This window comes from Paenibacillus sp. FSL H7-0943, assembly GCF_037963265.1.
Lineage (GTDB): Bacteria > Bacillota > Bacilli > Paenibacillales > Paenibacillaceae > Paenibacillus_AQ > Paenibacillus_AQ odorifer.
Genome location: NZ_CP150148.1, coordinates 2,191,513 through 2,249,183, shown reverse-complemented (window position 1 = coordinate 2,249,183; position 57,671 = coordinate 2,191,513). Strand labels below are relative to the sequence as shown.

Here is a 57,671-nt window from a genome sequence, read left to right as displayed (position 1 = left end):
TCCCATGACTCAACAATAATACGACACCGCCCGGAAGTTAAATACCAATATCCTATCCGTAAGATTAGGAATACTTATGCTTAATTTTAGACAAAAAAGCTCCTTCGAGTGAAACATAAATGCCGTAGCATCTGCCTCACCAAAGGAGCAATTATAATCGTTAGTGATATTTAAGCTTCCAGCTTCTGTAGTCGAGTCCCTTTTGGAAGTACAGAAGTTATATATTCGTGTACCGGATGTTGCCCTTCCTCTTCCGCAAGTACAGTTACAATTCCTTGATCTGTACCGGTTCGAATCAGCCGCCCCATCCCTTGTTTGAGTCTTAACAGCATGTAAGGCAAATCCACATCTTCAAAGGGAGTGGAGGTTTCCGCCCGTTTTGCCATAAACACTGGATCAAGCGGAGGATACGGCAGCGACCATATGATCACATTAGATAATGAAGGTCCAGGAATGTCCAGCCCTTCCCATAAGGTGACCGCACATAACACGCTATGCTCATCCCGTTGGAACGCCGAAATTAAATAGCTGATTTCTTGATCCCCTTCATATAAAAATGAATATGAACTGCTTTCCGGTCTTAACGAGTTAAGCTGCTTGAACTGCAGAAGCTCTTCACGAGTACGGAACAGTAGCAGTGCTCTACCTTCAGTCCGCTGAATAAGCTTCAGGGAAATTTCCATTTTCTCAGCAAAATCCCCACTCTGAAGCTCTGGCACATAGACATTCATCTGGTGCTCATAGTCATAAGGTGAGTCTACAGAGAAGGATAAAAAATCTTGTATCCCAAGACTGTCCTTCAAGTATTGGAATGATTTATCCACAGACAATGTAGCCGATGAGAATACGATTGGCATTTTTTGCGTGAACAGACTGTCTTGAAGTACCTCTTTGACATTTCGTGGCATGACCGACAGCGTTAGACCATCGCTTTCTTCTGTCGCCCAGCAGATTAGAGCCCCTGAATCCTCAAACAATCGCAAAGCGATTTCTATGGTCTCCAAACGTTCCTCCACAATTCGCAGTTGATATTCATCAATCGTGTAGAGTCCGCTTTCGAATACTAATTCTTCTTCGATAGCAGCAATTACACTCCTCATCCGGTGTACCTCACGAATCAATGAAGCATTCAGCGCAATGCTTTTCCGATCTGATCCCGGTATGTTTCGGCATTGACGGCGAATCGCTTTGAACATTTGCTCACTTTGCATGATCGCTTCATCAATCAGAACCGCCAGCGTTTCACGGATTTCATTCTGTAGCAGGCGAGAAATCAATTCTTCAAAGACGACATGCTTCATCTTATAGCCAAGCGCCTTCATGGCCGCTGATTCTAATAAATGTCCTTCATCGAATACAACCGCACAGTGATCCGGAAGCAAAGGGATTTGCCCTTCCCGCTTACGCGCTTCATAGGTCCAAATATGCTCCATGTAATAATCGTGGGAACAAATGATCAGATCACTTGATTTCCGGTAATGATCACGGGACAAGGTCTGCCCGCAGCGGTGACGCATATCGCAAGTAAAGCAGTCCTGAAACGTATCCCAGTTAATCTTGTTCCATTGTTCGTCATTCAGATCAGGGTAATCTCTGCGGTCTCCATAAGCATGGAATTGCTGCATCGGTGCATGTGAATGTACAAAATCAGGTAATGTACTGTACAAGCTCTCCAGTGGTAAGCTTTCATCATCATGGTTCCGAGCCTGATCCAGCTTTTTCAGACACATATATTTATCCGGAGATTTCGCTAGTCTGGCATCAATATTCATGTTCAGATGCTTCGCAAGCTTGGCGATATCGCCTTCCGGTTTCACAAGCTGCTCAATCAAGGACTCGTCCGCACATGCAATAATCGCAGGTTTGCCCATATAACGCGCATAACAAATGCTATACAACAAATACACTAATGTCTTGCCTGTTCCGACCCCTGCTTCAGCAAAAATCGTCTTTTTCTCGGCAAAAGCCCGCTCTACCTGAAAGGCCATATATATCTGTTCATCACGTACTTCAAATCCAGCCTCAGGAAGAATTTCATAGAATACATCTCCGACCCATTCCCCTACTTGCTCCATAAAAGGTTTGGTCCGATCATATTCAAAAGGATACTGTTTCGCCAACAAGCCTACCTCCAATATTTGATCAGGCATCTCTACCATGCCATGAAAAATAGAATCAACGGAAAAACTCTATTATCTCATACGTTTGGAGGAATTACAAAAAATAATTAGAGACAACTAAAGATCTGATTAATAACGAAGATACTCATTTTCGTAAATATCACTAATCCTTTCCAAAACATTCCGGGCTTGATCCTTAAATTTCAAATCCGCAACCTGGCCTTTCCAAAGAAACACCCCCGTCTCCCCACGGTGTTCTCCCAGAGCACCCTCATACAATTGGTCGGCGCCGTGGGTAGGCGGAGAGAAAAACAGCTTCATCAACGGTTTAACTATTAGAGGCAGTCCAGAATTTTTTCCTTTTCGCAGCGTGTTATTGCTACCCGGATCAACACTGCGAATCATGATGCCCTCGTTAGCAAGCTGCGGCGCAGCGGCCTGTGTCCATAACGATAATGCCAGCTTTGAGGTGGCGTAAGGACCAAGCAGCTTGCGGAAGGTGGTGGGACGCTCCAGGATTTCAATCGTAAACTCTTTCGTAAACTTAAGCGCGGAGGATGAGGTGTTGATCACCGTTTTTAAGCGTCCTTTTTGTAGGATATCCTTCAATTCCATTAAAATAATATACGGCACAACGGTCATCAACTCATAGTGCTTTTCGCGCCCCTGTGTCGAATAGCTCAGTTCAGGGAAGCTCCCGCCGGCATTGTTGAACAAAATATCGATCCGCTGCTCCTTGCCTTTGATCTCTTCCAGTGTCCCTCTCAAGCTGGCAAAATCCGCGAGATCGGTTGTTTTATAAATACGAAGCCAGCCGTTTTTGATGGCTTTTTGGATGTTCTCATCATCGGCTGGAAAACCGGAACGGTTCAAAGCAACCACCTGCCAATCCTCCGCTAGCAATATTCGAGTTAATTCCAATCCAATCCCGGCGTTAGCGCCTGTAATCAATGCGATATTTTCACGTTGCTGTGTGCTCATTGTAAATCTCCTCCTGAATTCGGGATATCTTCTTCTTATAACGCACATTTTATTAATTGGAGTCGACTCCAAGTCAAGGCGTAATAAAAAGATTTTGTCCCAGAGATAAGGTCTTGACTTGGAGTCAGCTCCAAGTTGTATAATGCACACACAAAGCAATCTCCAGGAGGTACAGTATGAAGGCAGAGCAAACGTTTACGATAAAAGAAACCGCCGTGCAAACCGGAATATCCGAGGATACAATCCGCTATTACGAAAAGATCGCGCTGCTTCCCCGGGCAGACCGGAAGGACAACGGACACCGCGTTTACCGGCAGGAAGACATAGATACAATCCTGCTGCTATCCTGCCTCAAAAAAACAGGCATGCCCTTGCAGGAAATGCAGCCATTTTTGGCGGTCTCCGCCGACGCTGATCCCGCGGATTATCCTGAACTGGTGGAGCATTTAAGAAACCATCGAGAAAACATCGTCAGCCAAATCTCCTCGCTGCAGCAGGTTGTCGATTTTATTGATATGAAGCTGGAACAAGGGAAATATCGCCGAGACTGCTCAGATAAAAGCGAGGACAAATCGAAATCAAAAAACATCTCCCCTGTTGAGATGAGTTATTTTTCTGGATCAGCAAAAATGAATAATTAATGAATTGGAGTTTTTAGGATGAAAGCAATGATCATAAAAAAATACGGGAATTCTCCTCTTCAACTAGCCGACATCCCAACACCCGCAGTGGGTGATTACGATGTATTGGCAGAGATCCACGCAGCAAGTATTAATCCTATCGATTTCAAAGTGCGGGATGGCAAAGTACGTACGCTGTTGAAATACAACATGCCCCTAGTTTTAGGAAATGATTTTTCAGGGATTGTCATCCAAGTAGGAAAGAATGTTAAAAAATTCAAGATAGGTGATGAGATTTACGGACGGCCCAGAAAAGATAGAATCGGAACCTTCGCAGAATATATCTCCGTACATGAAGAGGATATAGCGCTCAAACCTCACAATCTTTCCTTTGAGGAAGCTGCATCTTTCCCATTAGTCGGGCTTACTTCTTATCAAGCATTACATGATATATTACAGCTAACAGCAGGACAAAAGGTATTGATTCAAGCGGGAGCGGGCGGTGTTGGCACCTTTGCTATCCAACTTGCCAAAGCGATGGGGATATACGTGGCTACTACTACAAGCGATGCTGGAGCAGAATTGGTCAAGTCACTTGGAGCCGATCAAATTATCAATTATAAAACCGAAGCATTTGATAAGATTTTACAAAATTATGATGGAGTATTCGATACCATTGGCGGTGAAACATTAGAAAAAGCTTTTAAAACAGTCAAACAAGGAGGACAAATTGTATCGGTTTCAGGGTTGCCTAATGCACGCTTCGGAAAAGAGTATGGAGCTGGGTTCATAAAAACTAATATTTTTCGCTTGATTACCCGGAAGCTGAGCAAATTAGAGGCAAAACACAAGGTCAAATACAGCTTTCTGTTCATGAAACCAAGTGGCAGTCAATTAGAAATCATTTCAGAGCTTATTGAATCCGGACAAATAAAACCTGTTATTGATCAAGTGTTTCCTTTTGTAGAGGCGCAGAAAGCGATGGAGTATTCCGAATCGGGCAGAGCTAAAGGAAAGATCATATTAAAAATAAAGTGATACAACATTTAAATAAAACGGCAGTCTAAGACTTTATGCTTCTGTCTAGACTACCGTTTTTTACTTGTGTACTCGTTAATTAAATTATCTATTTCCAAAAATCCGTTCCAGCAAAAACAAACTCTTTATCCAGCGTCTCGTCGCCATCTTCAAAGCAATCTGCCCAAGACACACGTTGCTTACTCAAGAGAATTGCATCCTTCACGCCATATTCCTGATAACTAACGGTTTGTTCATTAGCGGTGTTGTCCCAGTTATCCCAGCCAAGTGGATGAATATGTGCACCCAACTGGCAATCTACAAATACGGTTTTAGCATACTCACGCCATGGACGGCCCAGAAACACCGGAGCAATATCAGGAGCTGCTGTTAAAAAGCAATTTTTAAAAATATAACCATACGATTGTCCCTCAGGTGTGGAGGCAGCCGTAATATAACCTGCTTGATTCTCACTATGACACAAGCTGCGAATTTCACATCTGTCAAAATATGCTGTAGCCCCACCAAATATAAAGTCCACTGTTCCCTCTATATAGCAATGCTGATACAACTGCCGATATTGGGCATGGTGTTCTCTCAATGGTATACCTCCAAACGTAGATCGCTCTTTGGGTGCAGGTGGCAAAGGTCCCGTGAACAACGTGTCCTGATACCCTTTTAAAGTACAATTTCTGAATACGGTTTGATCACAATTAGCATACACGGCTACCGCCTGCCCGATATTTTCACCCTGCCCTGCATTATTGGAAATCACCAGATTCTCCAAGACCAGATGGCTCCCGCCCAGAAATAACGTTGGTGTAGAGAATGTATTGATTTCTTCGCCCGCTTCATCACGCTCTTTCGCGTAACGATTCATAACAATCTCCACGTAGCCAATCCCTATGATCGTAAGATTAGAACGATAAATCCGCACTGCCTCTTTATAGACCCCTGACAAAATATAAAGCGTATCCGCTTGACCGGATGGCCCCTGCTCTAGTGAATCTACCGCCTCTTGAATCGTGTGATAAGCGCAAAAGGATTCTTTCCCTACAACAAGCATAGTGGATTCTTTTCCTTTCAATAAATTGATGATTCTCTTATGGACAGACATTCTGTGCTTCAGGTGACACTGTAGCTTGTTCTACTAATTTTTCCGGCTTCTTCGTGTTTTTTGATCGACAATTTATGATCTCTACAGCTTCTCCATTTTCAATGTAAAAAGCAGGCCCTTCATGGTTCTCAATCGTCACCTGATGAAATTGAACATCTCTTGCATTCCCGAGGAAAAACCCGCGATTATTCATGTTTTCGATCCCTGTCATCATGTCTGGATGGCCGGGAATTGCATTCGTCGCCATGGAGATGTCCACATTGGTAAACGTAATCTCGGATACATACTGCTCAGCAAGCCCGTATAAGAAACCCGCTGCGGCATGAACATTACGTGCGGTAATATTGGCAAAATGAATGCGTCTAAAACACGGCGTTTCCTCTGTAATCGGATAAGGATTTTTATCCCACACATATTTTTCTTTCCCGCGTGGTCCACAGAAATAATATAGATTTAGAGTAAACGGACAAATAACGTCCTCCATTACAATATTGCTGATCCGAATATCTTCAATCGTTCCCCCGCGTCCCCGTCTTGATTTCATCCGGATTCCACGATCGGTTTGTTTAAACACACAATTACTAATCGTGACATTACGAATATCTCCACTCATTTCACTACCGAGTACGACACCCCCGTGTCCATGTACCATAGTGCAGTTGGTGATCGTGATATTCTCACAAGGAACTCGTTCTTTGGTATCCTCAGTTCCTGCCTTGATCGCAATGCAGTCATCACCGACATCAATATTGCAATTGCTAATTCGCACATTGGTGCAAGACTCTGGATTAATGCCATCTGTATTCGGAGAGTCGGCCGGGTTCAGAATGGAAATATTATCAATAGTCACATTGTAACAGCCTATCGGATTAACGGTCCAGCTTGGAGAATTGACCAGCGCGATATCTTTAAGGGTTACCCGCTGACAGCTATCCAAGCCGATTAGAGTCGGCCGGGGATACTGCAGCTCTTCCCGGCGGTTCCGAAACTTATCCCACCAGAGTTCACCATTTCCGTTAATCATTCCGCTGCCAGTGATCGATACATTAACTAACTCTCTTCCATAAATACAAGGTGAATGAACCTGCTGCTTCACTCCCTCCCATCTGCATTCCACTGCAGGGTAATCCTCCGGGTTCGTACTGAATGAAAGAATGGCACCAGGATTTAAATTCAATTCGATATTGCTTTTCATATGAATTGCACCGGTTAAGAACGTACCAGCCGGTACATAAACGGTTCCTCCACCGGCTTTATTTGCCGCTTCAATCGCACGCGTTATCGCTTCAGTCGCTAACTTTTTACTATTCTTAAGCGCTCCAAAATCCTCAATATTGTAGATCAACATTCATAAGCCCCCCTGTTCTATATCAGATCCAGCCTCTTAATTGTTCATATTCCACACAAGCCTGTAGGAAAGCACCCACACCTTTTTGGTCGTTAGTGACAATAGGCTCGCTAATGTAATAAGCGAAAGTACCGTCACGTTGGTCCACTCCACCTAATCCGGCTACTTGGCAATTCTTATTTAAATTGACCCATTCTTCTTTGGTTTCAAGTACAAACTCCGAGATAAGTCCTTGGTAAGCCAGATCTAATGTTTCGTACCATCCAGCGTTTAACACGCCTAATCGGATACCTTTAGCCATGGCATACACGATCATACTTGAAGCAGAGGCTTCAAGATAATTTCCTTTGCGTTCCCCTAGATTCATCACTTGATACCAGACCCCGGATTCCTTATCCTGATATGTCTTCACCGCAGTTAAGGTATCATTTAGTATTCGTACCAGCTCGGGATAATCTGAGTGCTCATTAGGCAGCAATGCCAGAACATCAACTAAAGCCATGAGATACCAGCCAAGTGAACGGGCCCAAAAGTTAGGCGAAAGTCCTGTTTCAGGGTCGCACCAAGGTTGAATACGCTGTTCATCCCATGCATGATATAGCAGACCTGTTACCGGATCTTTCGTATGCTTCTCACACAAGATAAATTGTTTGGTTACATCCTCAAGTCCCTGCCCTTCTTCAAAAGCTAGCAAGTAGGCTAAATAAAAAGGAGCGCCCATATAAAGTCCATCTAACCAAATCTGATAGGGATATATATTTTTATGCCAAAAAGCACCTTCCGAGGTTCGCGGATGGGTCTCAAGTTGCTTTCTAAGTAAAGCAGCCGCTTTTTTATATTTTTCCTGCTTCGTTTCTTTATATAGAGTCAATAATAATTTTCCGTTGTTAATATGATCGATATTATACTCCTCTAGGTGGTAGCCCTTGACACTGCCATCTTCCTGAATAAAGTAGTCCATATTATCTTGAATGAACTGCAGATACTTCGAATCACCGGTCTGCTTCCAAAGCCATTCAAAACCGTTCAATACCACGCCATAATCGTAGGTCCAGCTTCCTTTGTAGCCTTTATCTTCATAAAGCTTCGGTGTCCGCGCCATAATAGAGTCTGCCGTTTGAATTGCCCACTGTGATTTCTTCATCCCAACCCCCAAAATATTTATAAATTTAAGAGCTCAAAAACTAAAAATAGGTTCAGCCGATTTAAGGATTCTTTGCACATAAAATAATACGACTTGATTCTCTGCAATCTCAGAGAATCAAGTCATTGTTTAGTAAGGATACCGAGCGATTCACTCTTGAAGCATTGACTGTATTTCAACACAAGCCATCACCAATGCGCCCACACCATGCAGATCATTTTTAACCTTAGGCCGAGTCACGTAACTCTCGTAATCTCCAGCTGAGGTACCGATACAAATGTCCGGCAGAACTAATCGGTTATGCTCATCCCACTGGATTACTTTGGTTAACCCTTCATATCCTTTTTTAGCGGCAGCTGTAGCGATAGTCACATCACTTACAACGCCATGCTTCACGGCTTTGGCAATCGTATAGACGAACAAACATGACCCTGAAGTCTCCAGCCAATTATCTGGCTCATGTCCCTTATCTACGACTTGATACCAAAGTCCACTTTTTTGATCTTGGTAACGAATAAGTGCATCCACAAAATCTCTCAGTGTAGTAGAAAGCTCTGTCCGGGCTGAATCATGGGAAGGTAACAGATCCAGAAATTGCGATAAGGCGAGACCATACCATCCTAATGATCGGCTCCAGAACTCCGGTGAACAACCCGTCTCCGGATTCGACCAAGGCATCCGCCGGCTCTCATCCCAGGCATGGTATAACAAACCCGTTGTCTCATCCTTCATATGCTTGCGCATTAACATTTCCTGATGAAGGACCGTTTCACGCAAGCTTGGTTCATCGTAGACATTAGCATATTTCAAGGAGAATACGCCTGCCATATAAAGTCCATCCAACCACATTTGGTTGGCGTACTTATCCTTGTGCCAATACCCGCCCTCAGAGGTTTTATTTAGTGTGAGCAGTAAATTCCTTAGCTTCTCTGCTGCAATACGATACTTTAGTTTGCCTGTCCGTTCATAAAGAGTGAATAGTAGCTGTCCTGCTTGAACCGCATCCAGCTCATCACGTGCAAAATAAAAGTTCCCGTATTCATCCACCAAATCATCTACATATTCCTGAATATAGTTGATATAACGGTCTTCTTGATAAGCATTCCACAAAAGCTCCATGCCACACAGAAATACACCCTGATGATAGTGCCATCGATGCGCGGGGGGAAGCTCTCCCGCCCTGTAAGTATCCATTAGTGAATCGCAAGCTTTTTTTGCCCACTCTATCGGCGTTGTAGGTATCTGTACAGTCATCTCGAAGCTCCTCCCCTAAGTATAGTCTCTCTCTTTCTTGCTAGCCCTTCATAGAACCCAACATGGCACCTTTGGCAAAATGCTTTTGCAGGAACGGATACACACAAACTATTGGTAAGGTAGCTACAACGATAACAGCCATTTTAATTGATTGATCTGGCGGTGGAACAGCAGCATCCAGTGTAGCGCTGTGATCCATACCGCTGGCAAGGACGACAATTTGTCTGAGCAGAACCTGTATTGGCCATTTCGCACTATCATTCAAATACAGAATCGCATTCATGTAGGTATTCCAATACGTTACCGCATAGAACAATCCGATCGTCGCTAACGCAGGTAAGGATAGTGGCAATACAATCCGAAATAATATTCCAAAATCGTTACAACCATCAATTTTGGCCGATTCCTCCAAACCTTCAGGTATATTTTGGAAAAAGTTTCTCAGAATGATCATATTAAAGGCACTAATCGCTGACGGTAGAATCAGTGATGCGTACGTGTCAATTAGTCCTAATTCCTTCACCACGAGGAACGTTGGAATCATCCCACCATGAAAAAGCATGGTGAACACAACCATGAAGTTAACCACTTTACGACCATCCAGATCTTTTCTGGTAAGAGCGTAGGCCATCAAAGAAGTTATAAACAAACTAAAAATAGAACCAATTGCCGTGACACCAATGGAAACACCCATGGCTTTAAATATTGTATTCGTCGAAAAGATGAACTTGTACGCTTCCAGACTCCATACCTTTGGAATCAGTACAAATTTGCTAGAAGCTAGTTCTGCACTCGTTGTGAAAGAGCCTGCTACAACGTGAACAAGGGGAAGCACAGTAATTAAAGCAATGATCGCAAGCAGCGTAAAGTTTATAGCAGAAAAGATTCTACCACTGATTGTTTTATCTTCTACCATTTCGATTCCTCCCACAAAATATCAATAAACGCCTTCTTCTCCCATTTTCTTGGATAATTTATTCACCATCATCACCATTACAAAGCCTACAATCGATTTAAAGAATCCAATAGCTGTACTGTAACTAAACTGCCCCTGTCTCAAACCAGCAGTATATACATACGTATCGATAATTTCCGCAACTTCTCGATTCATGGAGTTAAGTAGCAGATATACATGTTCAAATCCAAGATCAAGAACGGAACCAATTTTCAGAATAAATAATGTAATAATTACGCCTCTAATCGCTGGAAGAGTGATATGCCAGACTTGTCTAAGTCTTCCTGCTCCGTCCATACGCGATGCTTCATAAAGCCCTGGGTCAATCGCAGCTATGGAAGCTAGATAAATAATCGTTCCCCAACCTGCTTCTCTCCAAATCACCTGAATAATATACATGGGCCTGAACCACCCTGGATTAAGCAGGAAATTGATTGGTTCAAAGCCAAAATAGACAAGCAGCTCGTTGATAATCCCTCCATCCATCGTAACCATTACATAAGAAATGGAGACGATGATAACCAATGACAGAAAATGGGGCAAATAGAAGATCGTCTGAAAGGTTCTTTTGAAAAAGCTGCCTTGAAGTTCATTTAACATCAGGGCAAGAATAATCGGCATCGGGAAATAGATAAGAATATTTAATCCGAAAAGAATAAGTGTGTTCACTAATATATTTAAGAAATCCGGCTCTGTGAACAACCTGCTGAAATGCTTCATCCCTACCCAGTCACTACCGTTGATCCCTTGATAGGGTTTGTAATCCTGAAATGAGATAATTAATCCGTACATTGGAAGATATTTAAAAATCAAAAAATACAGTACTCCCGGAGTTAGCATGACGTAGAGCCATTTATTTCTCCACAGCCGCTTTTTCAGTTCGCTGCTGCTTTTATAAATTTCAGGCTTAGGATTCATTTGAGGAGCTGAGCTGGGCTGTGCGGTGACTTCCTGCATGATATTCTTCCTTTCTCCTTCTTTATTCAAACACGATATTTCTGAACCCAGTGAGGAATAGAAAAGGTTGTTGAAACAAGATCAACAACCTTTTCAGCTACAATTTGTCGCTTAACTATTCGAGTACGGGTTACTATTTTTTGTATAAGGCGTTGTATTCTTCAATAATCTTATCTCCACCACGGCTCTTCCAGTTCTCTACTTCCTTCTCAAATCCAGCCTTGTCAATCTGACCATAAATATATTTATAGGTTGCATCTGTAATAATCTGTTGAAGCTCTACGCCTTTTTCTGTATAGGTAGCCGAATCCATAGCAGCTGTTGGATCCGCTACACCAACTTTGACATTCTCAAGAACCAATTGATCTGCATGAATTCTTCCTGGCAGCGTGTTATAGTTCTCGTACATTCCATTGGTTTCAGCTTCGCCGATAACACTGTCCTTATATCCCTTTACTTCACGTTCAATCAATTCTTTGTCGTCAGTAGCTTTTGCTTTACCGTCTTCAACGGTATAGTGAGTACCTTCAATTCCCCAATACATCAAATTAGCTACTTCTGGGGTCATCATTTGATCAAAGAAAGCAAGAATCTTCTTCAGCTCTGCCTCATCCTTGACAGCAGATTTCGGGAACAAGACAACATTGTTATAGCCTGGAATCATCCATTGAGCATATTTTCCATCTGGACTTGCAACCATACTATGCGCATCCAAAACAGCGTCAGGGTTATTCTTAATAGTATCTTTATTGAGGGAATCAATATCTTGCATGGAGCCCCCAATATAGAGTCCACCCTTTCCAGCCTTAAACATATTTACTGCATCCGTTTTACTGGTGGCAGCGAAATCTTGATTAATGTATCCGCCATCACGAGCTTTTTTGAAAAAATCCATTGTGTCGAAATATTCATCGAAGGTAAATTCAGGCGCTAATTTGCCATCCTTCTCACCCCAGGTATTCGGTGTTCCGAACCAAGACGAAACAGTTTTGAAAGCTCCATAGGTCAACTCATTACGGTCAATAATACCGGTAGTATCTTTCTTTCCATTACCGTCTGGATCTTGTTCTGTGAAGGCTTTAGCCATTTCAAATAATTCATCTACATTAGCTGGTGCAGCAAGTCCTAATTTATCTGCCCAGTCTTTGCGGTAAATGATCCCTTGGCGTGCAAGTGGACGCCCGATATATAGGGTGTAAAGCTTGTCATCTACTTTCGTGTTATTAAGAATTTCTGGTTTCAATTTGCTCAAATTCGGAAATTCGCTTAATAGTGGACCGATTTCCCAGAATTGTCCGTCTTTTATCGCTTCTTTCATCTGAATGAAGGTTGTCTGATTCTTCAAATATGTTACTTGCGGCAATGAACCCGTTGCAAAAGATGAATTCAGTTTTTCTTCATAAGTATCAGCCGGGAAAAATTGATAAGTCAGCTTCGTGTTGGTCAATTTCTCAAGTTCATTCTTAATCGTATCAGGCGGAGTCTCTGATGTATTCAATGGAAGCATGATTTTGATTTCTGTAGGTTCCTCTTTAGGTGCTTCAGTCTCTTCCACCTTCGTAGTGTTCTCTGCACTTGTAGTTGGGGCTGCTGCTTCTTCTTTGTTATTGTTGTTACCACCGCATCCAGCTAACAATGTGCTGAATGTTAACAGTGCTGTTAACAACATGGTGAAGGATTTCTTCTTCATACCATTTTGACCTCCATAATTTGTATTGGTTACGAGTTCCACGTTACATCGTCGGCAAGGTTACGAAAACAATCATTTCCCCATAACGGCGCGTTCTGAAAGGGATCTGAGCAAATGATTATCGTGATATCGCAGCACAAAAAAAATCCACCGCATTATCCGCAGTGGATCAAAACCTTTTTAACCTATTTACTTTTCTGTCTCAAACTCAGCCTCAGCATATTCCTTAATAATAAGATTGCCTCCACGAGCTCTCCATTTCTCAACCTCTTGCTGGAATCCCTCGACGGTAATGTTACCTAATATATAGTTATATGTAGCATCCACAATGATTGTAGATAACTCCATATTCTTCTCATCAAAAGTAGATGAGCTCAGAGAAACTGTAGGGTCATCAACCAGAAAAGATTCATTATCTTTACTCAGCTGATCTGCTAGAGAGGTTAGTTGCTCCTTCTGAGCCACTTCCATAATGTTTTTATTACTAATGTCCGCGATCATTAAAGCATATAGCGGATTCACTTCCTGTACCCGCAGTTGTGAGGTTTCCTCGGGAAGGATAATTTTGCCGCCTTCAAGCTTATAATGCCGCCCCTCAAAGCCATACATCATTATATTGGCTACATCTTTATCCATGGTCCGATCAAAAAATCCAAGCACCTGCCGAAGCTCCTCCTCTGTGGCAATGGACTTTTTGGAAAAGAGATACAGTCCGTTGTAATTGGGGATAGACCACACTTTATATCCATCAGGCCCCTCGATACGATTGATCAGCGTAAGTTCAGCCTTTGGATTGTATGCTTGAGCTTCAATTGACAACCGCTGCACATCAGTCATGCTGCCAATAAACACACCAGCGATACCGTTAATGAATTTATCGCGTTGGACCTCTTTACTGGTAAGAGCAAAGTCCTGATTTATGATTTTTTCATCATATAATTTCTTCATAAAATTCATTGTGTTCATATACTCCGCTGTTACGAATTCCGGAACAAATTGATGATTCTCTAGCTTCCAATTATTTGGTGTGCCAAAATAAGAGCTTAGTGTCTTAAATACACCATAAACAAGATCATTACGATCGACTAATCCAAGGGTATCTTGTTTGCCATTCTGATCCGGATCGTTATATGTAAATTGCCTCATTACTTCATATAGGTCATCTAAGGTCTGTGGATTGCTTAAATGAAGAGTGTCCAGCCAATCCTTACGTATTATGACACCCTGTCTGGAGGAAGGGCGTTCTGTATACAGGCCGTAGATCTTACCATCAACAGCTGTCTGCTTAAGAATAGCGGGGTCCAGTGCTTTAAGATTGGGGAACTCCTGAAGATATGGGCCGATCTCCCAAAATGCTTCAGAACGGATGGCGTTTTTCACCAGATTATAGTCTGAGAACTTCACAAAGGTGACTTTTCCCAAGGAATTAGTGGTCAACGCTGTGTTCATTTTATCGGTATAAACACCCTCAGGCACCCACGTGATATCAAGCTCCACCCCTGTTAATCTTTCAATCTCAGCCATAATATTTTTTGAAGGCTGCTGTGGAAAATGAAGGGGGGCCAAGATGGAGATGCTCGGGCGAGCTTCTTGCAGTACAGAACCAGCTGACTTTCCATCACTGCAAGCGCTTAACATAGGGAAAACAAGCATGAAAAATAAGCAGCAACAAAACGTTGCCCTTCTACACATAAATTGTCTAAACATTTCTACAGCCTCCTAAGGTATTGTAAGGATTTTCACCCTACAGCTTGAAGATTTTCCATTTTGTAGTCATAATTAGGGTTAATGATTATTGCAGAACGAGATGATTATTGTTATTTTCCACCAGGTTTCATACACTAAGAACAAGTGTCTACTTCTACATAAGTAAAGGTGCTGAGTCCCGTGAGACCATTAAGCTTTTTAAGTAAATTAACGATTTTTGCCTTTGTAATTAGCACGTTGCCGGTGATATTCATCGGTTCTTTTTCCTATTTCACATCATCTAATGAGATCCAAAAGAACGTAAACAACAGTAAAATGGAACTTATATTACAAATCACCTCAAATGTAGAACATAAGTTAACAACTGTCAATCAAACATTAAACCAAGTGATCAACTCTAGTGTATTAAAAAAAGCACTAAATAACCCTTTAAGTGAAACCGATTTCATTTTATATAATGATTTAAGAAACGAAATCCGTAATATGCAATCCTTCGATACGAAACTTGAGGATGTCATCCTGCTCAATCAGCAGCAGAACTGGATGATCAAAAATTCAGGCGTCTACCGTCTGAATGAATACAAAAACCACGCGCAACTCTCTAATCTAATGAATATAGCTGACGATACTTCATGGATTTTGAATCCATCGTCCTTATTTTATAGCGAGGAGAGCATTAACGTCACTGGCTGCAATTACAGCATCAGTCTTATCAAAAAGCTTCCCACCAATAAGCTGCAAAAATATGGGCTTGCCCTAGCTAATATTCCGGTCTGCAGTCTTCAGGATTTCATTAATTCAGATGTGCAGCCACTCGACGATATTATCGTTCTGGATCAAGCTGGCCGTTTCCTGCTCCACCCGGATACCAGCTTAATCGGAAAACCTAAAGAGCAAGGCGGATTTAAAGAAGTCCCTTTAATCTCTGATCCTTCTAAACAATCCGGACAGTTCAAGACTGTGATCAACAAAAAGAATTACTCCGTCACTTTCATGCGTTCTCAGTTAAATGGCTGGGTTTATCTATCGGTTACTTCCATGGAAAGCTTGACGAAGGAGTCCAATAAAATCGGTATGTTTACGATAATCGTGTGTACCATTATGCTCTTGTTCTCCATTCTTCTGGCCTGGATCGGCTCCAGACGTATGTACACCCCTATCGAAAGACTGCTTAATCAGATGGGCCAACGCAAACCGGATATTAAATCGAGACATCGCAATGAATTTCAGATTATAGGAGAACAAGTTCATTCTTTGTTCCAATCCAAATCACAGCTGGAAAAAGAAGTCCGGCAACACTTTCAGCAGGTTCGTACATTTTTTCTGATCAATGCCTTCCACGGCAATGTTAAGAAACGTGATTTACTCGAAGAATTAGGGCAATTCGGCTACCAAACCCAGCTTGAAGAATGGAAAACCATGGCAGTAATTACGTTGTCTATTGATTATGCCGAGGATTCCAGCTATGAGAAAAAAGATCTCAGCCTCTTATTGTTCGCTGCCCACAATATGATCGAAGAATTAATCTGTCCTGAACAACGGCTGGCTCCAGTGATCATGGACCATGCGGTAGTCGTATTATTGGGCAGTCCAGACTGCGATACCCAGTCTTTTCATAAGACATTGTACTCATTAACGGAGAAGCTGCAGCAAGAAATAAACAATTATCTAAAGGTGCAGGTGAGTATTGGGCTAAGCCTTCCCTTCAACGCGTTCGATAAACTAGCCATCGCCTACAGAGAAGGTCTTGAAGCACTGAAGCATCGCATTAAGCTTGGCAAAGGCGTTATTATTCAATATGAGAACATTAACTCCGGCAAACATTATCTGAACTTGAACTACCCTACGCATAAAGAAAACGATCTAATGGATGCGATCAAGCTGGCTGAAACGGATAAAGCCAAGGAACTGATTCATTTGCTTTTTAAATCTATCTTTGCCCTAGAGCTTTCACCACAGGAATATCAAATCCCGTTGACCCGCTTACTCAATAACTTGCTCATTATGATGCAGGAATCGGGCATTAGCTTAAATCAGATCTATCATGCTAATGGCTCAATTTTTGAGGAATTACATGACCTTCATACCGTGGCTGAGATTGAGGATTGGTTCTGGAGCATGGTCATTTACCCGATGATCAAAATTTTTATCAGCAGGCAAAATGCCCAATACCAAAACATCTCTGAGAAAATCATTGATCTGATCCAACATGAATATGATACGGATCTAACCTTGGAAGAATGCGCTTCACGGCTGCATTACAACGCCAACTATATCAGCAGTGTCTTCCGTAAGGAGACCCAATACTATTTCAGCGAATATTTAACGATGTACCGATTTAAAATGGCAAAAAAATGGCTGCAGGAAACCGATATGCCGATCAAAGATATTGCAGCCAAATTAAGATACAACAATTCTCAAAATTTCATTCGATCTTTCCGTAAACAGGAAGGGATGACCCCTGGACAGTACCGGGATAACAATACAGGCACTAAATCCAAACCAACATTTGACGAATCTATGTAAAAATCACAAAAAAATCGTTCAAGGCCGAATCTAAAAAAAAAGAGTCTCTCTTTTTTTCGGAAAATATGTTAACGTGTGCATATAACCATTTAGGGAGGAATTTGAACGCAATGTTGAACTTTCGTCTAAATACTAACCGTGTAGAACAAGATGCGATTTCTCAGGAATCCTCACTGCTCACCCTCTATCCGCTCGAGACGGATCACCCCCGTCCTTTTATATTGGTATTACCTGGTGGAGGTTATCAGCACTTAGCCAACCATGAAGGAGAACCTGTGGCTCAATGGCTAAACAGTCTAGGTATTCATGCAGGTGTACTAGATTATCAGGTCGGAGATTTCAACGTCTCTTCTTTATTAAATGATGTTGAGGAAGCTCTCAAATGGATTAGGGGAGCACCCAAAGCTTGGAATGTGATCTCAGACAAAGTAGGGATGATTGGATTCTCGGCAGGAGGACACTTAGCTTCCATCTTTTCTACCACTAGAGCAGAGAAACCAAACCTTCTTCTGTTAGGTTACCCTGTAATCACTTTCCAAGAGCCCCATTCCCACAAGGGAAGCCGGCTACATTTTCTTGGAGACAACCCATCACAAACGGAGCTTGACTCCTTTTCCTCAGAAGCCCAGGTGGATTCACTCACACCTCCAACCTTTATCTGGACAACAGCGAACGATGCCAGCGTTCCCGTGGAGAATAGTCTGTTGTTCGCCTCTGCCCTGTCCAATCAGGGAATTCCTTTTGAATTACATATCTTTGAAGAAGGGCGGCATGGTTTAGGGCTTGCAAAAGAACACCCTCATTGCCAGCAATGGCTTTCCCTTGCTGAGAATTGGTTAAGGGAACGCCAATACGTTAAAGGAGAAGAAGACCTTATGAGACAACAACTATTTATTGCAGGCGATTCCACTGCGGCCATTAAAGGCGCTGGAGAAAAACCTATGACCGGCTGGGGAGAATACCTGCAAAGTTATTTTCGGACTTCTATTCAAATCCAGAATCGTGCAATTAATGGTCGAAGCACCAAATCGTTCATAACAGACGGCCGCCTCGATGCTATCAGAAAAGACTTCCAACCCGGCGACTACCTGTTTATTCAATTTGGACATAACGATGAGAAAAAAGAGGATCCATTACGTTACACCGATCCTGAAACCGAATATCGCCATAATCTCATTCAATATATAGATGCTGCTAGGCAGCTAGGGGGGACTCCGGTTCTGTTAACCTCTGTAAGTCGCCGCCGCTTTAACGCCGATGGAGAGCTGGACCCGTTTGCTGTAGGTGCTTATCCCGAGGTAATGAGACAAGTGGCTGAAGAAACGCACACTCCGCTACTTGATATTTTCGCAGCCTCGCAAGCGCTCTATCGTTCATTAGGCGAAGAGGAATCCAAGAAGTTATTCATGCATTTGCCAGCGAAAACACATCCCAATTACCCAAATGGGGTTACGGATGATACTCATTTCTCAGATGAAGGTGCCCGGGAAATTGCTAAACTTGTGGTTCAAGCTCTTAAACAAAATACAGCCTCATCTCTATCAAACTTACAACAACTTTTATAAGGAGTGATCCAAGATGTCTCTAATTAAAGAAGTTATTACGGAATACTATCGTATCCCTTTGCCAGAAATCATGGAGGATGCTAAACATGGCTTGCATACTCATTTTGAAGTTCCCATTGTCAAAATTAGAACGGATGACGGTCGTGAAGGTGTAGGTTATACCTATACTGGCGGATTTGGCGGCAAAGCGATCTGCTCACTAATTGCTAATGAATTAACACATATCTTAGTTGGCAAAGACGCCAGCTGTGTGGAAAGTATCTGGGAGCGGATGAACTGGGGAATACATTATGTTGCTCGCGGGGGCTTGGCTAGCTTCGCCATTGCGGCATGTGACATTGCGTTATGGGATTTACGTGCAAAGAAAGCAGATGAACCTCTCTACAAACTTCTGGGTGGCGCAAGCAATGAGGTCAAATGTTATGGTGGAGCGATTGATTTAAACTTCCCATTAGAAAAGCTCCTGCGCAACAATCAAAAATACTTAGATATGGGCCTCCAGGCTGTCAAAATTAAACTAGGCCAAAAAACATTAGCTGAAGATGTGGAACGAGTGGCTGCGGTACGCCAATTGGTCGGCCCGGATGTAGCCTTTATGGTCGATGCCAATATGAGCTGGAGTGTGGAAAAAGCGATAAAAGCCGCACGTGAATTTTTGAAATACGACATTCTCTTCCTAGAAGAACCAACGATTCCGGAGGATTATGCCGGTTATGCACGGATTGCTGAAGAAACAGGAATGGCCGTTGCAGGCGGAGAGAACTTGCGCACATTAACCGAATTCCATCACATGCTGCAATATGGTCATGTTGATTTTCCTCAACCTGATGCTTCCAATATAGGCGGAATTACGGGCTGGTTAAAGGTAGCTCACTTAACACAAGCCTATAACCTTTCCGTTTCCACACATGGAATGCAGGAATTGCACGTTAGTTTGTTAGCAGCTATGCCAAATGCAGGTTATCTCGAAATGCATAGCTTCCCTATCGATCAATACACTACACGTCCGCTAGTGATTAATAAAGACAATGGGATGGCAGTTGCGCCAGAAGTAACGGGCACTGGTGTTACCTTTGACTGGGACAAATTAGCACCTCACAAACAACAATACTAATAGGAGCGATCGATCATATGAGCATTCCCCTTCAACTAGGTGTTCGAGCACATGATTTCACACAAGTTCCATTGCAAGAGTTAATTGAGAAGATTAAGTCCTATCATTTCACTCATATCCAGTTCGCACTTAAGAAATCTTTTCCTGATAGTGCCCCTAGCCTGACGGCTATAAGCCCTGGAACAGCCAGCTATTATGGCAATGCCTTTAGACAGGCAGGTATTCAGATTGCGGTTCTGGGCTGCTATGTAAATATTGTAGACACCGATCCTCACAAACGGGCGCAAGCGTTAGCCGCGTTTAATACCCATCTGCGCTTGGCCAGAGATTTCGGCGCTAGTCTGGTAGGTACGGAAACCGGAAGTGTGGGACTTGGGTATACCATAGATAATTTTACAGAAGAAGCCTTCCAAGAGGTGGTGGCATCAGTTAAGGCCATGGTGGCGGAGGCCGAACGTTTTGGTGTGACGGTAGGAATCGAAGCAGGACTTCATCATCCGCTGTACACCGCGCCCTTAACCCGCCGACTTCTGGATGAAGTCCCTTCTAACAATCTTCAGGTCATATTGGATTGCGCAAATCTAATGTCGCCTACAAATTACTTGCATCAAGAAGCTATTATTACGGAGGCTTTGAAGCTTCTAGGAAATCGAATTGCTGTCATTCATTTAAAAGACTTTATCGTCCAAGAAGGTGCCATAAAAATAGTCCCTGTAGGTCAAGGGTGGCTAGAGTTTGAGCCGATCCTTCGTTATATGAAATATGAACGTCCTCATATTCAAGGAATCCTGGAAAGCACTCCTGAGTCACATTTAGGAGAAAGCATTACCTTTTTGCAACAGATATACGAATCCTTGTAGGGCTTCATCCCATTAAAACTAATAAATCCACTGCACACCTCTTTATCTTACCTGGTGCAGTGGATTTTTATATTCTGTTTAACATCCGTTTGACCTCCATCAAATAATCGCCTGTTATGATCAGGGCATCAAGAGTACCTGGGAGGGGTTCCATGCGTCTTGCTTTATTCACGGACACATTTCTTCCGCAAACCAACGGAGTTTCACGTACGCTTCAACGATTAACCACCCATTTGAAAGAGCGCGGTATTGAACATCTGCTTTTCTCACCAAAATCTGCTCCTGAAGACAGTTATGCCGATCCCATACGTCCCATTACCAGCATCCCCTTTTTCTTATACCCTGAATGTAGACTCGCACTGCCCAATATGTCCTCTATCCAATCAGAGCTGAAAGCTTTTCGTCCCGATCTGCTTCATATGGCAACTCCGTTCAATATTGGTCTCTGCGGCCTTCGTTATGCGCGCAAACATGATCTGCCCCATGTAGCCTCCTATCATACCCATTTTGACCGCTATCTTGAATATTACCGGATGAAAAAAATCGCTCCGCTCTATTGGAAATACATGAAGTGGTTTCACCGCTCCTGTGATGCCACCTTTGCACCATCCTACGAAACCCTCGATTCCCTCCAAGCTCAAGGCTTTCATCGCCTGAAGCTATGGTCCAGAGGCATCGACTGCCAGCAGTATACCCCCAAAAAACGCAGCCATGAGGTCCGTGAGCGCTACGGAATTACCGCACCGTTACTGCTTCTATATGTGGGAAGAATCGCCCCTGAAAAAGATATACAGACGCTTGCTCTCGCCATGCAGCAATTGCCCGAATCTACGCAATCTCAGGTTCATTGGCTGGTCGTTGGAGACGGTCCCCTTCTGCCGGAAATGCGGGCACAGGCGCCGCATAATGTCACGTTTACAGGCTATAAACATGGTGACGAGCTTGCCCAATTATATGCCTCCGCAGATCTGTTCATCTTCCCTTCCAGTACAGAAACCTTCGGTAATGTTGTCTTAGAGGCTATGGCCTCAGGACTGCCTGTCCTCGCAGTAAATGAAGGTGGGGTGAAGGATCTGGTCACACCCGGCCGCACAGGAATGATTGTCGAGCCCCGCTGCCCGGATGCTTTTATTCGTGAGATTTGTGCATATGTAGAGCACCCTCAAAAGCTAGCTGCTATGGGGCATGAAGGCCGACAGCTGGCACTCGACCGCTCTTGGGAGAATATTTTTGATGGACTCATCCGCGATTATGAAGAGATCATTGAGAATAGGCGTTATGATCTTATACCGGCTTTACTACCATTAATATAATAATGACGATAGTAAGTACATGAACTGCCGCTTCTAGCGGAGCGATCTTGTTCATAGCGGTAGTGTAACCATCAGGAATTTCTTCCCCTTCGCTGCTCATTACGAGCTGGGTTAGCTTTTTCAATCGGGGCTCAACCATTCCAATAATAATCACTTCGATCACGATAAAAAATAATAACGACAGATTTAACCACAACACCGACAAGCCCATTTTATCTATGATCATTAACAAAATACCTGTAACGATCAGGGTGATCCCACCTGTCTTAGGGAATCTGTTTATTTTCTTCATAAGACCAAATACAAAACGAAGCTGACTACCTGTCTTGGCTGAGCTTGTCAGTATTGGCAGCACAAAAGCTGGTCCAATTCCCACTATGGATGCTATAACATGTATAACTACCACAAGCTTTGAGATCATATGCGTCAAATCCATATTTACAATCCCCCTATCATTCGTTGTTTAGATTCATATGAGGCTGATAGGAGAATTAGTCTTGCAGAATCCTTTAAATCTTAGATAATCTTAAAAAAGCGCCTAGCCGGATATCACCGACTTAGGCGCTTTTTTAACAAATATTCACTTATTTTACCGTAACTTTCATGATCGCACTCTCATTTACCCCTTGATCATTCAACAGTTCAGCCCGGTATTCATAGACGCCTGGAGAACGGTTAGTGATAGAAGTAGAAGCCGTTTGTGCGTTTGGGGTGCCCGCTGTTAAAGTCTGAGTATCGATCAGTATTCCGTTCTCATACAAGCGATACTCATTGCCGTTCATCCCCCACCATAAATTCATGGTCACTTTATACTCTCCATCGCCATCCCAGTTGTCATTGGACAACACCGGCTTAGCTGGTGCAGCATCCTTCACGATAACCACATGAGCAGCAGACACCGTTGTGCCAAAAGAATTGGTTAGCTCAGCCGTATAGGTGTAGGTTCCGTTTTCTTTTCCGGTAATATTAGTCACTGCAGTCTGTGCAGCTGGGGAATCATCACGTAAGGTTTGCGTGTCGATTAAGGCACCGTTCTCATATAGCTTGTAGACCGTACCATTATTGCCCCACCACATATTCATTGTGATTTGGTAATCCCCGTCCAAAAGTCCTGTATCCTGCCCATTATTATTGGATAGAACCCATTGCCCCGGAACACCTGTAGCCTTCTGAGGTCCACTTACGAACACAATCACTTGTTCTGTCGTCGAAAGTCCAGCGTTATTAATGGCTGTTGCGATGAACGTATGCGCTCCCGCAAGCCCTGTGAGTGGAATCTCATCTCCATAAACGACAGGTTTACCATCAAAAGTAATATCCAGACTGCGAATACCAGACTCTGGATCTTCCGCTACGACCTGCACCTTCAATACATCCGTTTCACTCATTTGAGCAGAAGGTAAACCAGAAATCGTAGGTGGTGTAGTATCTTCAGTTTCTCCCGGTGAGCCTACATATTGAATTTTTGGAGCCGCTGGTTGTTCCATCCCTTCACCAAGAAAGAATCCAGGGTGCGGAGGTTGATTATAGCCTACATTTTGCCAAGCTACTGCCAGGCGGTAGATCGGATCATGCATCAATGTGCGAATACGATAATCTGTCATATCCGTTGTTGTGTAGATCCGTAGTTCAGAACTGTCCGTTGCCCGCCAGATCACTTCTTCACGCCAATCCCCGAACAGATCTGCCTGCAAGCTTGGATTCGCCTTGGTGCCATTATTTGAAGAAGCACCTACAGCCGTCAATAAGTTAACCGTTGTCTGGTTGGTATAGTCCCACTTATCCACTCGATTCGCATCCAGTAATTCACGTAAAAGATCACCATCCCACCAAATACCAAAATTCGTGGAGGAAGGCAGTTTTTTAGTAATTAGTTCCCCTTGCGCACTGTATAGGCCCGTAACAGGTATATGCTCCTCGTTGGTGATCGTTGCAGCCCATACCTCTTCGCCAGCATATCGCGGATCAATATCTGCTGACATTCCCCGTCCAGTATCAATCCCCGTGAATACACCCCATAATATTTCTCCTGTAGCTGCATCACGCATTTCAATCCCATACTTCGAATCGGTATGCTCATGAACATCAAAGACTTCCAGCCCGGGTCTGGTAGGATCAAGGTCCCCGAAATGAATTGCATCACCATGGCCAAGCTTTGTATTATACAGCGGCAATCCGTCATCGTCGATTGCCATCGCGCCGAAGGTTATTTCGTCCTTGCCGTCGCCGTCCACATCGCCTACAGAAAGATTGTGGTTTCCTTGACCAACATAGTCTCCATATCCTTCATCATTAGAATCGAAACGCCATACTTTCTCGAGCTTGCCCTCGCGATAATTGTAAGCTGCAAGTACAGTTCTAGTATAATAACCGCGGCTAAAAATCACGCTTGGCTGCTCGCCGTCTAAATAAGCTACAGCTGCCAAAAAGCGGTCTACACGGTTACCATAGGTATCCCCCCAAGCGCCAACATCTCCACGTGGCGGATCATAATCAACGGTATCCAATGCCCGGCCTGTTGCCCCTTCGAACACCGTTAAATATTCATTGCCCAGCAGCACATAACCCGAACTGTTACGATAGTCTGCACTGGCATTGCCGATGACTTTTCCTTGACCGTCCACTGTGCCATCTGCCGTCTTGATCATAATTTCGGCACGTCCATCACTATCCAGATCATATACCAGGAATGGAGAATAGTGTGCGCCGGCACGAATATTAGGCCCTAAATTAATCCGCCATAAGCGAGTTCCATCTAATTTATAAGCGTCCATATAGACAAGTCCAGTATACCCAGCTTGAGAGTTATCCTTGCTGTTCGAAGGTGACCACAGCATGATGATTTCATATACACCATCACCGTCCAAATCACCTACACTTGCATCTCCCGCACTATACGTATACGGTTGACCATCCTTGGTGTAATCATCTGCTGGCTTTTGCAAAGGGATCGATAGATATTGCTTCTGCCATACGCTGAATGGTTCCGAAGCAGATTTCTCGACTCCATTGATTACTGATGTGATTCTATATTTGGCATTCTCCGTGCCTTTAGTATCGAGATAGTTCGTGTTTTGAGTAATCAACGAATCATTAAGTTTCTTATCGCCACGATACAGATTGAATCCTATCGTTTCCGGATCCAGACCTAACATCCGCCAGCTGATATAAACACCCTCATCTGTCTTAACCGCTACAGGCGCACGATCCAGCGCCTCCATCTTCCGGTATAATGTTGTCACCGCTGAGGTTTCCAACGTAGCGGATAGATCAGAGATGCCGCCTGCATTTACCGAGTCTACTTTGTAATAGTAAGGAATGGTAGTCAGAACGGTCGTGTCTGTGTACGAAGCTTCGAATGATTTGCCGATCAGGATGAACTCACTGTCTGCGGATTTCGCACGATAAATGTTGAACATCCGTGCATCCGGTACCTCATTCCAAGTAAAGGTCACATCATTTTTGTTCGTAGATTGTACAGCTAGACCACTAGGTACGGCTGCTTTTGCTACGGAGGGGTCAATCATAGACACTTTTAGCGCATTGGAGCCTACGGATTCCAGTCCCGTGCTGTCGACCGAAGTTACCGTATAGATATATTCCATACCAATATCCGCAGTGGTATCTGTGTAGAGCGGCTCTGTTGTTTCGCCCAGCAGCTCTGCACTATTCGCAACCGTAGCCTGACGATATACACGGTATTTCAGCGCACCCTCCATACTATCCCAAGAAAGATTAGCAGTGATAGGCTCACTGTTTAAATCCAGGCTACCCAGTTTCAGATTCGTTGGGGCTAATAATAACGGTGTGATCTCCAGCCCATTGAGATGAGCGGTTGTGCCACTAAAGACAAGATTCATCTGCCCGTCTTTGACAGCAATCTGGTTATACAGCTTCTCAGCAATATTTTCCTTACCTGAGGAGACTGTTCCGTAATCTTTGCCTTCAATGGCTACATTCGTCTTGGCAGATCCAATCCAATCTCCTGTATAGGTCTTAACAGAGTAATAACCATTGGGTAAATCAACTTTGAATTCATACGATCCTCCAAAATAAATCACAAAATCTCTGCGCAGATCGTCCGTCGCATTTCCCCGATCCCGATCAATCATCCCTGCACTCGAGGTCAAACCATATCCACGTTCTGGGGTATACAGGACATTCACATTCACTTCCGTATAACCCGCAGCAACGGGTGAACCAACAGGTCCAAAATCATAACGATACTGAGCGGATTTCGTAGTCAGCTTCACTTCATCTGAAGGCTCAGACTCTCCTAGCCCGTTCACTGCAGTCACTCTTACCGAGTAGCTTTGACCTTCAACCAACCCGCTTAATGTCAATGAAGGGACAGTTGAAGTTCCCGCTAATGTATAAGCAGATTCGGCTTCTGCCGCTAGCTTACGATAGATTTTATAGATATCTGTACCTTCTACTTTATTCCATTTCAGTACTGCACCTGCATTACTGATACTCCCAGCTACAAGACCTTCAGGCTTCACAGGCACCGTTTCCGGCTGTTTGATGTCCTGCACAAAGCTGGAGAGTGGAATATTTAATTCCCCTATTCCTTTGGCCAGCAGACGGGCCATTTGAATGGCTCCGTATTCTTGAAAGTGAGTATCGTCTGTCGAGCCATTTGGGAAAGCACCATATATCCCTGCATCGAGGTGAAGGAATACAGAGCGTGTAGCTGCAAAACCGATAGAATTGTAAAAAGCTACACTGAGTGCGCTAAGATCGACCAAATCAACATCAAGTTCACTTGCTACCTCTTTCATAGCCTGCACATATTCTGGAAAGCTCACATTGAATTTTTCGCTCGCAGCATTATAATCTCTGCGCCCCATGGGGGTCACCAGAATCGGAGTTGCTCCTCTTTGCCTAGCTCCATTGACATATGTTTTTAAATAAACTTTGTAATCGGCTGGAGAAGCATATCGGTCTGGAACGCTAATCGTTGCGTCATTATGACCAAACTGGATCAGGAAATAATCACCCGGTTGGATCTTACGCAGCACTTCATCCAGCCTTCCCTCGACAATAAATGACTTAGAACTGCGGCCTCCGATAGCGTGATTCTTAAACGTTACTTCCTCACTAAAGAAATCAGGAATCATTTGTCCCCAGCCTGCTTGTGGTATCCAATAAGGATCATAAGTCTGCACGGTTGAATCACCCGCAATATAAACCGTTGGCAATTCATTAGCAGGACGGTCTGGCTGCTTAGTAATCACCAGTGCATTGATATTTGGCTTAGTGCCAGAGAACACCAAGTTCATTTGTCCATCCACCAAAGCAATGTCAAAGCTCATTTCCAAATACTGGCCTGCTGTTTTGCTCGTCTGTTGAACTTTTTGAATGGATTCGACTTTGATGCCAATCTCTGTATCTCCGGCGCTGTCACCAGCGATAAGTGACACTGTATAATCGCCATTCGGTAAATCTACATTAAAAGTTGCATCCTTAGGGACCACAAAATCTGATCGCAAAGGATCTGAGGTTCCTCGGTCTACCCCAGTTACTCTCGATATATCTGTAAATCCATATTTAACCTCAGAGGAATAAGATACCCCTGCATCTACCTTAAGATAACCTTCAGCCACAGCACCCGGACCAAAATCAAAGGAATAAACATCCCCTTCTGGCAAAGTTCCAGGAGCCGTATACACGGCGCTTTCCACCTTGTTAGATAGCTCTGATTCGCCTTGGTCATTGGCTGCCTTCACCACATAATATTGCTGTTTTGAGGTGTCCGCTGAGGCATCCGTAAATGTCGTCTTCTCTGACTGACCAATCTCATGGAATGTTCCATCTGCTGAATCAGACCTTAAGATCGTATAGCGGCTAGCTCCAGCCACACTGTTCCAATTCAGTTGAACAGAACTTACACCGACACTGACAATTGAAAGACCGGTTGGTGCTGCGGGAACCTCTACCCCCGGAATTTTGTCTACGGTCACAGATGCGCTCAAAGCAGACTCCTCACCCTTTCCATTTACTGCTGACACATTGTAAATGTAACCACTGCCTTCATTTACATCTGAATCCACGTAGCTGTTAGCAGCAGCTTGACCTATGGCTTGAAGGCTTCCACTAGGAAGAACCGTTCGATAAATATTGTAATAGACTGCTTCGGTCACGCTGCTCCACCCTAGAGATACCTCAGTGGGAGTGATATTATGAACCACTAATCCCTCAGGGGCTTTCAATGGACCTGGTACAATCTGCTGAATAATTAGTCCATTTAAATATCCGCCAACCCCTGTACCCGTAATGCCGACGGTCAGTTGACCATCTTGAACAGTCGTCCGGTAGGTAGCTTGATTTACAGCTTGCTTGCTGCTTATCGACCCAGCCGTGCTACCTTCCAAAGTAATCGTAGTTTTGGTTGTACTTGTACCCGCTAGTAAATCTCCTGAGTATACAGTCACATCGTAATCCCCATTAGGAAGATCCACCAAAAAAGAATAGGACAGTCCCAATACAAAATCGTTGGTCATATCGTCTCCACCCGAGCGATTCCTCGAAGCAACCGCCTGATCTAAACCATACCCTAGCTCATTCGTATATAATTCAGATTCATGCACGCCTGTATAACCACTCATAACAGGACTTGTTGCTGTTCCAAAATCATATTGCAAGGTTATTGGGCCTGAAGCTGCACTGGCCTGTTGCCCCCCAAATGTTGTAGATGGAAGTATTGATGAACAAATGAAGATCCACGACAATAACACCATAAATATTTTATTTCCAAGTTTATTCCTCTTCATCTTCCGTGCTTCACCCGCTTTCTTATGATTGAAAGAACTTAGTACGCATCTAGCCCCGTTGTAGTAAACGCTTACAATAAGCTTCGTTGTCATTCGTTCTTCAAATATAAGTTCACTTCGTGCGCGTATCCCCTCCTCTTTGCTCAGGCAGCTGGATGGTAGATGATTCCAGTTTCACTCATATCCAACACGATACTACCACCTAAGTGTCACTCTGAACATTTAAAAAACAGATTTTATCATACACTAAACCGTTCAATTTCTTCGCCTATAGTTATAAAAACCTACGATTTGGGAAGAAGTTAGGACAGAAGAATCAGTGAGGGGACACCCGCTTTTGAGATTACGACAACAGTTTTGCTATTCCTTCATCCTTAACCATTCGCTTCTGAGCAATCCATAGGAATAAGTATCATGCCAGATTGGCTCTCCATTACTATCGTATTTAAAATAACCCGTCTGCAAAAAATGTCCTTCTCGACGAAGCTTCAATCGTTCAAGCAGTTTCCATGAGCGTGTATTTTCGGGATCACAGTTCGCAATCACACGTCTCATTTTCAGATTATCAAAGCCATAGTTTAACATTTGATTACAAGCCTCTGTAGCATACCCGCTTCCCTGAAAATCAGGGTTAAAAACATATCCAAATTCCCAAACGCCAAAAACCTTTGGTTCGCTCGCTTGAAAATATAAGTTGCCGATCATTTTTGTCGTAGATTTAAGACAGACTGCCCAAAAAGCACGGTCCGATGACCGTCTGAGCGCCTCAGTGCGAGATTCATCTGCATTAAACACGGAATAGGGCTCATATTTCACAACACTTTCTTGCGACAAATATTCATGAAGGTCTTTCCAATCCTCTGCTGAGAACCTTCTAATCCATAAACGTTCGGTTTCCATAATTTCCATCAGAACAACACTTCCCTAATATTAATAGTAAATATATACCATACACCCCATAATACCCCTATTCCTTTTTTATTTCATATGAGCAAAATCATTTCACAAACAGCAAATAGGCCTCCTTGGATTCCCAAGAAGGCCGATGAATGTTTCTCTATATCTTAACTCTGCTTAAACTGCCACCTGACGCAAATAATCGTTCGATATGCTTCTGAACGGTTGGGTCTGGGATCAGTGGCGGGGCTTGATGGGGTTTTACCCGAGCATCAATAATCACGTTATCACAGGACCAATGTTTATACTCAGTAGAACTGTTCACTCCATAGATATCATGAGATGGATTACTGCGGGTGAACGTCGCCCATAGGAAATTGTCGATCTTTTCACTCAAAAACTCGCTATCATCACACAAAATAATCATTGGGCAAGAAGGAAGTGACCCTTGCTCCTGAATAGCTTCACTAAGCTTGTTCATTTCCAGTGCTGCTTCAGCGTAGCTTGTGAATTTAGCGCCTTGAAGGGCAACAAGACCAGGCATCACCATTCGTGCATGTTCAAATCCCTGTAATTCTTTCAGCAGGCCTGGCACCTCTGTACATAGCTCTCTTTTCTTATCCCCTACTGCTGCGAAGATCACTTTACTTCCGCTGTTTAATCCTGTGCCGGAATAATCAAGTGTATCAATCGTGGTATTGGTATAGAAATGAATATCTCTATGAAGATTAATCCGCTCTAAGATATACGTCAAGAAATCCTCGATATTATGTGTGCTGATAGGCTGATTCTCTTCTGCTGTAATAAACAAAAACTTAGCTAAACTAAGCTGACCCGTCCCTAAAATCCGGTTAGCAATGGTCAGAATTTCTGCTGGCTGCTTTACTTGCTGATAAGGCGTATAACGTTCACTGCCAATGGCGAACAGCAGGGGATGAACACCCGCAGCATCGACTGCATGAACTTCTTTAACGCCCGGAATTTCTTGGCGGATAGCCCCACCTGTCAGCTCGTGAATTAACTCACCAAACGCGGTATCCTCTTGTGGCGGCCGGCCGACAACCGTAAATGGAAAGATTGCATTTTTTCTGGCGTACACTTTATGTACTCTCATTACTGGGAAAGGGTGAACCAAGCTATAATAGCCTAAATGGTCGCCAAAAGGCCCCTCCGGCTTCGTCTCACCAGGGTGAATTTCACCTGTTATTACAAAGTCCGCATCATTGCTGATACAATAACCATCCACATAGCTATAGCTGAAATGGCGTCCTGAAAGTAATCCTGCAACGATCATCTCACTCATTCCCTCAGGCAAAGGCATAACCGCCGATAAAGAGTGAGCGGGTGGTCCACCGATAAAACAACTTACTTTAAGCGGTTGTCCTTGGCGGTTCGCTTTTTCCTGATGTACGCCAATGCCGCGATGAATTTGATAATGAATGCCCACTTCTTTATTTAATTCATACTCATTTCCAGTCAGCTGCACACGGTACATTCCCAGATTGGAATTCATAATGCCCGGCTTGTCCGGATCTTCTGAATACACCTGCGGCAAAGTTACAAAAGCACCACCATCTCCCGGCCAATGTGTGATTAGCGGAAGATCAGAGATACTAATTTCCTGAAAACCGCTTGGCAGACCCCCTGGCTTTTTAATAGGCAATGCTGTTCTCGCGGATAATCCGGTACCAACATATTTAAATGGATTTTTGAGTGCTTTTACGGGATCGTTGCGAAGGGCAATTACGTTATGTGTGGAGTCCCAAGTACGCCGAAAGATAAACTTACTGCGCTCTATCGTTCCAAAAAGGTTAGATACGGCCCGAAACTTCGAGCCTTTTACATTTTCAAATAATAATGCAGGTCCACCAGCCTCATAAACCTTTAGGTGAATCGCCGCCATCTCTAGATAAGGGTCCACTTCTTCATGAATACGAACTAAATGTCCGTGTTTCTCTAAATCATTAACACACTCTTCTAAATTGCTATATTTCATTTCATTACTCCGATCTCTAGAAGGTTATTACAAGATTACTTGGATGCTTTAATTATACCCTGTAAGATATTAAAATAAAGCGCACGCGTACCCTATGTACTAGAACCTAACGTCTTTATCTTGTATTCTCTGGTTTCGGTTCACTCCGCAATATATTTTTAGCAGGAATACCTACAGCCGAAGCGTTATCCGGCACATCCTTTACCACGACAGACATGGCCCCGATATTAACATCGTTACCAATGACAACCGGTCCAAGAATCTTGGAGCCTACTCCAATAAAAGCTCTGTCTCCAATCACTGGCTCTCCTAAGTTATTTCTCCCGCCAATAGTCACTTGATGAAAAATAGTAGCATGGCTTCCAAGCACCGCTTTAGGACTAATGATAATCCCATTTAAACCATGCGGTAAATGAAGCGCGTCACCAATTTGAGCTTGAGCGTGAAGCTCGCCATTCGCAAGAATACGGACAAAAAGCACATCCATTATCCGATACAAAAGCCACAAAGGTTTTCGCACGATGCCATTCTTCACTCGATAATACACCCAATTTCCATAACGATAAGTAAACAAGGCCATAATCGTTTGAGGATTTTTCAGATTTGCTTTCCAGTCCGTTTTGAATGATTTCATCATTTTATCGTTCTCCTTTTTAGGGGCTAGGGTATGCACTGTATTCTGGAGTAATGAAGGCAACTGTGGATAAAACATCTGGGAGGATCGCGGGCTGGAGGGTCAGTCGGTGATTGTACTTTCACCAGTGTAAGATAGATTCTGAGATTCATCAAGCAAGTGGGCAGTTCTCTCTATATAATCATCAACCGATTTAGAGGCTTGTTAAACAACAACACGCACCGAACAAAAAGATCGGCGCGTGTTGAACAGCATATTTTCTATTAAATCAGATCCAGAACAATCACATTCACGGAATTGGCAGCTAGCTTCACAATTGCCGTGTCTTTATCAATTACGATTTCCGTTTCAACTGGTGTAACCTTCTCATCATTTTTTCTGTTCACATTAGGTGTGTGAACCAGTGAGGCGTCTCCGGTTAAAGTAATCCGTTTACCCGTAGCAGCTACTTTTAAGCCTTTTAGATCAAGCTTCGTTGCTTTTTCTACACTATCCGCATTTACAAGCTTCACATAAAGATGCTTATCATCTTTAGTTACGGAATTGTATACTTCTCTGTTATAAGCCTCAAGCTTATAATCCAGTACTTTGCTTGTTACCTTGCCATCTGTATAAGAGCAAATCAAATGTTTGCCATCTGCTCCGCCATAATTAACGGTGATGGTATATTCCGTATGATCCGCAAGCTCTTCATAGCAACTGGCTCTAAGGTTACCAGCAGCGGTACTAGAGGAATAATCGCCGAGAGTATAAGCCTCAATCCCTTGCTTGTACACCTTGACTCCTGTGGCATCGCCATTGTAGCCAATCGCATATTCGATAACATCTTTATTTTCCGGTGAGATTTCTGTCAGACCTGCGCCTACATAGAAGCCATCTTCGCCAGAAGCTTTTTCAGCTACAACCTCTACTTTATAATTAGTCCACGCGTCATTAAGGATATACAATCCATTCAATCCGCCATTCTGCGCTTTCAATACCAGACCTTTGGAAGGATCCATCGTATATCCGGCAGAGCCAGGAATCACTTTCCAAGCTTCATCCAGCGGCTGCGTGAAATCTTGATCCAACCATACACTGCCATCTACATTCGAAGTCACTTTCACCCGTTTCACGATCACAGATGATTTCCCCGCAGCCACTTCAATTCCTCCATGAGGAATGAGGTCTACCTTCTCCCCGTTGCGATAAGTCGAAAATGAGGTGCCAACCACTTTGGTTCCCAGGTATTTAGCATACAGCTGCTGAACATAATAGTTCGGTGTGTACCATACGGTTTCATCATCGAACCAGATGCAATCCGGTGTCCATCTATAGGTGCCATCTGTCAAAACCTTGTTGAACAACGGTGCCGTTGCCGCCAATCTAATCACATCAGAGTTATTCTCGAAGCTGGACATAATCGCCGCCTCAGCAACAGCTCCTGCCAATGTGTTTTTATCTGTGGAAGCATATTCACCCACAAAAACCTTTGAAGTTTCAGCCTCATCCAAGCTGCCGTCTTCCTTATAGGCTCTGTAATAGTAGTTGTAACGATCAGCATTCTCTAACAAATATTCATTGGAACGGTAGTAATGCTCATCCGCAATGGTATCCATGTAGTTCTTTTGTTTTTCGTACCAGGTAACAGTCTCTTCGATGCTCGATGTACCATCCGTAAAGCTGATTTTTTCCGAGCCCTGTAAATTTCCGCTTAGGAATTTCCAACCTTGCTGGTAAGCATCATCATCTGCCTGTGCACCCACGGTAGAGAGAATAGTCAATTCATGATCAGGATAGTTCTTCACCATATACTCATCAATCACTGTTTTAAAATATTCGAAGTTGGCGAAAAACTCTGTACCCCAGTTTTCATTCCCCACACCCAAATAACGCAGATCAAACGCTGCTTCATGGCCCATCTTTTTACGCAATGCAGCCCACTCATTATTGTCAAAATCCATGCTAATCGCAAAATCAATCAGATCCGTAAAGTTCTTCACATAATAATCTCTTAACGCACCGCCAGCTGGATTCGCATAATCCGAACGAGCTTGACAGAGTACGCCGCAGGCCATAACCGGAAGTGGTGTTGCGTTCAAATCCTCGGCTAATTGGAAATACTCCATATATCCAAGACCCATGGTCATCATGTAGCCCCATACGTTATAGTTCTCTTTGCGCAATTCGATATCGTTGACGGACTCTTTCCAATCGTACACGTTCTCCCAAATGTGAGAACCTTCAGAAATACAACCCCCAGGGAAACGCAGGAAGGTAGGATGAAGATCAACGAGTGCATTCACTAAGTCTTTTCGCAATCTATAGTTTGAATTTCCTTTATAGTTAGCATGAGCTGTAGCAGAACGTTCCTCTTCACCAGCGCCCCAAACGTCATCAGGAATTAAGGAAACCATATCAATGGAGATCTCACCGTTAAAGGTTAAAGCCAGCTGACCAAGCACAGTTTCAGATCCTGTTAATACAAGCTTTGAATCGACACCATACTTCTTCCAGCTGCCGTCACCGTTTACTTCAACAACTGCAGTATCGCTGATGGCTTTACCGTCTTTGTCGAGCAATTGCAAGGTAATTGTGCCCGCTGCTTCTGCCTTCGCCCAAATCGTGAAGTTGTACTTGGCATCTTCCTGAATAAACATCGAGCAGTGCTGATTGGAATCGGCAAAACCTCTATTATTAATCGTCGCGCCATCCGCTACCGTCACATAATGCGCATTCATATCTTTATCATCGATGCCGAAGAAATCGTTTAATCCGCCTGTATTATGGACAGTCATTTGGTCTGTATCCCCAGACCATGCGTGAAGAGGTGTATAATTTCTTCCGGTGGAAGCACCATGTACACCACATACATGCGAATAGCTGTCAAAAGCAAAAGATTCGAAGGAGCGGTTCTGCACTAGCTCTGCATAGATCCCACCGTCTGCTGCATTGTTAATGTCCTCATAGAATAAACCATATAGAATTTGGCTAACATCCAAAATCTCCTGATTGCCGTCAATCGTTAAAGTGTAAGGTGGCAAATCTTCCGGAAGCACAGACACCGTGAAGCTCTTTTCTACTGTACTAGCTCCCTTTTTCAAATGTGCTGTAAGTGTTACACCATGAGCAGATTGAACTCCTTTATTCACAACGCCTTCATTAGAAATAACTTTGGTATCGCTGGATACCCAAGATACGTCAACTTTCCCGCCCATCAGCGAAGCTGGCAATTCGATATCTTTGGTAATAATCGAGCTTGGGAAGGTTAAGTATTTATCTTTTGCAAGCTTAACGATATCTTCATCCGTCAAAGATTCGCACATAATTTCAATCACTTCATCTTGAGTTAAGCCTGCTTTATATACACGGAAGTCCGAAATATAGCCGCCAAAATCAACATCTGCCGCGTACTGGGATTTCCCGATTGTATTATTGCTATAATTCAGTTGGTCTTCAAAAGTAGCAAACCATGTGCGCAGCTTAGCATATGTGCCACTCGAGGTTTGGCTGATCATTCCATCCGCAACTACTTCACCATTTACATACATCACAGGACCTGCACTGCTTAGTGTTCCACCTTTTGTGCCTGTAACTGCAAAGGAAACGTGTACCCATTCATCAGTCGCAAAGGATTTCCCTGGATCTGCAATTAAGTCTTCCCCTGCAAAACAAGTGCCCCGTAAATTGCGGGTTACAAAAAGATAAGGTCCTGTTTCACCTTTACCAAAATCAAAAATTCTTTCCCATAAGCTTGAAGCTTTGCTTACATACATCCAGGTCGAAATCGTAATTCCTGTATGGTCACTGACCTCTTTAAGCAGATCGTTAGGTAATGAAATATAGGATGTGCCATGTTCTCCCCCAGCAAGCGAAACAGCTTGTCTACCTGCTACGGATTTAATAGCCGGCAGCTTCGTACCTGAAGCGGTTCCATCATTGCCGTTCCCCGAGAAATCTTGACCAACATCCTCTGGATTATCAAACTTATAATGCGCAATTAGACTACCATTAATAAATTTGTTACCGTTGTCATTTTTCATAGAAGATCACCTGTTATCTTTATAGTAGAAATCTTAAAAACCTAACAATATTAGTTCATTGCCGTTTATACGAAACATAATAACATATTTTATAGTCAATTAATATATTAACCAATTAATATTTATGTGAAATAAAAGAAAACAATTTTTATAATCAAATATTACCAAATCAATCATTTGTTTCATGGTAAAATATCTGTTAGTTAATAAAGGAGTGGTACAAGTGAGCGAGGTTGTGAATGATAAGGCCAATTCTAGTGATTTATTTACGATTGATTGTAAAGATATTTTTTTGCGGGAGTATAGCGTGGAGGATTTAGAGGAGTTTCATGCACTTACTCTACAGCCTGAAATTATTGAATTCTTGCCGGATTGGAATGTTCCTAAAGAACAACGATTGGACTGGTTAATAAACTATGAAATAAAAGAGAACCAGCAGTTTCTTCAAGCGATCTCAGCGGGCGGAGATATCGGAGAGCTTCGTCTTCGTTTAGGCATTATTTTAAAAGAGTCCGGTGAGTTCATTGGTTGGTGTTGTACAGGAATTAAGGATGAATTGCCCGTTCCCAACAGAGAGATTATGTATGCCATATCCAAGGATCATCGCGGTAAAGGCTACACTACTCAAGCTGCCAAGGGATTAATTAAGTATTTGTTTGATAATAGCTCTACCGATGTATTAAGTGCCATTGCTCTGAAGCACAATATCCCGTCTAATAGAGTCATTCAAAAATGTGGTTTCGAGCTTCTTGACGAGATTACGATTGAACATGAAGACTATAATTATTACCGGCTTTCCCAGCAACAGTGGAATGAACAGGTAGGATGTAAATAGCGCCCCACACTAAAAAACCTCTGTATGGGAAATGGAGATTCGGTCCATTTACCAAAACAGAGGTTTTATTGTGAATTCATGACTGTTGCTTCATGCGAAGCATTTGATTCAAAAGCTCTTTCACATCTTTTTCTGGAAAAGCTGCAAGCAGGGTCTCTTGAAAGGTATCTTGTGCACGAAGGAGCTTGTCTTCGCCAATGGCAGTCAAGGCAGTATAGATACTTCTGCGATCAGCATCACACGCTTTTCTTTCTAAAGCGCCACAGCCTTTGGCCTCAAACCGACTAACCAGTCGGGAAACTGCACTCTGGCTTAAACCCACCATAGCTTCGAGTTTCTGCAATTTCAGTTTCTTCTCCGGCGCTTCCGACAAAAATAACAGCAAATAAAATTCTTTTAAGGATAAGCCATGTTTGGCTTGTAGATTAGCTTCCAATTCATTCGTCACATTCATTTGTATATGCGTTAACGTCAACCAACTCGTTATAAGTTCATTGTTAAGAATGTCGCCCATTTTATTATTCATCTCCCGGGTGTATGGCTTTTCATGATTTTTTCCTTCTATATAATAGTACTACAATCCACAACCATACATAAAGTATAGGTTCGATACTATACTTTATTTTATTTTAAAAAAGAGGAGAGACCGTTTCTCCAAGAAGCCGGCCCCTCCACACTTTACAATTATTTTGTTTAGACTTCACACCATTTAAATTAATCTTTATCCATTAATTCTTGGAAACCCGAAAGAATATTGTCTGGGAATACCCGCATCTTTCTGAAGCTCGACCCCTGCTTCCAGCGTCCAGTATGGATTTCTCAACATGCCCCGGCCCACGGCAACAAGATCAGCTTCCTCATTCCCAATCACGGCATTAGCAAGTACAGGCTCATCCAATCTGCCAACCGCAATAACCGGAACATTCAAGCCATATTTGATTTCTCTGGCCAAAGGAACCTGATAAGCTGCATGCGTCCCTGGTTTCCCGGCAGCTGCGATAGGACCTTCACCACCTGCACTGATATGGAAAATATCTGCGCCTGCTTCTTTGTAAGCTTTACTAAATTCCAAGCTTTCTTTGATACCGTACCCGCCCTCAACATATTCTTGAGCGGAGATACGCATAATCAATGGCATTCCTTCCGGCATTTCACTTTTTGCTGCGCGAATGACTTCTGTACCAAACAGTGTTAAATCCTTGCCATATTCATCTGTTCTTTGATTGGTTAGAGGGGAATGGAACTGATGAATAAGGTAACCATGCGCTCCATGAAGCTCGATAACATCAAATCCCGCTTGTATCGCCCGCTTCACGCCCAACCGGAATTTCTCAACCATAGCTTTCACTTCTTCAGTTGTTAAGGCACGTGGTGTTTTGGAGTCAGCATCAAAAGGAACGTTAGAGGAGGATACAGGAACTGCTGCATCTTCTGCTTTACGTCCGGCGTGTGCAATTTGAATACCTACTTTAGCGCCATAAGAATGACAAGCTTCAACGATTCTGGCCAGTGCAGGAATTTGCTCATCAGACCAAATACCAAGATCAAAATCAGTAATCCGGCCATCAGGCTCCACGTCCGTCATTTCAATAATAATTAATCCGGTTCCGCCAACAGCGCGGCTTACGTAATGATTATAATGCCAATCCGTAGCAATTCCGTCTTTGTTAGACACTGAATACTGACACATTGGAGGCATAACCACGCGGTTCTTCAGCTTCAAATCCTTCAATTCATACGGGGTGAACAAGTCCTTCATGATATCTCTCCTCTTTATAAAAAACTAAGTATAGTATGATCAATGCTTCCAGTGAACATGAGTTTCTAAGTTCATCTTATATAAAATATTTATAAATGCATGCTCATGCATGTATATTATTATAGAATAGCGATGATGTCAACCGTGAATAATCTTCTGCTAAATGGAAACTCCGTGTATTGTTGAAACTTCTATCTTAAGGTAATATATGGATATCTATTTTTCTTTGAAAGGATGACCTCACTCGTGGACAAAAAGCTCTTACAATCACATAGTATTTTCCCTACGTTGAATATTGAGCAAACCGCTGCCTTCTACAGCCAGTACTTAGGTTTTAAAGCTGTGCCCTATTTAGATACACAAGAACCACATCTTTGTTTGTATCGTGACGATACAGAGATTATCCTTACGCAATCCCATGGACAAAAGGTCATTCCCAATCGAGAGTTGTACGGTTATGGATACGATGCCTATTTTATTACGAAGCAGCAAGAAGAGTTGGAGAAGGAGTTCGAAGCCGCCGGTGTTCATATTGTTCGTTCTTTATCAAACACCGATTATAATAACAAGGAATTTGTGATTGAAGATGTGGATGGTCGCTGGATTGCTTTTGGAATCAAAAAATAAAAAAAACGGCTCTCAGCCGTTTTTTCTTGTGTTTAAAAGAGTCCCCATAACTTCTTACAACTATTTTTACGGGAAGGATCCAAAACATCCGTAACCCCAATCTTATTTAACTTGTGTAGTAACTCTTCCTCGCTATGCTTGATTTTATAATCTAACTCCTCCCCATAGAGCGGAATTAACGTATAAAAGTGCACCACTTTCTCACGGGTCATTTCTAAATTAAAGAAACCGGCTTTATCTTTTACATCTGGAACCCAAACGAACATCCCTTGAAATCCTGTATCCTCACTATAAGGCTGGGCGGGATTCCCGTTCACAAGCGTATGCCCCATATAAAGCCATGTATTATATTCATGCGGAAACCTAGCCATTGTTTTCAGGGCTCGAATCGGCCAATAATTCCGTTCATCCTTAAACGCCTCATCCGACAGCTTCCAGGTAGGAGGGAGACAAATCATTAGCTCAGCATATTGATATTCTTCTGCACCTTCTGGCACCGTCATCGGTAATTCGCTCATTCCAGAGGTAATTAAAGTATAGAAGTTCCGCTCAGGCGTCGGATCAAGAATTAGAATATCTATCGACAGAACACCTGAAATAATTTCTTTAAAAACATTATCAATAACACCTATGTATTTTTCAATATGATTACATATTTTCTCATTAGAATGAGCAGAATGCATTCATAATTCCCTCCCTTATATATGTTTATCGGTATAAACAAAGGAGAGTTTATTGCTAATTCACAGAATTTCTTCTCCACTACCATGGATCTCGCAAAAATCTTTATGAACCCTACTAATTAATGCCGAATAACCTTGCCCCTGATCTAAAAGATGCTCCAAAAGGAACTTACTTATAAGCTCATTTAGGCAAGTATGAATTTCACAGGTTCTTTGTTTTAAAGTCTCTCCTTCCTCATAAAGGGGCAGATCGCTAAATGACATATGTGTAGCCTTTCGTATTTTTAGAAAAGATTTATGTCCCTTCCAATTCTGAAAAAGCGCCTCTTGTCCTTTGATGAAATCATTTGCCAGTTTCTCCTGTAATATATTACTTAAGGATTTTAAGGTCGAGGCCTTTTGCCTTAATACAAGAAGCGGCACAGTATTGTTCTTCTCTTCATTCTCAATATATAAGTGCATGCTTGCATCTAATAAAATAGCAGCTTTAATTCTATCGTCTTCCATAGTTAAATCTAATGCAGTAGCACCGCCGATGGAATGGCCGATAATACCAATCTTATTCATATCAAATAAGCCCATCACATCTTTATCCATAGAATTAAGCGTGGACAGGTGATCCAGAACGTATTGGATATCTTTTTTTCGAATGGAAATTAAGTTATGTAAATCGGTATAATCCGCAGCTTTTATTTGCCTCATGGCTTCGGATTGATTAATAAATTCTCCACTAGGGCAAACAGTAAACATAGCTTCGTACGCAGCACTGACCGTTACCACTATGAAACCTTGCTTGGCCAGCGCTTCTATATTATAAATATACATATCTCTATCTAAACCTAATGCAGGTGAGTAGATGATGACTGGATAGGAGCGTTTGGATTTGCTTTGAAAGGTCCGATCGCTGATTGAGGTAGATAATGTATTTATGATTTCCATGTTCATGCCAATATCTTGTAGAAGCTCTCTCGCCTGTTGTTCACAGGGCCCGAAAAGCTCCATATATTTCATTGCAGATGCGTTTTTATTTAATACACCCTCTGTATCCGGATAATAAATACTTATAACTATTTTCCTTCCCTCTGACTCTTCTTGGAACGTTTCCGTGCGTGTGTAATCCTTCAATAATTCAACTTTTCGAAAAATTCCCATTGCCCCACCCCATCCTTCCTAATATTCTATATTTTAATTGATTTTCCCATTTACTGAAATGCAATCTCCTTAATGTCCATAATTATGTCGATTACAATGAATGGAATGAAGCTGTATGAACGGTTATAATACCTAAGTGCATAAGAAATCTCTAAAAACTTCAGGGATGTGGAAAATTTAATGGTGAATAATTCAGCATATACACTTTATTTACGTGAGGATTGGAAAAAACTAAGCGATTTCACCGCTATCCAATTATCAGAAGAAGAACTTATGGAAGTCCAAAGTATTAATGAAAAAATCTCCAGCGAGGATGTTAACGAAGTCTATCTTCCTCTGTCCAATTTACTAAATCTGCAACTTCTATCTGCTCATAAATTTAATGAGTCTATAAATCACTTTCTGAACAATGATCTAAAAAAAGGTCCATTTATCATAGGTATCGCGGGAAGTGTCGCTGTTGGTAAAAGCACTACGGCCAGACTCCTACAAAAACTCCTCTCACAATTACCTTCCCATCCAAAAGTGGATTTAGTTACGACTGATGGTTTTCTACATCCCAACGCAGAGCTGGAAAAGCGCGGTATAATGACGAAAAAGGGCTTTCCTGAAAGCTACGACACGCGTAGTTTAATTTCTTTTTTAACGGATGTGAAGTCTGGGGTGCCGCGGGTCCAAAGCCCTGTATACTCTCACTTAACTTATGATATTGTGCCAGATGAATATATTACGATTGAGAATCCGGATATTCTAATTGTTGAGGGCTTAAATGTTCTTCAGACTGCGATTACAAATAATCATAATATGCCTAACTATTTTGTATCTGATTTCTTTGATTTTTCTATTTATGTGGATGCTGATGTGAACGATATCGAGACATGGTACATTGATCGGTTTATTAAGCTCAGAGATACTGCCTTCCAAGATGAACAATCTTATTTCAAAAAATATGCACAGCTGTCTCTAGAGGAATCTATTGAAATTTCAAAGCGGATCTGGAAAGAAATAAACTACGTTAATTTGCAGCAAAATATTCTGCCCACCCGAAATCGTGCGGATCTTATAATGCATAAGGACAACAATCATCACGTAGATCAAATTAAGCTGCGAAAATAAAGATTGAAGTCCTTAGCCGACCAAGTTGCTGAGATTCAGCACTTGGTTTTTTGGTGTTCACATGAAATTGGGTGAATATTCTGGGTTTAATGTCTCTGTCCTCTGATCAAGGCGAACGTATACTGTGGTACATTCGTACACAAACGTGAAGAGAGGATAAATCAAATGATCGATATCGCCTTGGCTTTTCAAGATAAGGATGGGAAATATGCTGAACATGCCGGAGTCGTTCTAGCGTCAATTTTTCATCATACGAGTTCCCCAATTCATATTCATATTTTACATGATGTTTCTTTAAGTGAAACTAATAAGCGCAGGCTTAGCGCATTAACTACAAAACATAATCATACCCTTAGCTTTTATTCAATCACTATGCCTGATGATCTAACTCAGGTGCTAGCCAATGTTAACTCCATTAATGTATGGACGCAGGCATGTATGTATCGATTGCTTCTTCCTGCACTAATACCCGTGGACAAAATCATCTATCTGGACTGCGATGTATTAGTGAATATGGACATTACTGAATTATGGCAGGTTGAACTGAATGACAAGTATTTGGCTGCAATTTGGGACCAGGGAATTAGAGAGGTTGCTCATATTGTGAGCGCTAAGGGATTAAATCCTGATCTTTATTTTAATTCCGGAGTGATTTTATTTTCTTTGCATAATATCCGCCAGAATACCAACTGGTACGAAGAAATGCTAACCTTCCTACGTACCTTTCCTGATGTCACCATGCCAGATCAGGATGTTCTGAATGCAGTTTTTGGTGGGAATTACCTCCCCCTTGATATCCGTTTTAATTCGTTCAACACAAACATTCCGGACCATGATTTCACTAACAAAATCATCCATTTTGCCGGAGATGATAAATGCTGGAATAAAGATTCCGCGGGTTCATCCCTATATCAGCAATTCCTAAAGCTAACCCCTTGGAGAATCACCAGAGCCAAAACCAGACGAAGAAAACGGAAAAGCAGCCCTTTAAAACCACACCTCACCCGAAAAAGAAACAAGCAGAAAATAAAAATTGTTCAGTTGAACTTAACCCCTATTCTTTTAGCCGATTTAAAACAAATTAGACCGATTAGACCGATTAGAAAAAGCCCCATTTGATATGGGGCGGCATTTCTTTAGTTCACTTTCGTAAAAAACCATTTCTGAGCATCACTCCCGTTATCCGTCCACTGCTGAACTGCTGCACCATCGGCTGTTGATGCTCCGGATACATCCATGGCTAATCCGCTCACTTTTGAAATAAGCTTATAATAGCCCCCTCCAACATCAATAATGCTCCATCGCTGAGCGTTGGTACCATTGTCATCCCATTGCTGCAGCTGTACACCGCTCGCGGTTGATGAGTTCGGCACATCCAACACTTTTCCACTATGCACCGCCGTAAGCTTGTAATAACCGTCGCCTGTACTCTCCACTTTAAATTTCTGATTATTGGCAGTGTAATTGGTCCATTGCTGCATTTTCGCCCCGCTTGCTGTGGATACATCTACTACGTCCAGAACCTTACCACTAGCCTTGTCAGCTAAAGTGTAAATCCCACCACTAACAATGCTTGAGGTAGGCGCAGCCTGATACACACGTACGTAATCAACCAGCATTTGAGCTGGGAAAGCAGTTGAAGCATTTGGACTTCCCGGCCAATTTCCACCCACGGCAAGGTTTAGCAGGATGAAGAAAGGTTTCTGGAACTCCTCCGTATTTCCGGTTCCGTTCTCAATATAAAAAGCATTAAATGGGTTGCCGTCTACAAACCATCTTATATAATTCGCATCCCATTCCACGCTGTACACATGGTACTGTGAGAAATCGAGGTTACCAGACACCTGACCGTACTCGGCATGCCCATTGGCATCCCAATGTACCGTCCCGTTAACAAAAGCATTATTGTTCACACGCTCCATAATGTCCGTTTCCCCAGATTTCGGCCAACCCACTGAATCAATATTCGCCCCAAGCATCCAAAATGCTGGCCAGAGTCCCTGTCCTGAAGGCAATTTGATTCTAGCTTCGATTTTTCCGTAGGTGAAGCTTTTGAGTCCCTGTGTTTTGATCCGTGCAGAGGTATAATTCATCCCCCCATACGACTCCTTTTGTGCAGTAATCACTAAATTCCCACCCGTTACCTGCAGGTTCTGCGGACGACTGGTATAATACTGAAGCTCATTGTTTCCCCAACCCCCGCTACCCGTACCTATTTCCGCCGACCAATTATTAGTGTTCAGAGAATTTCCATCAAATTCATCGCTCCATGCCAAATTCCAGCTTGATGCCGCGCTTGAACTCCCTGTAGGTACCCAAGCAATTAAGAGGGTGAACAGCAGAAATAGACTTAACATTTTTCCTTTTCGTAACATCGTCTTTTCCTCCTACTGATTTCATTGCGCGGCGCGCTCGCACATTTGAAACCGGTTTCGAATAATGGATAAAACAAAACGTTATCCCATAAACAGCTATAACAGCCAGAGTCAGGTTAACGCCTCGCTTCATTTGATGTGTACGTCTTTTCTAAACGCAATATGCCAACATTTCGATTAAAGGGACCATTTTCCATAGTTCTGCATGCTTAATGTCCAGGTTTTCTCTGCGTCTTTTACCGTCGCCATACTCTCTGAGAGCGTCCATGCGATACCAACATACTGGTCCTCTTGATCGTCAAGGAATGATTTCCAATGTTGTCCCCCGTCTATCGTTATATATAACAATGTATGTTCATTTTCAGCGGGCCGAGTAATTAAGATTCCTTGATCCTTCGTAAGAAAGAGGGGAGGATAAGCATAGATTTGCGAGTTTACTAACTCATCCGGCACTGTGACTGTCTGTTCACTCCAGGTAACTCCACCATCCATTGTTTTATATAAACCAACCTTTCCCTGCCATGGAGCATTCGTTGTAATCCAGCCTTCTTTTTCGTTAACAAAAGTAAGTCCCGATTTCACCCCGCTAGGAAGAGTACTTCCTGCTTGTAAGCTATCCCCAATCTCCTTCCAAGTCTCTCCCCCATCACTAGTTGTATAAAGCTCCATATCTTCACGTGACATTCCTTGAAAATGATAGACTGTTTTCCAACCTATATTTTTGTTGAGGAACACAGTATCTTCTCTGCGGTTATCTGAAGGATCAGGAGAAGGAGAAGTTTCCTGATTAGAAGTTGGATGAGGGATTGGAGTGGAATTGGAACAACCAGATGCTATCACTGCAGCAATTAGTAGTATTGAAACTAGATATTTCATCTTGTTACCACGCCTTCGTTTATTTATCTAAAAAAGTATAGTGTGCTGTACATATAGCTTGGTCCGTAAACGTATTCAGTAAATGAAATTTTATCCTAAACTATCTGAAAAGTATTTACAGTTTCTTTATATAATCCAGGAACACCAAGGCCTATCGGACCGAGGAGACGTTATTGGTTCATTTTCAAGAGAATTCTTCTGTTAACGGACTGAGATGCAACTATTTGGCTAATCCTCCTACTTTTATAGGCAATAAACAGACAATAAGGGCTATACGGTCCGCGAGTTCGGTAAATGGAGCTAAAAAGCAAAGATAAGCGCTATACAGTCCGTAGATGATGTGAACGAAACCTTCAAGCAGCAGGTTATCAGCTTAAAGCTATCAGCTCAAAGTAGATATGAATGAATTCATCAAGCAAGGATCTACTCTTTGAATGTCAAAAGAAAAAGAAACGGCATTTCTGCCGTTTCTTTGGGTTATGGATGGTCAGGGCTCAGAGCCTGTTTTACTCCAATCCATGTTCTTTGCGGATGTTATACATGCCTTGAACAAGCAGTTCGGATGGATCCCGGTTCAATTGCAAATGAGTCAGCAACAGATGAAGCGGGAATGCGCATACGTTATTCCCATCGGTGATCGCTGGAAATCCAGCCTCGAAGACTGGTCCCAATTTCTCGTTCCAAGCTAGCCCGACATGCACTTTTTCTGGAGCAAATTCTTGGGTAATTTCCTCAATACAAAGCGGAACTAACACATTATCAATAATCCCTTTTGCTTCTTCTTCACTTGCTGGTGGTTTTGGAAGTGTTTTGCCTCCCTCAATTTTCATCAGCTCAACGAAGAATGAGGCCATCCATGCTGCCGGATCCTTACCCGACTGGAATCTTGCAATTAACTCGCGCAGAAAAAATCCGCAGGAATACACCTGATCTAATTCAGTTTTCACGTGAAAAACAAAAACAGGGCCGTAGGCTTCCATGTTCAATACTTGTCCTTCAACATCTTTAAAGTGTACTCTCAACGCTACAAGGCCGTTATGGTGAACAGCCTTTAGCAGCTGCGCCATATCCTCTTCAGACATTTCTGTATTATCATTTACTTCCTCATTCTCATTTGTTATTTCATTTTCATTAGTCGTCTCATTGTTCATTTTATAATTCCCTCCCATACCTATCATACCATCTAGCGAATTGAAGGAACACTTTATAATAGAACAATTTCTACCAGATTGCAGAGAAAACAAAAAAAACGGCAGCTTTGCCGTTTCTCTGTTCGTCTCGCTGGAGCTTAAAAGCTAGGTCATATCCCTTACTTTCTTCACTATTTTTCCAGTTAATTGATTAATATCGCCCTCATTTAACTTATAAGCTGAGGTATCTTTACGTGCAGGTTTGTGATCTGCTGATATCAGATCTGCGATATGCTGCTCGATGAATACAACAGGGTCTGCTCCAGTTCTTTTTCTAAGCTCCCCTGGCACCTTCGGATTTGGACCGTCAGCTCCACCATTGATTGAAAGGTAACCATACTTTTGCGGATTTTTCTTCAAGTACTCTAAATAGGCACGGAGCGGTGTGGCCACTTTCCCCATCCAAACCGGTCCAAAAAATAGGATAATATCATATTTTCCTATTTGCTCAGGCTTCGGTTGAACCAACGGTATCCTGTCAAAAATCATATCAAAGGTAATCCTACCGAGTGTTCGGGGTTTAGCTTCCGAGATTCGGATATATTCAGCCGACAACGCTTTCGCCACACTCCTTGCTAATGCTTCATTATTACCTGTGAATGAATACGAAATGACTGCAATGTTCATATAAATTCTCCTTAAAATGAATTATTTCGTCTCCGCCTGCAGTAGGGCATTTTCGAGTGCCTTAAGATGTGTTTTAGAGGTAAGCGTTGCCCCGCTGATAACGTCCACCTGAAGAGACTGCGATTCAATCACATGACCAAACAAATCACCAATGCTTAGCCCACCCTTCAGTTCAGCAGGGTTCCCTGTTTTGTCCAAGGCACCTTTGAGTATTTTGATATCTGACAGCCGTCCAGCAGATATTGTGGCCTTCACCTTGGTATCTCTGGAATGATCTTTGATGCCAACGTATTCCCCCACATAGCTGCCCTCCCGCAGTTTCTGTATATCTATGGCGTTGATAGAAAGCTGCTGAACTTCATGCCTTCCCGGAGCAGATAAGAGAATACCACCTATCCAACCTATGACTGTAATCCCGCATAGAATGCTGAGAACAATAATCCATTTATTGAATTTTCGCTTTTTTCCTCTTCTCTTACTCACCTGCTTGCCTCCTTCCTTTTGATTTAAAATTTGAATGAATATTTTATAATTCATTCATTTCACTAAAAAAAAAACTGCACCATAAGTGTATTAGGGGCAGTCTGTCAAACCCTTCATAATTAGTTCCAGCATATTGTCCAAAAGTTGTGGAAAATACTCCAGCCCGATTTCTTCCTTGTGGGTTTCCACATTAATCATTGCGCCGAAGATCATCATAATCATTTTACTATCCATATCGCTGCGCATTTTACCATCGGCTTGCCACTGCTTAATGATTTCATGGAAGCTATCATACAAGAAGTCGTTTACCTGAATGTTGGTTTCTTCCCGGTACAACTGTTCGATTTTTGCGAAAACACTTTTGTTATACCATTCCTTAAGAATGGGGTTGGCTATCATACCTTCCAAATTAAGCACCATCATCTGCCGTATTAGTGCTAATGGGCTTTGGCTCATATCGAGCGATTGCATACAGCTTTTTTTGAGCTTTTCGTTTTCCTCTAAAAAAATATCCATAAAAAGCTTTTCCTTGGAGGGATAATAGTTGTAAAAACTTCCTACAGCTATTCCAGCCATTGTGGTAATGCCAGAAACATTCGTGTCTTTAAAGCCTTTATTGCTAAATAGCTCTTTCGCACATTCGTATATCTTTGTTTTTTTGTCTTCCACTTTTCGTCTCTCCGTGAATGAATAATTATTTTTTCATTCATATCATAGTGTTAACAGCATAATATGTCAATGCACAAATAGATCACCAAAAGCATCAACATCCTTAGCCGAACCAATGCCGCTGTTATATTCCACCCAGCCCTTACGCCCCTCACCATCATTGTCATTGACCAATAACGAAAATTTCAGCTTCATTCCTGGCTTCACCTGTACATCGTCGGATTTTAGTTCACGCCAGGGAATGGCTAGTTCGTAGCTGGTTTTTGAATCTTTACGTTCCACGGCATACTGTAATTCTATAGCATCACCCAAATTAAACCCCTTTGGTGCCAACCAGCACCATTTGAGTAATTCGCCCGTATCTCCGCGAGCCACACCGAGTTCATGGTACTCAGAAGGCACCGTTCCATCCCCGTTGGCAATGCCAATTCCAATCTGCATGCTGTCCCCACTCCAGACGGCATCTCCTGATGCTGACTGTGCATGATAATCATCGATAACTTCTACCCCAAGGTAAAGATTGTCGGCATCCCATGCTAAGGAACCCTTGGCGCTGAGATCCTGCTCTCCTTGCCAGCCCATGATTTTGACATCCTTCACATCAAAGGGAGCTTGATTCCCCCAGTCCGACAAGTTGCCATCGATTTGGACAGGCGGACTGAGTTTCGGCAACAGAAGCACGTTAAAAGAATCAACTGTCGATTGCAATAAGGTACCTATATCATTAAAAACTTTAAGCGACCGCTGGCCTCTTGCCAGCTCAGGAATCTCAAGACGAACGCTCTTACCCGGCTCCAGATTTTCCACAGTCGAAGCATAAGTACCTCGGGTAGATCGTCCCGTCTCATAATCAGCTTCCACTGAACCGCTGAAATTGCTTGTAGACTGATTAGTAACATCCATGTAGGTTTTTATCTCCTTAGTAGACTCCTCATAAAAAGTCTCGTAATACACTGCCAGCGGATCGATTACGTTGATATTCACAGTGAAGCTTGATGCCACTGTAGGATCTGCACCCCGAGAGACGAACAGCGAATCGTTTCCGCGCACCAAGCTTTCCGGAACCTGTATCCGCAGCGAACCTTCGTCTTCTCCACTAAGCAGCCATCCCTCTGGCAAATCGATATTAACCGGCTCCTTCGATGCGCTGCGATAAGCTTCAGGCAGCTTAATATCAAAAGCAGAACCAGAAGCAACCGTGATCCCCGAATTTTCCGGAAGACTCGCAAGGTCCGAACTGTTCATGACATTCCACAGAAAATGTGCTGTTGTCTCCATAATTTCATCGATGTATTTTTCATTTTTATAATCATGTCCGACTCCCTCCATCGTGAGCAGATTATGGTAAATACCTTTCTCTTTCAATTGAGCGGCTAGGTCAACACTATGCTGGTACGGCACCATTTTATCTATCGTTCCATGAATAATTAGGACAGGCGGCAGCTTGTTGTCAGCACTTCTTGTCAGTTCACCACCATAAATATCTATAATGGAAAATACAGACTTAACCAGGGAGGGATCTTTTGCTAAGGATAGATTCACAAAGTTCATGGCCAGATGACCTCCTGCTGAATCTCCGCCAATAACTATACGTTCCTTGTTCAATCCATAAGTCTCCGCATGCTGATTAATCCATTTGATCACATCATTTATATCCTCATTAGCATCATTAAGTGTGCGAGTAAAATTGAAAAACGGATCTTTTTTTAGCCTATAATCAATAGTGAGAACAGCATACCCCCGTTTCGCCAGGCCTTCGGAAAAATCTGCTGCATCAGACTTATCCCCTCCGGTATAACCTCCGCCATGAATAAAAATAAATACTGGCCTCTGCTTGGTTTCATCTCCAATGGGCTGGTACAAATCGAGCTTCAGCGGTTCTTCAGCATCCGTCTCGTTTTTCTTACTTGCATACAAAATATCGTGTTTCACTGTAACTTTATATGCGGGATCCAAGTACTGCACCGGAGTTTCTCTGTTATTTACAGTAACGTTAGCCATTGTTGTGTTAGTATCAACAGTACTCGTAGGCAGCACTTCCTGCACTTGCTTCTCCGAGGCGCTGTTATTTTCCCGGTGATTCAGCAGCAACCATGAACCTAATACAATAAACAGAATAAGAACAACATAAATAGGCCTTCGCTTCATTAGGACAACCTCCCAGAATGATTTTGAAACCAAAAAAGTAACGTGATGCCAATAACATCATTCTAGAATTCAAGATAGCGTTTAACAATTATGTATTCCTTCGTGAATTAGGTTTAATATTACGTACTTATAATAAAAAAAGAGGACATCCATAGGTTGGAGTGCCCTCTTATTGCGCAAGAATTAGAAAAATTCTGTCTATTCATTCTAATCTTTGCCAAAATGCTTAATTACAACATTATTAAAAATCGCGGTGCCACCTTCAGAAAACAAGGTAATGCCTTGATCATTTATTTCCGGGAAGATTTCATTAGAAAATACAATTTCACCATCATCTATAAAAACTTCAATACTTGTTCTATCCACAAGGATCTTCAGATGCACTTTTTTCTTGTTCACATCAAAGGGGGCCTTGCTTTCAAGATATCTGTCACTCTCATCAGGTTGTCCAGTGAAGGCTCTATTAACATAAGAATATTGTCCTTCAACAAACACTCCTACGTCCACGTGGCGCGTCTTATCTGCGGATTCACGAAGTCTTAAGCCTACATTGGTACTCTCTGACCAAGATAGATCTGCATCGAGCTGGTAATTTTCGCCTGTGATATCAAGTGTTGACGAGCCGTTCACTTTTATTTGTTGCAAGGAATCCGTTGAAGTTACCATTTGATCTAATGCTTCGATGGGCTGTGATACTAACTGATACGACTGCTCTTCATCTCGTGTTAATTTTATTTGACGCACGATTGAATCCATTCCGTTAAAACCTTCGTTAAGATTGGGGGTAACATGAGGGTAATCCCAATTATTCATCCAGGCCAAAGCATATCGATGATTGTATTGATCCTTGTCCTTTCCTTCTTCAAAAGTCACAGCACCATACCAATCAAATCCATAATCTAGCCACTGTGGTTCATGATAATCCGTGATAAATTCATTCCCATTAAAATCTCCAGTCCAGTAGGCATACGTGTTGGGTTTACCTATCGACTTACCATTTGCACTGACCCCAAGAACCCATTTATAAGTGCCATCATTCGCCCGCATCATATAGAAGTCAGGACACTCCACAATTCCGATATTTTCTGTTTCGAAGCCGCTTGTGTAGTGCCAATCCTTTAAATTGTCAGACTCGTAAAAGCCCACTTTCGTACCTTCGGCTAGCGTCATCACCCATTTATGAGAATGTTGATCCCATATTACTTTCGGGTCTCTAAAATCTTCCGTGCCCGGATTTGGCAAAATAGGATCATCACTATAAGATTTAAACGTCAGCCCACGATCCGTACTGAACCATAAATATTGTTCTTGCTTCCCCGTCTCTGCAGAGGGCTGTGTTAAAATCGCCACAATAGCCCCTTCGCCAAAACCTGCTGTATTGCTATCGTCAACAACAACAGATCCTGACCAGGGATCACCATTGGGTGTTGTATATTTTGGAATCGCAACGCCTTCATCTGTCCAGCTCACCAAATCCGTTGATGTGGCATGTCTCCATTCTGTACCATTTCCATCCGGGTAATCAGCATTATAGAGATAATAGTAATGATATTTACCATCAAAATAAATGGGTTTCTGCGGATCGTTTTTCCAATGCTCAGGTACAGTGAAATGATAGCTAGCCCGAGTGGTAGGTTTATGATCAGGAACGTCGGTCCCCGGCTTCTTCTTCTCTCCAGCGTCATAAGTTACTAATACTATCGTCACAAAACAAATTAAACAAAGGATTAATATAGTGATTCCTATCATTTTTTTCTTATTCAAAATATACCTCGCTTTTTTCACATTGCTAATCTTAGCTTATAAAAAGAAAAGTAAACGCCAACTACATTGGCATTTACTTTGTAAATGATTAATACGGTTTGTTACCTTTAAGCGTCAATTGCCCTTGTTCCAAAATGCTGTTCGGTACAACTGAAGTCTTGGAGCCTTTAATATTCAGCACAAAGCTTGGGGCAAAAGTGGAATGATGATCCCCAAAGTAACCTCTATTCGTCATGTAACTTGTGATGACTACATTATTCCCTTTCGCTTGCGGAATCGCAAAGTGAGCATAAGTCCAGGTAATATCATAAGGATTAAGATCTTGATGGAGGACAAGTCCTGTACCATTTAATGGTTTATACGGTCCGGTTAAAGAATTAGATACGTACCCGAGCATATAGATGTCTTCATCATCAATGCCATCAATGAACATTTTAGAACCTCTTGAGCTTGTGAACAGATACCACTTGCCATTCAATTTAAATATGTTCGCACGTTCAATTTCATCTGTCACGGTGTTGGAGGCAAGTAGCGGCTTCATTTCTTTTTTGAATGTATAATCATTATTTAATTCAATGATACCGAGCGCACCATTCGCAGTTTCCGCAGATGTTTTGTCAGCACTGCTTAGTAATTTCTTTTTCTCCGCTTGGAAGAAGGCATTGCTATTACCATAATAAGCTTTGTTAAAGAGAGCTTCTTCACCCTGGTAACCCGTAGTTGTCCCTGTATTTGCTTCAAACACAAGATACTTGTGGCCTTTATCCTCCACATAGTGAGGATCTCTTAAGGTATGATTATCGTCGTAATCGCCTTTGCTAAAACCGGTGATATCAACACTTTGATAAATTTCACCTTGATTACCGTCATAGATGGATTTCATATCTTCTACGCCATCAATCTTAAGGGTATCCCCATCCGGGGCAGAGACATTAATTTGAGCTGTAGTTAAAGTTTGTTTCCCGTAAAATCCGCGATCTGGATCCCAAGGATGACGATTAGTGTAAAACAAGCGAACTTTGCCATCAGATGTCATGGTTGCTGAACCGGACCATTCTTCGGCTTGATTGTTTAAAACATAATCATCAGGAACAAGTTTGTCACTATCCTTAAACACTCTGCCGGCATTCTTCCAGCTGCTGATAGAGTTGTCTCCTTCTTTCTTATAGAACAAATAAATAAATGTGTCTGATCCATTATTAGGGTCGCCTGCCAGACCAAAAACAATTTGATACCCCTTATAACTGGCCACAGTTCCATCTGCATTTTGCAGCGGCCAAGTATCCCAAACATCCATTTCAATTTTGTTTCCATTCTCATCGAACTTAACGGCTGCAGGAATGTTCTCAATCGTTGAAGCATCAAATTTTGGGATTTGGAATTGTTTACTATTTTGTTGTTTGGGTAATTTCAACATGTCAGCGCGAGTGATATGAGAGAAACCATAGTCATTGTACTCCGGCTTGTTCGGCTTGTTATTTCCTTTCGCAAAGGTTTGAGTAGCTCCACCTAACATTAAAGCAGCTGTAAAGGTTAGGATTGTTGTTTGTTTAATCATTTTCTTGAAATTCATCATCTAACTCCTCTTATACTTTAAATTTGGGTTTCGATCTTCCTTTGTGCTGTTCCCCTTTTAAATTCTAATGAAGAGTAGACGTTATGAGTATGTCGTGAATTGATGCATTTACAGGGTTATATTGATTTGGTTTTATTACTTCACATGGGTATCCCACGATTTTTGAAGTTCTTGAAGCAATTGATCCCGATTAATTTGCTCTCCTACATAAGCTTGCATAAGATAGCCAAACTCCTCTCTTGCTCTGGGAGGGAATTTGAACCAATTCCAAGATAAAGTTTTCTGTTCATCGACGTATCGCATAAGATCTTTTACAAGCGCTCCCGAACGGTCCGTCTCTATATTTTTAAAAGCTGAAATAAAATGAAAGCGATCCTTCATGAACTTTTTCCCTGTTTCCGAGGAAACCATCCAGTTCAAAAACTTTTTGGCTTCCTTCTTCTTTTCTGGCGAAGATTCTTTATTAACAGCCCAATTATTAGATACCCCTACTGGCAACGCATTGTTTTCGGCACTATCATTAATAGGCATGGGTAAAAAACCGATATTCATATTCGGCGATATTTGATCAATTTTAGACTGAACCCAATTCCCTTGTTTTAGAATCGCCGTTCTCCCTGTTGCAAATAACTCAACTTCCGAATTATAATCTGTTGTCAAAAAATTTTCATTACCATATTGTACGGTCAAATCCAGCATCCGAATGACATCTTTAACTTCCTTATTCTCTCGAAAAGATTGTGTTCCGTTGTTTAACCCTTGAATAAAAGCATCCGGGTCCTCCTGTTGTGCAATAGCAATATTCAACAGGAGGACAAAAAACCAATGATCGGAATACCCAACAGAAAAAGGAGTCACACCTATAGCCTTCAGCTTTTTCGCCGCCTCTTTTAATTCCGTAAACGTTGTTGGGAGAGGAGTAATCCCAGCCTTTGCGAATAAATCCTTATTATAAATAAAACCGTAGCCTTCAAAATTGATCGGCATCCCGTATATTTTCCCGTCCATCTTCATCGGTTCTAGCGCCTCGTCGTAAGCCTGTTCCACCCAAGGTTGATCTGATAAATCCTCAAGATATCTACTCCATGCCTTCGCTTCTTCATAACCGCCATTTGGAAAAATATCCGGACCAACATTGGCCGCAAACCTCGCCTTTAGCTCATCAAGGTAGTTAGCTCCTCCGCCAAAGGTTAGAATTTCCACGTTAATATTCGGGTTTTCCTTTTCATATTCCTTAACCATCTGCTCGAATTCTATAGAAATTTCCACTTTAGGATTCAGTACCTCCAAAGTGACTGTCTTATCCGCTACCTTCAAATCCGCTTCCTTCAGTGGACGTGTATGCGCACCACATGAAGAAAGCGTTAGCGTAATCAACCCCACGATAATCATTTGAACCCTTTTTATTTTCATAATTCCCCCAGATGCATTCAACAATGAACTTATGTATTGGCTATCCTGACTTCCGAGTCTATTCCTCTTGCTCCCTGTGAATTACGATATTCAGCAGGCGTCATACCGACGTTTTTTTTGAATAGCTTAGAGAAATAAATCTCATCTTGATACCCTAGCTTTAAGGCAATCGAGTACATCTTTTCATCCGATTCTAGTAACCACTGTTTCGCTTGATTTATTCGTAAATGAATGACGTAGTTAGTAAGAGTCATCCCTACTTCTTGCTTAAATCTCCGCGAGATATGTTCTCGGCTCAGAAAAAAACGGGTGGATAATTTGTCCAAACTTAGCTCTTCCATATAATACTCATCAACAAATGCGACAATATCATTCATACGCCTAACATCATCTAAATCCGCCAAACGATGGATTGCTCTAAAATTTTGTTCAGCCATAGACCTTTGTGCAGATTGAAAAGATAACGATATCTCTGCGAGCGATTGGATGGAGGGGCCACTAACCAAACGAACAGGTATATCAAAATGCTGGGTAATCCATTCCTCTATCGGGAAAAACTGTCCATGAAGGGACAGAATCACACAGACATTAGGATCATTTTCAAGTGTAAATGCATTTCCCCACTCCCGTGTAGCCAGTTCTTCGGTCAAAAGCTGAATGTATGGCTCCGAATAATGAGATTGGTAAAAATACATCATGGTGAAGTCGTATACGTCTGCCTGTGGGAGAGCCGAGGCAATTTCGCCTGCATCAAAAGCTTCACCGTTACAAGCAGCAGTAATCTCCCTGTTTAAGCGAAACATTTTTACCTCTTCATAAAATCCGGACTCCATATTGCGACGTTCTCCCTCTTCTTGTTCCCAGGCTCTCAACGCCCCTTCTAAAGTTTCATTCAGCATTTTCTCTTCAATTGGCTTCATCAAATAATCAAAGCATCCCAGCTTAAACGCTTTACGCATAAAACAATAATCGTCAAACCCTGAAATCATAATCACTTTTCCCGGGTAGTCTTTAGCAGCCAACCACTCGATTAACTCCATCCCGCTATTTTTGGGCATTTTGACATCTGTCATTATGATCTCTGGAGATTTCTGCTCAATTAACGCCTTAGCCTCGAGACCATTTCTGGCTTCCAGCACTTCGGTAATCCCGTATTGTTCCCACCGTCCCAAAAAACGGATGATTTTTCTAACATTAGACTCATCATCTACAATAAGAGCTTTCATAAACGTTACTTCTCCTTTAGGTAGAGTGGAATTACTAGCCGTACAGTGAACCCTTGTCCCTGCATCGAATCTAGTTTGATTCCCGCTGTCTGATCGAAATGAAGAACCAAGCGATCATGAATGTTTTTTAACCCGATATGTGCAAAAGAAGGATTGCCTTCGTTAACCGATGTGTAGAGATTATTTTTTAATGCCTCAAGTTCATCATCCGTCACGCTGTTTCCGTTATTTTCTACGACTAGATTCAAATATTCACCTTGTATTTCACCATAAATATGGATGTAAGCTTGTTCATAGCCCTCGTCATAACAGTGCTTAAAAAAGTTCTCAACGAGCGGCTGCAAGATCATACTAGGAACCGGAATATCAAGAATATCTTTAGGTACATCAATGGAATAGCTAAAATCAGTCTGAAAACGTTCCGCTTGAAGATTCAAATAAGCCTGGACATAATCCACTTCGCTTTGAACCGTCGCCTTCTGATCCACACGAATCGAGTACCGCATCATTTTGGATAAAGAGGTAATCAGTTGATATACTTT

The 57,671-nt window shown here is 42.4% G+C and carries 43 protein-coding genes (1 of these 43 running past the window's edge); 11 read left to right on the top strand and 32 right to left on the bottom strand.

The features are described 5' to 3' along the window. Positions 1 to 170: 170 nt before the first annotated feature. Positions 171 to 2,150, bottom strand: coding sequence for an ATP-dependent DNA helicase (locus tag NSQ55_RS09635; protein ID WP_076184363.1), 1,980 nt, complete (start codon positions 2,148 to 2,150; stop codon positions 171 to 173). Between the two features lie 99 nt (positions 2,151 to 2,249). After that, a complete protein-coding gene (locus NSQ55_RS09630; RefSeq protein WP_339172840.1) occupies positions 2,250 to 3,101 on the bottom strand; it encodes an SDR family NAD(P)-dependent oxidoreductase in 852 nt (283 codons plus the stop codon). Between the two features lie 176 nt (positions 3,102 to 3,277). Here NSQ55_RS09630 and NSQ55_RS09625 point away from each other — a divergent pair, with 176 nt between their 5' ends. Further along, positions 3,278 to 3,742, top strand: coding sequence for a MerR family transcriptional regulator (locus tag NSQ55_RS09625; RefSeq protein ID WP_076124989.1), 465 nt, complete (start codon positions 3,278 to 3,280; stop codon positions 3,740 to 3,742). Positions 3,743 to 3,760: 18 nt separating this feature from the next. Further along, positions 3,761 to 4,759, top strand: a complete 999-nt coding sequence (locus NSQ55_RS09620) for an NADP-dependent oxidoreductase (RefSeq protein ID WP_339172838.1) — start codon at positions 3,761 to 3,763, stop codon at positions 4,757 to 4,759. Positions 4,760 to 4,847: 88 nt separating this feature from the next. Here the strand turns inward: NSQ55_RS09620 and NSQ55_RS09615 are convergent, their stop codons facing one another. The 8 genes from NSQ55_RS09615 to NSQ55_RS09580 form a co-directional block, all read right to left on the bottom strand. After that, positions 4,848 to 5,804 carry a pectinesterase family protein gene (locus tag NSQ55_RS09615; protein ID WP_339174462.1) on the bottom strand — a complete coding sequence of 319 codons (957 nt, stop codon included), beginning with the start codon at positions 5,802 to 5,804 and terminating at the stop codon, positions 4,848 to 4,850. A 37-nt stretch (positions 5,805 to 5,841) separates the two neighbouring features. After that, entirely contained in the window at positions 5,842 to 7,203 is a 1,362-nt protein-coding gene (locus tag NSQ55_RS09610) for a glycoside hydrolase family 28 protein (protein ID WP_076124983.1), read from the bottom strand. Between the two features lie 22 nt (positions 7,204 to 7,225). Further along, positions 7,226 to 8,347, bottom strand: a complete 1,122-nt coding sequence (locus tag NSQ55_RS09605; RefSeq protein WP_339172834.1) for a glycoside hydrolase family 88 protein — start codon at positions 8,345 to 8,347, stop codon at positions 7,226 to 7,228. 150 nt (positions 8,348 to 8,497) lie between these two features. Further along, complete coding sequence (locus tag NSQ55_RS09600; protein WP_076124980.1) at positions 8,498 to 9,601, bottom strand: glycoside hydrolase family 88 protein; 1,104 nt, start codon at positions 9,599 to 9,601, stop codon at positions 8,498 to 8,500. Positions 9,602 to 9,641: 40 nt separating this feature from the next. Further along, positions 9,642 to 10,517, bottom strand: coding sequence for a carbohydrate ABC transporter permease (locus NSQ55_RS09595; protein ID WP_036679255.1), 876 nt, complete (start codon positions 10,515 to 10,517; stop codon positions 9,642 to 9,644). 21 nt (positions 10,518 to 10,538) lie between these two features. Next, positions 10,539 to 11,513, bottom strand: a complete 975-nt coding sequence (locus NSQ55_RS09590) for a sugar ABC transporter permease (RefSeq protein WP_036679252.1) — start codon at positions 11,511 to 11,513, stop codon at positions 10,539 to 10,541. A gap of 133 nt (positions 11,514 to 11,646) precedes the next feature. Further along, positions 11,647 to 13,203: an extracellular solute-binding protein gene (locus NSQ55_RS09585; protein ID WP_076191234.1), complete on the bottom strand. Its 1,557-nt coding sequence runs from the start codon at positions 13,201 to 13,203 to the stop codon at positions 11,647 to 11,649. Between the two features lie 189 nt (positions 13,204 to 13,392). Continuing rightward, positions 13,393 to 14,910, bottom strand: coding sequence for an extracellular solute-binding protein (locus NSQ55_RS09580; RefSeq protein ID WP_339172828.1), 1,518 nt, complete (start codon positions 14,908 to 14,910; stop codon positions 13,393 to 13,395). Between the two features lie 180 nt (positions 14,911 to 15,090). On the opposite strand from NSQ55_RS09580, the gene NSQ55_RS09575 reads away from it, so the two are divergent. From NSQ55_RS09575 to NSQ55_RS09555, 5 genes are all read left to right on the top strand, one after another. Beyond that, on the top strand, positions 15,091 to 17,436 hold the full coding sequence (locus NSQ55_RS09575; protein ID WP_076184310.1) for a helix-turn-helix domain-containing protein: 2,346 nt from the start codon (positions 15,091 to 15,093) through the stop codon (positions 17,434 to 17,436). Positions 17,437 to 17,546: 110 nt separating this feature from the next. Beyond that, the gene (locus NSQ55_RS09570; protein WP_339172825.1) at positions 17,547 to 19,001 is read left to right on the top strand and encodes a GDSL-type esterase/lipase family protein; all 1,455 of its coding nucleotides are present in this window, start codon (positions 17,547 to 17,549) and stop codon (positions 18,999 to 19,001) included. 13 nt (positions 19,002 to 19,014) lie between these two features. Beyond that, positions 19,015 to 20,115 carry a mandelate racemase/muconate lactonizing enzyme family protein gene (locus NSQ55_RS09565; protein WP_076184308.1) on the top strand — a complete coding sequence of 367 codons (1,101 nt, stop codon included), beginning with the start codon at positions 19,015 to 19,017 and terminating at the stop codon, positions 20,113 to 20,115. 17 nt (positions 20,116 to 20,132) lie between these two features. Next, positions 20,133 to 20,975, top strand: a complete 843-nt coding sequence (locus tag NSQ55_RS09560; protein ID WP_076124970.1) for a sugar phosphate isomerase/epimerase — start codon at positions 20,133 to 20,135, stop codon at positions 20,973 to 20,975. A 152-nt stretch (positions 20,976 to 21,127) separates the two neighbouring features. After that, entirely contained in the window at positions 21,128 to 22,288 is a 1,161-nt protein-coding gene (locus NSQ55_RS09555; protein WP_339172821.1) for a glycosyltransferase family 1 protein, read from the top strand. Here NSQ55_RS09555 and NSQ55_RS09550 read toward each other — a convergent pair. The 6 genes from NSQ55_RS09550 to NSQ55_RS09525 form a co-directional block, all read right to left on the bottom strand. Continuing rightward, positions 22,260 to 22,724 carry a DUF2269 family protein gene (locus tag NSQ55_RS09550; protein WP_248549305.1) on the bottom strand — a complete coding sequence of 155 codons (465 nt, stop codon included), beginning with the start codon at positions 22,722 to 22,724 and terminating at the stop codon, positions 22,260 to 22,262. The genes NSQ55_RS09555 and NSQ55_RS09550 overlap by 29 nt on opposite strands. Before the next feature lie 148 nt (positions 22,725 to 22,872). Then, positions 22,873 to 29,061 (bottom strand): SGNH/GDSL hydrolase family protein, encoded by a 6,189-nt coding sequence (locus tag NSQ55_RS09545; RefSeq protein WP_303047847.1) that lies wholly within the window; start codon positions 29,059 to 29,061, stop codon positions 22,873 to 22,875. A gap of 360 nt (positions 29,062 to 29,421) precedes the next feature. Next, positions 29,422 to 29,970, bottom strand: coding sequence for a GNAT family protein (locus NSQ55_RS09540; protein ID WP_175617314.1), 549 nt, complete (start codon positions 29,968 to 29,970; stop codon positions 29,422 to 29,424). Between the two features lie 148 nt (positions 29,971 to 30,118). After that, positions 30,119 to 31,954 (bottom strand): UbiD family decarboxylase, encoded by a 1,836-nt coding sequence (locus tag NSQ55_RS09535; RefSeq protein WP_339172816.1) that lies wholly within the window; start codon positions 31,952 to 31,954, stop codon positions 30,119 to 30,121. Positions 31,955 to 32,069: 115 nt separating this feature from the next. After that, positions 32,070 to 32,591, bottom strand: coding sequence for a serine acetyltransferase (locus tag NSQ55_RS09530; RefSeq protein WP_036679239.1), 522 nt, complete (start codon positions 32,589 to 32,591; stop codon positions 32,070 to 32,072). 260 nt (positions 32,592 to 32,851) lie between these two features. Further along, positions 32,852 to 36,610, bottom strand: coding sequence for an alpha-L-arabinofuranosidase C-terminal domain-containing protein (locus tag NSQ55_RS09525; RefSeq protein WP_076184307.1), 3,759 nt, complete (start codon positions 36,608 to 36,610; stop codon positions 32,852 to 32,854). Between the two features lie 223 nt (positions 36,611 to 36,833). Here NSQ55_RS09525 and NSQ55_RS09520 point away from each other — a divergent pair, with 223 nt between their 5' ends. After that, positions 36,834 to 37,445 (top strand): GNAT family N-acetyltransferase, encoded by a 612-nt coding sequence (locus NSQ55_RS09520; protein WP_254857033.1) that lies wholly within the window; start codon positions 36,834 to 36,836, stop codon positions 37,443 to 37,445. 76 nt (positions 37,446 to 37,521) lie between these two features. On the opposite strand, the gene NSQ55_RS09515 is transcribed toward NSQ55_RS09520, so the two are convergent. Both NSQ55_RS09515 and NSQ55_RS09510 read right to left on the bottom strand, forming a co-directional pair. Beyond that, positions 37,522 to 37,959 (bottom strand): helix-turn-helix domain-containing protein, encoded by a 438-nt coding sequence (locus NSQ55_RS09515; RefSeq protein WP_081383136.1) that lies wholly within the window; start codon positions 37,957 to 37,959, stop codon positions 37,522 to 37,524. A gap of 207 nt (positions 37,960 to 38,166) precedes the next feature. After that, positions 38,167 to 39,204 carry an NADH:flavin oxidoreductase/NADH oxidase gene (locus tag NSQ55_RS09510; RefSeq protein ID WP_076124961.1) on the bottom strand — a complete coding sequence of 346 codons (1,038 nt, stop codon included), beginning with the start codon at positions 39,202 to 39,204 and terminating at the stop codon, positions 38,167 to 38,169. 246 nt (positions 39,205 to 39,450) lie between these two features. On the opposite strand from NSQ55_RS09510, the gene NSQ55_RS09505 reads away from it, so the two are divergent. After that, positions 39,451 to 39,831 (top strand): VOC family protein, encoded by a 381-nt coding sequence (locus NSQ55_RS09505; protein WP_076098496.1) that lies wholly within the window; start codon positions 39,451 to 39,453, stop codon positions 39,829 to 39,831. A 32-nt stretch (positions 39,832 to 39,863) separates the two neighbouring features. Here the strand turns inward: NSQ55_RS09505 and NSQ55_RS09500 are convergent, their stop codons facing one another. Both NSQ55_RS09500 and NSQ55_RS09495 read right to left on the bottom strand, forming a co-directional pair. Next, the gene (locus NSQ55_RS09500; RefSeq protein ID WP_339172811.1) at positions 39,864 to 40,514 is read right to left on the bottom strand and encodes a suppressor of fused domain protein; all 651 of its coding nucleotides are present in this window, start codon (positions 40,512 to 40,514) and stop codon (positions 39,864 to 39,866) included. Between the two features lie 60 nt (positions 40,515 to 40,574). Then, positions 40,575 to 41,666 carry a hypothetical protein gene (locus tag NSQ55_RS09495; protein WP_339172809.1) on the bottom strand — a complete coding sequence of 364 codons (1,092 nt, stop codon included), beginning with the start codon at positions 41,664 to 41,666 and terminating at the stop codon, positions 40,575 to 40,577. 180 nt (positions 41,667 to 41,846) lie between these two features. Here NSQ55_RS09495 and coaA point away from each other — a divergent pair, with 180 nt between their 5' ends. Both coaA and NSQ55_RS09485 read left to right on the top strand, forming a co-directional pair. Then, entirely contained in the window at positions 41,847 to 42,782 is a 936-nt protein-coding gene (coaA, locus tag NSQ55_RS09490) for a type I pantothenate kinase (protein ID WP_076124954.1), read from the top strand. A gap of 165 nt (positions 42,783 to 42,947) precedes the next feature. Continuing rightward, positions 42,948 to 43,901 (top strand): glycosyltransferase family 8 protein, encoded by a 954-nt coding sequence (locus NSQ55_RS09485; protein ID WP_076184303.1) that lies wholly within the window; start codon positions 42,948 to 42,950, stop codon positions 43,899 to 43,901. Between the two features lie 17 nt (positions 43,902 to 43,918). Here the strand turns inward: NSQ55_RS09485 and NSQ55_RS09480 are convergent, their stop codons facing one another. The 12 genes from NSQ55_RS09480 to NSQ55_RS09425 all read right to left on the bottom strand — a co-directional run. Beyond that, on the bottom strand, positions 43,919 to 45,157 hold the full coding sequence (locus tag NSQ55_RS09480; protein ID WP_036679228.1) for an RICIN domain-containing protein: 1,239 nt from the start codon (positions 45,155 to 45,157) through the stop codon (positions 43,919 to 43,921). A gap of 177 nt (positions 45,158 to 45,334) precedes the next feature. Beyond that, positions 45,335 to 46,033: a hypothetical protein gene (locus tag NSQ55_RS09475; RefSeq protein ID WP_339172805.1), complete on the bottom strand. Its 699-nt coding sequence runs from the start codon at positions 46,031 to 46,033 to the stop codon at positions 45,335 to 45,337. A gap of 506 nt (positions 46,034 to 46,539) precedes the next feature. Then, positions 46,540 to 47,184 carry a hypothetical protein gene (locus NSQ55_RS09470; RefSeq protein WP_076107537.1) on the bottom strand — a complete coding sequence of 215 codons (645 nt, stop codon included), beginning with the start codon at positions 47,182 to 47,184 and terminating at the stop codon, positions 46,540 to 46,542. Between the two features lie 144 nt (positions 47,185 to 47,328). After that, complete coding sequence (locus NSQ55_RS09465; protein WP_076184300.1) at positions 47,329 to 47,850, bottom strand: hypothetical protein; 522 nt, start codon at positions 47,848 to 47,850, stop codon at positions 47,329 to 47,331. A gap of 21 nt (positions 47,851 to 47,871) precedes the next feature. Further along, positions 47,872 to 48,333 carry an FMN-binding protein gene (locus tag NSQ55_RS09460; RefSeq protein ID WP_339172801.1) on the bottom strand — a complete coding sequence of 154 codons (462 nt, stop codon included), beginning with the start codon at positions 48,331 to 48,333 and terminating at the stop codon, positions 47,872 to 47,874. Between the two features lie 90 nt (positions 48,334 to 48,423). After that, positions 48,424 to 49,002: a TetR/AcrR family transcriptional regulator gene (locus NSQ55_RS09455; protein WP_076124944.1), complete on the bottom strand. Its 579-nt coding sequence runs from the start codon at positions 49,000 to 49,002 to the stop codon at positions 48,424 to 48,426. 66 nt (positions 49,003 to 49,068) lie between these two features. Next, positions 49,069 to 51,150 carry a prolyl oligopeptidase family serine peptidase gene (locus NSQ55_RS09450; protein ID WP_339172797.1) on the bottom strand — a complete coding sequence of 694 codons (2,082 nt, stop codon included), beginning with the start codon at positions 51,148 to 51,150 and terminating at the stop codon, positions 49,069 to 49,071. Between the two features lie 207 nt (positions 51,151 to 51,357). Then, positions 51,358 to 52,914 (bottom strand): glycoside hydrolase family 32 protein, encoded by a 1,557-nt coding sequence (locus NSQ55_RS09445; RefSeq protein ID WP_339172793.1) that lies wholly within the window; start codon positions 52,912 to 52,914, stop codon positions 51,358 to 51,360. 88 nt (positions 52,915 to 53,002) lie between these two features. Next, on the bottom strand, positions 53,003 to 54,487 hold the full coding sequence (locus NSQ55_RS09440) for a glycoside hydrolase family 68 protein (RefSeq protein ID WP_339174461.1): 1,485 nt from the start codon (positions 54,485 to 54,487) through the stop codon (positions 53,003 to 53,005). Between the two features lie 138 nt (positions 54,488 to 54,625). Next, a complete protein-coding gene (locus tag NSQ55_RS09435; protein ID WP_339172790.1) occupies positions 54,626 to 55,903 on the bottom strand; it encodes an ABC transporter substrate-binding protein in 1,278 nt (425 codons plus the stop codon). 29 nt (positions 55,904 to 55,932) lie between these two features. Beyond that, positions 55,933 to 57,129, bottom strand: coding sequence for a helix-turn-helix domain-containing protein (locus NSQ55_RS09430; RefSeq protein WP_339172786.1), 1,197 nt, complete (start codon positions 57,127 to 57,129; stop codon positions 55,933 to 55,935). A gap of 5 nt (positions 57,130 to 57,134) precedes the next feature. Beyond that, positions 57,135 to 57,671: the 3' portion of a sensor histidine kinase gene (locus NSQ55_RS09425; RefSeq protein WP_076184294.1), read on the bottom strand. The gene runs 1,245 nt beyond the window's last position; only the last 537 of its 1,782 coding nucleotides appear in the window; the start codon falls outside the window, past its right edge — the gene reads right to left on this strand; it ends in the stop codon at positions 57,135 to 57,137.

Excerpts from the sequence above, each read along its gene's own strand:
- NSQ55_RS09635 (WP_076184363.1), bottom strand. The coding sequence starts at position 2,150 with ATGCCTGATCAAATATTGGAGGTAGGCTTGTTGGCGAAACAGTATCCT.
- NSQ55_RS09630 (WP_339172840.1), bottom strand. The coding sequence starts at position 3,101 with ATGAGCACACAGCAACGTGAAAATATCGCATTGATTACAGGCGCTAAC.
- NSQ55_RS09625 (WP_076124989.1), top strand. The coding sequence starts at position 3,278 with ATGAAGGCAGAGCAAACGTTTACGATAAAAGAAACCGCCGTGCAAACC.
- NSQ55_RS09620 (WP_339172838.1), top strand. The coding sequence starts at position 3,761 with ATGAAAGCAATGATCATAAAAAAATACGGGAATTCTCCTCTTCAACTA.
- NSQ55_RS09615 (WP_339174462.1), bottom strand. The coding sequence starts at position 5,804 with ATGCTTGTTGTAGGGAAAGAATCCTTTTGCGCTTATCACACGATTCAA.
- NSQ55_RS09610 (WP_076124983.1), bottom strand. The coding sequence starts at position 7,203 with ATGTTGATCTACAATATTGAGGATTTTGGAGCGCTTAAGAATAGTAAA.
- NSQ55_RS09605 (WP_339172834.1), bottom strand. The coding sequence starts at position 8,347 with ATGAAGAAATCACAGTGGGCAATTCAAACGGCAGACTCTATTATGGCG.
- NSQ55_RS09600 (WP_076124980.1), bottom strand. The coding sequence starts at position 9,601 with ATGACTGTACAGATACCTACAACGCCGATAGAGTGGGCAAAAAAAGCT.
- NSQ55_RS09595 (WP_036679255.1), bottom strand. The coding sequence starts at position 10,517 with ATGGTAGAAGATAAAACAATCAGTGGTAGAATCTTTTCTGCTATAAAC.
- NSQ55_RS09590 (WP_036679252.1), bottom strand. The coding sequence starts at position 11,513 with ATGCAGGAAGTCACCGCACAGCCCAGCTCAGCTCCTCAAATGAATCCT.
- NSQ55_RS09585 (WP_076191234.1), bottom strand. The coding sequence starts at position 13,203 with ATGAAGAAGAAATCCTTCACCATGTTGTTAACAGCACTGTTAACATTC.
- NSQ55_RS09580 (WP_339172828.1), bottom strand. The coding sequence starts at position 14,910 with ATGTTTAGACAATTTATGTGTAGAAGGGCAACGTTTTGTTGCTGCTTA.
- NSQ55_RS09570 (WP_339172825.1), top strand. The coding sequence starts at position 17,547 with ATGTTGAACTTTCGTCTAAATACTAACCGTGTAGAACAAGATGCGATT.
- NSQ55_RS09565 (WP_076184308.1), top strand. The coding sequence starts at position 19,015 with ATGTCTCTAATTAAAGAAGTTATTACGGAATACTATCGTATCCCTTTG.
- NSQ55_RS09560 (WP_076124970.1), top strand. The coding sequence starts at position 20,133 with ATGAGCATTCCCCTTCAACTAGGTGTTCGAGCACATGATTTCACACAA.
- NSQ55_RS09555 (WP_339172821.1), top strand. The coding sequence starts at position 21,128 with ATGCGTCTTGCTTTATTCACGGACACATTTCTTCCGCAAACCAACGGA.
- NSQ55_RS09550 (WP_248549305.1), bottom strand. The coding sequence starts at position 22,724 with ATGGATTTGACGCATATGATCTCAAAGCTTGTGGTAGTTATACATGTT.
- NSQ55_RS09545 (WP_303047847.1), bottom strand. The coding sequence starts at position 29,061 with ATGAAGAGGAATAAACTTGGAAATAAAATATTTATGGTGTTATTGTCG.
- NSQ55_RS09540 (WP_175617314.1), bottom strand. The coding sequence starts at position 29,970 with ATGGAAATTATGGAAACCGAACGTTTATGGATTAGAAGGTTCTCAGCA.
- NSQ55_RS09535 (WP_339172816.1), bottom strand. The coding sequence starts at position 31,954 with ATGAAATATAGCAATTTAGAAGAGTGTGTTAATGATTTAGAGAAACAC.
- NSQ55_RS09530 (WP_036679239.1), bottom strand. The coding sequence starts at position 32,591 with ATGATGAAATCATTCAAAACGGACTGGAAAGCAAATCTGAAAAATCCT.
- NSQ55_RS09525 (WP_076184307.1), bottom strand. The coding sequence starts at position 36,610 with ATGAAAAATGACAACGGTAACAAATTTATTAATGGTAGTCTAATTGCG.
- NSQ55_RS09515 (WP_081383136.1), bottom strand. The coding sequence starts at position 37,959 with ATGGGCGACATTCTTAACAATGAACTTATAACGAGTTGGTTGACGTTA.
- NSQ55_RS09510 (WP_076124961.1), bottom strand. The coding sequence starts at position 39,204 with ATGAAGGACTTGTTCACCCCGTATGAATTGAAGGATTTGAAGCTGAAG.
- NSQ55_RS09500 (WP_339172811.1), bottom strand. The coding sequence starts at position 40,514 with ATGCATTCTGCTCATTCTAATGAGAAAATATGTAATCATATTGAAAAA.
- NSQ55_RS09495 (WP_339172809.1), bottom strand. The coding sequence starts at position 41,666 with ATGGGAATTTTTCGAAAAGTTGAATTATTGAAGGATTACACACGCACG.
- coaA (WP_076124954.1), top strand. The coding sequence starts at position 41,847 with ATGGTGAATAATTCAGCATATACACTTTATTTACGTGAGGATTGGAAA.
- NSQ55_RS09485 (WP_076184303.1), top strand. The coding sequence starts at position 42,948 with ATGATCGATATCGCCTTGGCTTTTCAAGATAAGGATGGGAAATATGCT.
- NSQ55_RS09480 (WP_036679228.1), bottom strand. The coding sequence starts at position 45,157 with ATGTTACGAAAAGGAAAAATGTTAAGTCTATTTCTGCTGTTCACCCTC.
- NSQ55_RS09475 (WP_339172805.1), bottom strand. The coding sequence starts at position 46,033 with ATGAAATATCTAGTTTCAATACTACTAATTGCTGCAGTGATAGCATCT.
- NSQ55_RS09470 (WP_076107537.1), bottom strand. The coding sequence starts at position 47,184 with ATGAACAATGAGACGACTAATGAAAATGAAATAACAAATGAGAATGAG.
- NSQ55_RS09465 (WP_076184300.1), bottom strand. The coding sequence starts at position 47,850 with ATGAACATTGCAGTCATTTCGTATTCATTCACAGGTAATAATGAAGCA.
- NSQ55_RS09450 (WP_339172797.1), bottom strand. The coding sequence starts at position 51,150 with ATGAAGCGAAGGCCTATTTATGTTGTTCTTATTCTGTTTATTGTATTA.
- NSQ55_RS09440 (WP_339174461.1), bottom strand. The coding sequence starts at position 54,487 with ATGAATTTCAAGAAAATGATTAAACAAACAACAATCCTAACCTTTACA.
- NSQ55_RS09435 (WP_339172790.1), bottom strand. The coding sequence starts at position 55,903 with ATGAAAATAAAAAGGGTTCAAATGATTATCGTGGGGTTGATTACGCTA.
- NSQ55_RS09430 (WP_339172786.1), bottom strand. The coding sequence starts at position 57,129 with ATGAAAGCTCTTATTGTAGATGATGAGTCTAATGTTAGAAAAATCATC.